General features: G+C 50.4%; 57 protein-coding genes, 1 other RNA gene and 2 pseudogenes (1 of these 60 running past the window's edge). 33 read left to right on the top strand and 27 right to left on the bottom strand.

The features are described from left to right. From HMPREF3119_RS15870 to HMPREF3119_RS15845, 6 genes and pseudogenes are all read left to right on the top strand, one after another. Positions 1–42 carry the 3' end of an SDR family NAD(P)-dependent oxidoreductase gene (locus HMPREF3119_RS15870; protein ID WP_004238545.1) on the top strand. Its footprint begins 747 nt before the window's first position, so the window shows 42 of its 789 coding nt (coding positions 748–789); its start codon lies off the left edge, out of view; its stop codon occupies positions 40–42. A 91-nt stretch (positions 43–133) separates the two neighbouring features. Continuing rightward, positions 134–667, top strand: a complete 534-nt coding sequence (locus tag HMPREF3119_RS15865) for a GNAT family N-acetyltransferase (RefSeq protein ID WP_015422590.1) — start codon at positions 134–136, stop codon at positions 665–667. Positions 668–780: 113 nt separating this feature from the next. Next, a pseudogene (gene speC, locus HMPREF3119_RS15860) lies at positions 781–2954 on the top strand (ornithine decarboxylase). Continuing rightward, positions 2951–3511 carry an SMI1/KNR4 family protein gene (locus HMPREF3119_RS15855; protein WP_070580293.1) on the top strand — a complete coding sequence of 187 codons (561 nt, stop codon included), beginning with the start codon at positions 2951–2953 and terminating at the stop codon, positions 3509–3511. The pseudogene speC and the gene HMPREF3119_RS15855 overlap by 4 nt, the downstream one beginning before the upstream one ends. Positions 3512–3624: 113 nt before the next feature. After that, entirely contained in the window at positions 3625–4638 is a 1014-nt protein-coding gene (locus tag HMPREF3119_RS15850) for a nitrilase family protein (RefSeq protein WP_036416957.1), read from the top strand. 60 nt (positions 4639–4698) lie between these two features. After that, on the top strand, positions 4699–5616 hold the full coding sequence (locus HMPREF3119_RS15845; protein ID WP_015422592.1) for a LysR family transcriptional regulator: 918 nt from the start codon (positions 4699–4701) through the stop codon (positions 5614–5616). 153 nt (positions 5617–5769) lie between these two features. Here HMPREF3119_RS15845 and HMPREF3119_RS15840 read toward each other — a convergent pair whose 3' ends face one another. Further along, a complete protein-coding gene (locus HMPREF3119_RS15840; protein ID WP_225902804.1) occupies positions 5770–6672 on the bottom strand; it encodes a LysR substrate-binding domain-containing protein in 903 nt (300 codons plus the stop codon). A 98-nt stretch (positions 6673–6770) separates the two neighbouring features. Here HMPREF3119_RS15840 and HMPREF3119_RS15835 point away from each other — a divergent pair, with 98 nt between their 5' ends. Then, positions 6771–7685: a DMT family transporter gene (locus HMPREF3119_RS15835; RefSeq protein WP_004238538.1), complete on the top strand. Its 915-nt coding sequence runs from the start codon at positions 6771–6773 to the stop codon at positions 7683–7685. Positions 7686–7703: 18 nt separating this feature from the next. On the opposite strand, the gene HMPREF3119_RS15830 is transcribed toward HMPREF3119_RS15835, so the two are convergent. Further along, the gene (locus tag HMPREF3119_RS15830; RefSeq protein WP_004241854.1) at positions 7704–8240 is read right to left on the bottom strand and encodes a DMT family transporter; all 537 of its coding nucleotides are present in this window, start codon (positions 8238–8240) and stop codon (positions 7704–7706) included. A 94-nt stretch (positions 8241–8334) separates the two neighbouring features. On the opposite strand from HMPREF3119_RS15830, the gene HMPREF3119_RS15825 reads away from it, so the two are divergent. Then, the gene (locus HMPREF3119_RS15825) at positions 8335–9228 is read left to right on the top strand and encodes a LysR family transcriptional regulator (protein WP_036416954.1); all 894 of its coding nucleotides are present in this window, start codon (positions 8335–8337) and stop codon (positions 9226–9228) included. A 3-nt stretch (positions 9229–9231) separates the two neighbouring features. Here HMPREF3119_RS15825 and HMPREF3119_RS15820 read toward each other — a convergent pair whose 3' ends face one another. Then, positions 9232–9672 carry a hypothetical protein gene (locus HMPREF3119_RS15820; RefSeq protein ID WP_004238535.1) on the bottom strand — a complete coding sequence of 147 codons (441 nt, stop codon included), beginning with the start codon at positions 9670–9672 and terminating at the stop codon, positions 9232–9234. Between the two features lie 244 nt (positions 9673–9916). Between HMPREF3119_RS15820 and HMPREF3119_RS15815 the strand changes: the two genes are divergently transcribed. Both HMPREF3119_RS15815 and HMPREF3119_RS15810 read left to right on the top strand, forming a co-directional pair. Continuing rightward, the gene (locus tag HMPREF3119_RS15815; protein ID WP_004238534.1) at positions 9917–10261 is read left to right on the top strand and encodes a DMT family protein; all 345 of its coding nucleotides are present in this window, start codon (positions 9917–9919) and stop codon (positions 10259–10261) included. A 141-nt stretch (positions 10262–10402) separates the two neighbouring features. Next, a complete protein-coding gene (locus HMPREF3119_RS15810) occupies positions 10403–10834 on the top strand; it encodes a carboxymuconolactone decarboxylase family protein (protein WP_032098440.1) in 432 nt (143 codons plus the stop codon). A 27-nt stretch (positions 10835–10861) separates the two neighbouring features. On the opposite strand, the gene HMPREF3119_RS15805 is transcribed toward HMPREF3119_RS15810, so the two are convergent. Continuing rightward, positions 10862–11308 (bottom strand): VOC family protein, encoded by a 447-nt coding sequence (locus HMPREF3119_RS15805; RefSeq protein WP_032098439.1) that lies wholly within the window; start codon positions 11306–11308, stop codon positions 10862–10864. 35 nt (positions 11309–11343) lie between these two features. Beyond that, positions 11344–11775, bottom strand: a complete 432-nt coding sequence (locus HMPREF3119_RS15800; RefSeq protein WP_004238530.1) for a FosA13 family fosfomycin resistance glutathione transferase — start codon at positions 11773–11775, stop codon at positions 11344–11346. Between the two features lie 326 nt (positions 11776–12101). Here HMPREF3119_RS15800 and HMPREF3119_RS15795 point away from each other — a divergent pair, with 326 nt between their 5' ends. The 5 genes from HMPREF3119_RS15795 (at position 12102) to HMPREF3119_RS15775 (ending at position 18301) form a co-directional block, all read left to right on the top strand. Then, on the top strand, positions 12102–13259 hold the full coding sequence (locus HMPREF3119_RS15795) for a double-cubane-cluster-containing anaerobic reductase (protein WP_046024269.1): 1158 nt from the start codon (positions 12102–12104) through the stop codon (positions 13257–13259). Positions 13260–13268: 9 nt separating this feature from the next. After that, positions 13269–14072, top strand: a complete 804-nt coding sequence (locus tag HMPREF3119_RS15790) for an acyl-CoA dehydratase activase (protein ID WP_070580289.1) — start codon at positions 13269–13271, stop codon at positions 14070–14072. Continuing rightward, positions 14069–14311 carry a putative Se/S carrier-like protein gene (locus HMPREF3119_RS15785; protein WP_004238527.1) on the top strand — a complete coding sequence of 81 codons (243 nt, stop codon included), beginning with the start codon at positions 14069–14071 and terminating at the stop codon, positions 14309–14311. The genes HMPREF3119_RS15790 and HMPREF3119_RS15785 overlap by 4 nt, the downstream gene beginning before the upstream one ends. Before the next feature lie 118 nt (positions 14312–14429). Next, the gene (gene nifJ / locus HMPREF3119_RS15780) at positions 14430–17984 is read left to right on the top strand and encodes a pyruvate:ferredoxin (flavodoxin) oxidoreductase (RefSeq protein ID WP_070580287.1); all 3555 of its coding nucleotides are present in this window, start codon (positions 14430–14432) and stop codon (positions 17982–17984) included. A gap of 5 nt (positions 17985–17989) precedes the next feature. Continuing rightward, positions 17990–18301: a DUF5339 family protein gene (locus HMPREF3119_RS15775; RefSeq protein WP_051997304.1), complete on the top strand. Its 312-nt coding sequence runs from the start codon at positions 17990–17992 to the stop codon at positions 18299–18301. Between the two features lie 49 nt (positions 18302–18350). Here HMPREF3119_RS15775 and HMPREF3119_RS15770 read toward each other — a convergent pair whose 3' ends face one another. Continuing rightward, positions 18351–19013, bottom strand: a complete 663-nt coding sequence (locus HMPREF3119_RS15770; protein ID WP_004241865.1) for an HAD family hydrolase — start codon at positions 19011–19013, stop codon at positions 18351–18353. 157 nt (positions 19014–19170) lie between these two features. Here HMPREF3119_RS15770 and HMPREF3119_RS15765 point away from each other — a divergent pair, with 157 nt between their 5' ends. Next, positions 19171–19665, top strand: coding sequence for a 2-thiouracil desulfurase family protein (locus HMPREF3119_RS15765; protein WP_004238523.1), 495 nt, complete (start codon positions 19171–19173; stop codon positions 19663–19665). A 106-nt stretch (positions 19666–19771) separates the two neighbouring features. Beyond that, positions 19772–20509, top strand: coding sequence for a phosphatase (locus HMPREF3119_RS15760; RefSeq protein ID WP_036417143.1), 738 nt, complete (start codon positions 19772–19774; stop codon positions 20507–20509). Between the two features lie 34 nt (positions 20510–20543). Here HMPREF3119_RS15760 and HMPREF3119_RS15755 read toward each other — a convergent pair whose 3' ends face one another. The 6 genes from HMPREF3119_RS15755 to HMPREF3119_RS15730 form a co-directional block, all read right to left on the bottom strand. Further along, positions 20544–21323 (bottom strand): creatininase family protein, encoded by a 780-nt coding sequence (locus HMPREF3119_RS15755; protein WP_024473982.1) that lies wholly within the window; start codon positions 21321–21323, stop codon positions 20544–20546. Next, positions 21323–22729, bottom strand: coding sequence for a purine-cytosine permease family protein (locus HMPREF3119_RS15750; protein WP_046024271.1), 1407 nt, complete (start codon positions 22727–22729; stop codon positions 21323–21325). The genes HMPREF3119_RS15755 and HMPREF3119_RS15750 overlap by 1 nt, the downstream gene beginning before the upstream one ends. Positions 22730–23008: 279 nt before the next feature. Beyond that, a complete protein-coding gene (locus HMPREF3119_RS15745; RefSeq protein WP_070580285.1) occupies positions 23009–23821 on the bottom strand; it encodes a DUF2145 domain-containing protein in 813 nt (270 codons plus the stop codon). Between the two features lies 1 nt (position 23822). After that, complete coding sequence (locus HMPREF3119_RS15740; protein ID WP_004238517.1) at positions 23823–24263, bottom strand: STM0539 family protein; 441 nt, start codon at positions 24261–24263, stop codon at positions 23823–23825. 15 nt (positions 24264–24278) lie between these two features. After that, the gene (locus tag HMPREF3119_RS15735; protein ID WP_004238516.1) at positions 24279–24788 is read right to left on the bottom strand and encodes a DUF2569 domain-containing protein; all 510 of its coding nucleotides are present in this window, start codon (positions 24786–24788) and stop codon (positions 24279–24281) included. 37 nt (positions 24789–24825) lie between these two features. Further along, positions 24826–25329 carry a GNAT family N-acetyltransferase gene (locus tag HMPREF3119_RS15730; RefSeq protein WP_036416932.1) on the bottom strand — a complete coding sequence of 168 codons (504 nt, stop codon included), beginning with the start codon at positions 25327–25329 and terminating at the stop codon, positions 24826–24828. 358 nt (positions 25330–25687) lie between these two features. On the opposite strand from HMPREF3119_RS15730, the gene HMPREF3119_RS15725 reads away from it, so the two are divergent. Further along, entirely contained in the window at positions 25688–26224 is a 537-nt protein-coding gene (locus tag HMPREF3119_RS15725) for a histidine phosphatase family protein (RefSeq protein ID WP_239670209.1), read from the top strand. 29 nt (positions 26225–26253) lie between these two features. On the opposite strand, the gene HMPREF3119_RS15720 is transcribed toward HMPREF3119_RS15725, so the two are convergent. Together HMPREF3119_RS15720 and HMPREF3119_RS15715 are read right to left on the bottom strand one after the other, a co-directional pair. Beyond that, on the bottom strand, positions 26254–26553 hold the full coding sequence (locus HMPREF3119_RS15720) for an RnfH family protein (protein WP_004241880.1): 300 nt from the start codon (positions 26551–26553) through the stop codon (positions 26254–26256). After that, complete coding sequence (locus HMPREF3119_RS15715; protein WP_032098432.1) at positions 26546–26980, bottom strand: type II toxin-antitoxin system RatA family toxin; 435 nt, start codon at positions 26978–26980, stop codon at positions 26546–26548. Before HMPREF3119_RS15715 ends, HMPREF3119_RS15720 begins: the two co-directional genes overlap by 8 nt. Positions 26981–27280: 300 nt before the next feature. On the opposite strand from HMPREF3119_RS15715, the gene smpB reads away from it, so the two are divergent. Then, entirely contained in the window at positions 27281–27763 is a 483-nt protein-coding gene (gene smpB, locus HMPREF3119_RS15705) for an SsrA-binding protein SmpB (protein WP_004238509.1), read from the top strand. A 48-nt stretch (positions 27764–27811) separates the two neighbouring features. Beyond that, positions 27812–28175, top strand: a transfer-messenger RNA (tmRNA) gene (gene ssrA / locus HMPREF3119_RS15700). A gap of 530 nt (positions 28176–28705) precedes the next feature. Here ssrA and HMPREF3119_RS15695 read toward each other — a convergent pair. The 3 genes from HMPREF3119_RS15695 to HMPREF3119_RS15685 all read right to left on the bottom strand — a co-directional run bounded on the left by HMPREF3119_RS15695 (position 28706) and on the right by HMPREF3119_RS15685 (position 32216). Further along, a complete protein-coding gene (locus HMPREF3119_RS15695) occupies positions 28706–29371 on the bottom strand; it encodes an STM2766 family helicase-associated protein (RefSeq protein ID WP_070580280.1) in 666 nt (221 codons plus the stop codon). Beyond that, complete coding sequence (locus HMPREF3119_RS15690) at positions 29368–31356, bottom strand: STM2767 family DEAD/DEAH box helicase (protein ID WP_070580278.1); 1989 nt, start codon at positions 31354–31356, stop codon at positions 29368–29370. The genes HMPREF3119_RS15695 and HMPREF3119_RS15690 overlap by 4 nt, the downstream gene beginning before the upstream one ends. 296 nt (positions 31357–31652) lie before the next feature. Further along, entirely contained in the window at positions 31653–32216 is a 564-nt protein-coding gene (locus HMPREF3119_RS15685) for a hypothetical protein (protein WP_070580276.1), read from the bottom strand. 299 nt (positions 32217–32515) lie between these two features. Here HMPREF3119_RS15685 and cbrC point away from each other — a divergent pair, with 299 nt between their 5' ends. Continuing rightward, a complete protein-coding gene (cbrC, locus tag HMPREF3119_RS15680; protein ID WP_004241886.1) occupies positions 32516–33103 on the top strand; it encodes a PF03691 family colicin E2 tolerance protein CbrC in 588 nt (195 codons plus the stop codon). Between the two features lie 73 nt (positions 33104–33176). On the opposite strand, the gene HMPREF3119_RS15675 is transcribed toward cbrC, so the two are convergent. Beyond that, a complete protein-coding gene (locus HMPREF3119_RS15675) occupies positions 33177–33950 on the bottom strand; it encodes an IclR family transcriptional regulator (RefSeq protein WP_032098428.1) in 774 nt (257 codons plus the stop codon). A gap of 330 nt (positions 33951–34280) precedes the next feature. Here HMPREF3119_RS15675 and HMPREF3119_RS15670 point away from each other — a divergent pair, with 330 nt between their 5' ends. From HMPREF3119_RS15670 to HMPREF3119_RS15660, 3 genes are read left to right on the top strand one after another with little or no spacing between them, the layout of a single operon-like run. Beyond that, the gene (locus HMPREF3119_RS15670) at positions 34281–35174 is read left to right on the top strand and encodes a dihydrodipicolinate synthase family protein (RefSeq protein WP_170950685.1); all 894 of its coding nucleotides are present in this window, start codon (positions 34281–34283) and stop codon (positions 35172–35174) included. A gap of 49 nt (positions 35175–35223) precedes the next feature. Beyond that, the gene (locus HMPREF3119_RS15665; protein WP_070580274.1) at positions 35224–36510 is read left to right on the top strand and encodes an MFS transporter; all 1287 of its coding nucleotides are present in this window, start codon (positions 35224–35226) and stop codon (positions 36508–36510) included. A gap of 48 nt (positions 36511–36558) precedes the next feature. After that, on the top strand, positions 36559–38154 hold the full coding sequence (locus HMPREF3119_RS15660; RefSeq protein WP_070580272.1) for a UxaA family hydrolase: 1596 nt from the start codon (positions 36559–36561) through the stop codon (positions 38152–38154). 191 nt (positions 38155–38345) lie between these two features. Here the strand turns inward: HMPREF3119_RS15660 and HMPREF3119_RS15655 are convergent, their stop codons facing one another. The 6 genes from HMPREF3119_RS15655 to nadK all read right to left on the bottom strand — a co-directional run bounded on the left by HMPREF3119_RS15655 (position 38346) and on the right by nadK (position 45865). Next, on the bottom strand, positions 38346–39341 hold the full coding sequence (locus tag HMPREF3119_RS15655) for a DUF6896 domain-containing protein (RefSeq protein ID WP_062772436.1): 996 nt from the start codon (positions 39339–39341) through the stop codon (positions 38346–38348). A 39-nt stretch (positions 39342–39380) separates the two neighbouring features. After that, positions 39381–40775: a DNA translocase FtsK gene (locus HMPREF3119_RS15650; protein WP_168162293.1), complete on the bottom strand. Its 1395-nt coding sequence runs from the start codon at positions 40773–40775 to the stop codon at positions 39381–39383. Between the two features lie 231 nt (positions 40776–41006). Then, positions 41007–42278 carry an MFS transporter gene (locus HMPREF3119_RS15645; protein WP_004241895.1) on the bottom strand — a complete coding sequence of 424 codons (1272 nt, stop codon included), beginning with the start codon at positions 42276–42278 and terminating at the stop codon, positions 41007–41009. Between the two features lie 428 nt (positions 42279–42706). Continuing rightward, positions 42707–43093, bottom strand: a complete 387-nt coding sequence (gene bamE / locus HMPREF3119_RS15640) for an outer membrane protein assembly factor BamE (protein WP_070580268.1) — start codon at positions 43091–43093, stop codon at positions 42707–42709. 122 nt (positions 43094–43215) lie between these two features. After that, positions 43216–44877 (bottom strand): DNA repair protein RecN, encoded by a 1662-nt coding sequence (recN, locus tag HMPREF3119_RS15635; RefSeq protein ID WP_004241899.1) that lies wholly within the window; start codon positions 44875–44877, stop codon positions 43216–43218. 88 nt (positions 44878–44965) lie between these two features. After that, the gene (gene nadK, locus HMPREF3119_RS15630) at positions 44966–45865 is read right to left on the bottom strand and encodes an NAD(+) kinase (protein WP_004237006.1); all 900 of its coding nucleotides are present in this window, start codon (positions 45863–45865) and stop codon (positions 44966–44968) included. A 100-nt stretch (positions 45866–45965) separates the two neighbouring features. Between nadK and grpE the strand changes: the two genes are divergently transcribed. Next, entirely contained in the window at positions 45966–46544 is a 579-nt protein-coding gene (gene grpE / locus HMPREF3119_RS15625) for a nucleotide exchange factor GrpE (RefSeq protein ID WP_004237004.1), read from the top strand. A gap of 56 nt (positions 46545–46600) precedes the next feature. On the opposite strand, the gene ung is transcribed toward grpE, so the two are convergent. Next, positions 46601–47299: a uracil-DNA glycosylase gene (gene ung, locus HMPREF3119_RS15620; protein ID WP_036416902.1), complete on the bottom strand. Its 699-nt coding sequence runs from the start codon at positions 47297–47299 to the stop codon at positions 46601–46603. Between the two features lie 344 nt (positions 47300–47643). Here ung and grcA point away from each other — a divergent pair, with 344 nt between their 5' ends. Continuing rightward, on the top strand, positions 47644–48027 hold the full coding sequence (grcA, locus tag HMPREF3119_RS15615; protein ID WP_004237002.1) for an autonomous glycyl radical cofactor GrcA: 384 nt from the start codon (positions 47644–47646) through the stop codon (positions 48025–48027). 158 nt (positions 48028–48185) lie between these two features. Continuing rightward, positions 48186–49007, top strand: a complete 822-nt coding sequence (locus HMPREF3119_RS15610; RefSeq protein ID WP_036416897.1) for a Tle-like phospholipase domain-containing protein — start codon at positions 48186–48188, stop codon at positions 49005–49007. Positions 49008–49065: 58 nt separating this feature from the next. Here HMPREF3119_RS15610 and srmB read toward each other — a convergent pair whose 3' ends face one another. Further along, positions 49066–50412 (bottom strand): ATP-dependent RNA helicase SrmB, encoded by a 1347-nt coding sequence (gene srmB, locus HMPREF3119_RS15605; protein WP_004236999.1) that lies wholly within the window; start codon positions 50410–50412, stop codon positions 49066–49068. Positions 50413–50562: 150 nt separating this feature from the next. Between srmB and HMPREF3119_RS15600 the strand changes: the two genes are divergently transcribed. The 6 genes from HMPREF3119_RS15600 (at position 50563) to HMPREF3119_RS15570 (ending at position 55096) form a co-directional block, all read left to right on the top strand. Next, on the top strand, positions 50563–51306 hold the full coding sequence (locus tag HMPREF3119_RS15600; RefSeq protein WP_070580266.1) for a tRNA1(Val) (adenine(37)-N6)-methyltransferase: 744 nt from the start codon (positions 50563–50565) through the stop codon (positions 51304–51306). Positions 51307–51654: 348 nt separating this feature from the next. Continuing rightward, positions 51655–52233, top strand: coding sequence for an RNA polymerase sigma factor RpoE (gene rpoE, locus HMPREF3119_RS15595; protein WP_004236997.1), 579 nt, complete (start codon positions 51655–51657; stop codon positions 52231–52233). Between the two features lie 31 nt (positions 52234–52264). Further along, positions 52265–52900 (top strand): anti-sigma-E factor RseA, encoded by a 636-nt coding sequence (gene rseA / locus HMPREF3119_RS15590; RefSeq protein ID WP_036416894.1) that lies wholly within the window; start codon positions 52265–52267, stop codon positions 52898–52900. A 2-nt stretch (positions 52901–52902) separates the two neighbouring features. After that, a complete protein-coding gene (rseB, locus tag HMPREF3119_RS15585) occupies positions 52903–53856 on the top strand; it encodes a sigma-E factor regulatory protein RseB (protein ID WP_004241907.1) in 954 nt (317 codons plus the stop codon). A gap of 1 nt (position 53857) precedes the next feature. Next, entirely contained in the window at positions 53858–54325 is a 468-nt protein-coding gene (gene rseC, locus HMPREF3119_RS15580) for a SoxR-reducing system protein RseC (protein ID WP_036416892.1), read from the top strand. A gap of 396 nt (positions 54326–54721) precedes the next feature. Next, positions 54722–55096, top strand: coding sequence for a hypothetical protein (locus tag HMPREF3119_RS15570; RefSeq protein WP_036416890.1), 375 nt, complete (start codon positions 54722–54724; stop codon positions 55094–55096). 96 nt (positions 55097–55192) lie between these two features. Here HMPREF3119_RS15570 and HMPREF3119_RS15565 read toward each other — a convergent pair. After that, positions 55193–55940, bottom strand: a pseudogene (locus HMPREF3119_RS15565) (insecticidal toxin protein); the annotation flags it as partial.

The following is a 55940-nucleotide window of genomic DNA, read 5'->3' as shown; positions in this document are numbered from 1 at the left end:
CATGCAGAAAACAGCCGGTCAAATCAGAAAGTGACTCCATAAGATTCTGCGGGTGCTGCCGGGATGATTGCTGTCACCCGGCGTTACTGATAATGTGAGGTAATTCTCATTTTTCAGGTTGGAAACCTTTTTTATGCTGCAATTACTTCCGGTTACCTCACCGGCTGATCCGGTACTTGATGATATTCGTCCGCTGTATGAATCCGCTTTTCCGCTGCATGAACAGCGCACGCGGGCAGGGCGGGAAAAACTGTTTTCTCAGCCGGGCTATTATCTGTATCAGATAAGGGATAATGACCGCTTTGCCGGATTTACCGGCTGCTGGCAGATGGGTTCCCTGTTTTATATTGAGCACATTGCTATTGCGCCGCAGATGCGCGGCAGCGGAGTCGGGCAACGGGCGTTGTCACTGTTTTGTCAGGAGAAACAACGGGTTGTTCTGGAGATTGATCCGCTGACGGATGAGGTGGCGCAACGCCGTCTGCGTTTTTATCAGCACTGTGGTTTTGCTGTTAATGACTATATTCATCATCACCCGGCTTACCGCCCGGAATTTCCGCCGCATGAGCTGGTGATCCTGAGTTATCCGCAGGTTATTAATCCGGAAGAATATCAGCAATTTAAGCACTTTCTTATCCATCACATTATGCCGGAAAATCTGTTGTAGCGCCCGGCTCACCGCATGTTATGATGACCGCTTTTCCGGCGGTCTGCCTGCCGGTTCCCGTACCGTACTCTGCTGACACCTGTTGTCAGCGGAGATGACTTTGCAGGGTTGTCATGAACAAGAAAAAATGTGCGGTCAGTGAGCTGCTCAGCGGCATGCCGGATCTCCCGTTTGAAACGGTTTCTCTCAGTGAGTGTGATTTCACGGCGGTGTCTGTGTGTCTGGTGGCACCGGCAGATACCGGCAACGGCCAGCTGGCGCGGATCCGGCAACAGGGCTTCGGCCAGCCGGTTTTTATGGTGCTCAGCGGCGGTGACGCAGAGGCGCTGCCGGATGGTATCAGCGGAGTTATCGATCTCTGCCGCGATGACAGCCGTACGGTCGGTGACACACTTCTGCGTGCGGCACAATCCTGTGAAGAGAGTCTGCTGCCGCCGTTTTTCGGGCGGATGAAACATTATACCGCGCAGCAGAATATCTCCTTTGCCTGTCCCGGCCATCAGGGCGGGGAGTTTTTCCGCCGTCATCCCGCCGGGCAGCAGTTTACCGACTATTTCGGCGATGCATTGTTCCGGGCTGATCTCTGCAATGCAGATACCGCGCTGGGGGATCTCCTGATCCACGAAGGGGCGGCGCTGGCCGCGCAACAGCATGCCGCGAAAGTCTTTCATGCTGATAAGACCTGGTTTGTGCTCAACGGCACGTCGTCATCCAACAAAGTGGTGCTGAATGCTCTGCTGACACCGGGTGATCTGGTGTTATTCGATCGTAATAACCACAAATCCAACCATCACGGTGCACTGATCCAGGCCGGTGCCACACCGGTTTATCTGGAGGCGGCGCGTAACCCGTTCGGTTTTATCGGCGGCATTGACGCACACTGTTTTGATGAGGATTACCTGCGGGCACTGGCGGCGGAAGCCGCACCGGAAAAAGCGGGCGACAAACGTCCGTTCCGGCTGGCGGTGATCCAGTTGGGGACGTATGACGGCACGGTGTATAACGCCCGTCAGGTGGTGGACAGCATCGGCCCGCTGTGTGATTACATTTTGTTTGATTCCGCGTGGGTCGGCTATGAGCAGTTTATCCCGGTGATGCAGATGTGTTCACCGATGCTGCTGGAACTGAATGAAAACGACCCCGGCATTCTGGTCACGCAATCTGTTCACAAACAGATGGCCGGGTTCTCTCAGGCGTCTCAGATCCACAAAAAAGATAAACATATCAAAGGTCAGGCGCGTTATGTCTCTTTCCGGCAGATGAATAACGTTTTATGATGCATGCCTCCACCAGCCCGTTTTATCCGCTGTTTGCCGCACTGGATGTGAACGCGAAAATGCATGAGGGCGAACCCGGACGGCGTCTGTGGGCGGAATGTGTCAGAACGGGGATTGAAGCCCGTAAACTGCTGCTGCGGACGTGTCAGCATATCCGTCCCTTTATCCCCGCTACCGTGGACGGCCGTCCGTGGGAAGAGGCGGAAACCGGTGTTATCGCCGCAGACCGGCGTTTTTTCAATTTTGTACCGGGCGAGCGCTGGCACGGTTTTGAGGGTTATGCGGACGATCAGTATTTTGTCGATCCCTGCAAATTATTGCTGACCACCCCCGGGGTGGATGTCAGCAGTGGAGAGTATGAGGATTTTGGCGTTCCGGCGACGATTCTGGCGTATTATCTGCGTGAAAATCAGATTATCGCGGAAAAATGTGACCTGAATTCCATCCTGTTTTTACTGACTCCGGCAGAAACGCCGGAAAAAATGCAGCGGCTGATCCGGCAGATTGCCCGGTTTGAGCAGCTGCTGGACAGCGATGCGGCACTGGAAATCGTCCTGCCGTCACTGTGCCGCACGTATCCGGCGCGTTATGCGGGATATACACTGCGGCAGTTGTGTCAGGAAATGCACAATCTGTTTGTGAAACATAATGTTAAACAGCGCCAGAAAGAGATGTTCCGCCGCCGCTGTTTTCCTGCAGTACGGATGTCGCCGAAAGCGGCACATACTGAATTTGTCCGCGGCAATACAGAGCGGGTGGCGGTGTCAGAGATAGCCGGACGTATCGCGGCGGAAGGGGCTCTGCCGTATCCGCCGGGTGTTTTGTGTGTGGTGCCGGGGGAAGTCTGGGAAGCCCCGGTTCAGCGCTATTTCCTCGCGCTGGAAGAGACTGCCGACCGCTTTCCGGGCTTCGCACCGGAATTGCAGGGGGCGTATATTGAGCAGGATGACAGCGGACACCAGCGTGTGTATGCCTGCGTTATCCGTCATCAGCAGGGAGAAGGACAATGACAGCAGAAGAGTTTCATCAGCGTATATGGGAAATTCTGGAAGATCTCAACAGCGACTATTTTCAGGTGGTCGCCGCCCCCGCACCGGAGCCGCAGGCTGTCGCAGCAGCAGAGGCACTGACCGGCGTGCCGGTACCGGCGTATTACTCTGCATTCTGTCAGCGCACCAACGGTCTGTGCGTGATGGCCCGGGAGGAGTTCTGGCCGGAAGCGGAACTCTATTCTGTGGGACCGGCATGGACGTTCTGGCGCGGTGTGGTATTGCTCGGATTCGATACCCCTGATCTGCCTGAGTGGGCATCCGTCACGGCGGTCTGTGAGCGGCTGACGGATTATGAGGTCACCGGCGTACTGCCGCTGATGAAAGTGGTCGGTGACGGTAATATTATCTGGGGCCTGGATAAATCCGGCACTCCGGTTGAGGTGGCGGAAGGTGAAATTACCCGGCTGCCGGCGGACTTTACCGCATTCTATGAGGAACAAATCCGCGGTCTGGCAGAGCGTCAGTCAGAGATGATGGAGCGGATTGCGGAGCAGAAACGCCCGGCAGCTGAATAAATCCTCACTTTCCATTCCTGTTGGTTATCGGACGAATCAGATAACTCATTATACGGACTCTCTGTGCTGTGGTGTGATAGGGGCAGAGAGTCCATTCTGATGAGGAAATGATGATGCCTGTTAACACACCCTCCGCACTGCGGGTCGCCACTGTGCAGTTTCAGCACCGCCCCGGCGACAAAGAATACAATCTTGCCTGTATTGATAAGTTTATTGAGCGCGCCCGCACGGAGCAGGTGCAGATTCTTGTGCTGCCGGAAATGTGCATCACCGGCTACTGGCATGTGACAAAACTGCCGGATGAGGATGTCCGCGCACTCAGCGAGCCGCTGGCGGACAGCCCGTCACTGCGGCATCTCTGCGCCCGCGCCCGGGAAACCGGTATGATTATCGGGGCGGGGCTGATTGAAGACGGCGGTGACGGCCATTGCTATAACACCTATGTGGCCTGTATGCCGGATGGCACTTATCATGCGCACCGCAAACTGCATGCCTTTGAGCATCCGGTTATCCGCAGCGGTAATCAATACACCGTATTTGATACACCGTGGGGTGTGAAAGCGGCCATTCTTATCTGCTGGGACAACAATCTGGTGGAAAACCCGCGTGCCTGCGCGCTGATGGGTGCTGATATCATTCTGGCTCCGCACCAGACCGGCGGCACCTGTTCACGCAGCCCGTACGGAATGAAACCGGTTCCGCTGACACTGTGGAAAGAACGGGATAAACATCCGGAAGCGTTACGTGCGGCTTTTCAGGGAGAGCACGGGCGCGGCTGGCTGATGCGCTGGCTGCCTGCAAGGGCGCATGATAACGGGGTATTTTATCTGTTCAGTAACGGTGTGGGGCAGGATGATGATGAAGTCCGCACCGGTAATGCCATGGTGATTGATCCTTACGGGCGGATTGTGGCGGAAAGTCAGGCTGTTGAGGATGACATGGTGGTGGCTGATCTCGACCTGACACTGCTGCCGCTGTCCACCGGGCGGCGCTGGATAACCGGCCGCCGTCCGGAGCTGTATCAGATCCTGACACAGCGTCAGGGTTATGAACGGGATGCGCGGACAGTCCGGTTTGCGGAAGACGCTGTGGTGGTCGCTCCGGCGGAACCCCGGCTGAAAGGATGATTGCCCGGTGATGCCGGTCAGGTTATGCTCATGACCGGCATCTCAGACAGGATAATCAGCATGGATCTGCGTTTACTGCGGGCATTTGTGACTCTGGCCGGTTGCGGACATTATCATGAGGCGGCATCCGTCCTTTGCATTACCCAGCCCGCACTGACCAAACAGATAAAACTGCTGGAGAACAGGCTCGGGCTGACACTGTTTGTGCGCGGACGACACGGTGCTCAACTGACGGCGGAGGGCGCTGAATTATTACCGGCAGCCACGGCGCTGGTGACACAGAGCCGGGAGTTTATGCATCATGCGGCGCGACTGAGCCGTCAGTTACCGGCGCGGCTGAATGTCGGGTTCGGTATTTCGGCATTTAAAGAAGCGGCTGAATTTGTCAGCCGGCTGCAAAGAACGCTGCCGGATGTGCAGGTGTCTCTGGATGATTTCCCCTCTCAGGTGATGACTGAAAAATTACTTTCCGGTGAACTGGATATCGCCTTTATGCGCCTGCCGCTGCCGGAAAATACGGTTCACTGCCCGGAAGCTGTAGCCTTTAAGCAGGAAACATTATCTCTCGCGGTACCGGCCGGAACTGTAGTGCAGCCCGGTCAGGAATTGTCACTGATCACCCGCAATCCGCTGCTGACATTGCATGAAAACCGGGGCGCGGGGCTGTATCACCAGATAACGGCATTTCTGGATGCTAATCATGTTACCCCGCAGGCGGTGCACTACAGCAGTGATATCCGGACACTGATTGCCCTGGTGGCGGCCGGTGCCGGTGTCGCTCTCCTGCCCGGCGAAGCCGGTGATCCGGGGCATCCGGATGTCACGTTTTACCCGCTGACTGACTTTGCACAGGCATCCTGGAAGATGGGTATGGTCTGGCGGCGTGAGTTACCGCTTCTCTGGCGGCAGCAGTGGCGCGAGTGGCTGACAGTAAAAGATCACCCGTTCGGTTTCAGTAAACCCGGGAGCCCGGTGTAACCGCTGCGACGCGGTGTTATCCGGTGAGGTATCGGAGGCCGGTTCGCGGCAGCCGTTGACATAATCTGTCCGCACAGAGGCTTCCGCAAACGCGGCGGTTTGCCCGTCTGCGGTGCAGAGGAAAAAGGCACACAGTGACAGATTCTGGTTCTATTATGTATTCTCCGCTGTGTGAGCAAATGCATGACAAAACCAGTCACTGACGGCGCTGATCATCGCCTGATCGGCACTGTGGCGGTTATGCAGCAGATAAAATCCTTTGCCGGAATGCAGTGTCAGTTCCGGAAACAAAGGAATAAGGGTCTGTTGTGCCAGCTCGTGTTCCAGCAGGAAATCATTGGCAATCAGAATACCCTGCTGATGCACCGCCGCATCAATCGCCAGTAAGAACTGATCAAAATGCAGCCCGGCGGTAAACGGTGTGCCGCCGGACGCTATCCCGGCATAGTGTTCCAGCCAGCTGTCCCAGTAAGGATAGAGTGTGGTGTGCAGCAGTACCGCATTTTTCAGATCTGCCGGGCTGTGAAGTGACAGCCGCGTGGCATAAGCGGGATGACAAAACAGACGGCAGGGCGCGTCAGATAACAGTACCCGCGCCGGTTGCGTGCGGGATAAATCAGTATAGCGGACAGCCAGATCCACATTGTCTTTTTCCAGCGAAACCAGCGCTGCGGTGGCATTCAGATGCAGATCCAGTCCCGGAAAAGTGCGGACAAAATCACTCATCCTGGGGGAGAACCATTTGGAGGCCAGCCCGGGCGGCATGGACAGAGTCAGGGTATGGCGTGCCGCATAGCGGATTGTCTCACCGGCGGCGCGGATCTGTTCCAGCGCGGGCTGAATCAAGCGATAGTATTTCTGTCCTGTCTCTGTCACCGTCAGTTTGCGGATCTCACGCAGAAACAACATCACGCCCAGCTCATCCTCCAGCTTTTTTATCTGCTGACTGACCGCACCCGGTGTGACATGCAGGAATTCTGCCGCTCTGATAAAGCTGCCGAGCCGGACGCTGGCTTCAAAGGCCAGCAGGGCTTTCATCGGCGGACAACGGTTCATGAAATAGTTTTTCTCTTTCATAAGGTAATTTAAATCGGTTGTAGCACAGCCCCGGATTCAGAACAATAGCCCCATCAGAAAAAAGGGGTAGCAATAGTATGAACAGTAAAACGGCAGCAGCCTTCGCGTTCCTCGGCATTATCTGGGGAACGAACTTTATTTTTATGCGCCAGGCAAGTGAGTGGATTTCGCCGGTACAGATTGTATTTCTGCGGGTGTTATGTGGTTTTGTGCCGATTGCGGTGATGGCGTGGATGCAGAAAGCGGTGCGCCGTGAGCACCTGAAATATACCGGACATTTCCTGGTGATGGCGCTTCTGGCCACGGTAATTTATTACTGGGCGTTTGCTTCCGGCACCTCATTACTGCTCTCCGGCGTCTCCGGTGTGCTCAGCGGGGCAATTCCGCTGTTCTCGTTTATTGTCGCGGCGATTTTTCTGCGTCAGGAAAAAATCACGGTAATGCGTCTGTGCGGGCTGATGCTTGGCTTTGCCGGAGTGATTCTGATCGCCAAGCCGTGGCAGGTCAGCGGGGAGAGTATCAGTCTCGCCGGGGTGGGTTATATGATTCTGGGATCACTGAGTGTGGGGATTTCCTTTGTGTATGCCAAAAAATTCCTTGCGGATAAACAGATTGCTCCGCTGGCGCTGACCACCTATCAGATTGGCCTTGCGTTGGTGATCCTGGCCTGCATCACGCCATTTACCGGCATTACCGCCATTGCGCAGGACAGCACTGCCAGCCTCGGGCTGATTATCGGGCTGGGATTGCTCGGCACCGGGGTGGCGTATCTGACGTATTACTATCTGATCCTGAATCTGGGGGCTGTAGTGGCTTCATCCGTGACCTATATCCCGCCGGTGGTGGCACTGATTGTCGGGTTCCTCGCCGCCAATGAGCAGCTTGGCGTGACAGAGATTCTGTCGATGGTATTGATTATGAGTGGTGTCTTCTTATTGCAGCGTCCTTCGCGCCGCCCGGAAGCGGAGAAGGAAGCTGAAGCTGTGCAGTAATATTCCGGGAAACCAAACCTATCTTTTTATTGTCTGTTCGACTTGAGTTGCATTTCCTGCCCCGCTGTCAGTATCGCGGGGCTTTTTTTCACCCGCAAACTGCATCACCAGCACACCCGCCACCACCAGGCCGATACCGGCGAGTTTGGCTATCTGAACCGGCTGTTTCGGCATTCCGAACAAACCGAAGTGTTCAATCAGCGCGGAAATCACCAGCTGACCGGCAATCACCATTACGAAAAAGGTAATGCCGCCGATTTTCGGTACCAGGATCAGAGCGGAGGTCAGATACAGCATTCCGGCTATCCCGCCGAGCCAGATCCAGAACGGCTGATGCAGTAAATCCGCGCTCAGCACCGGTTTCGGAACTTTAAATATTAATAATAACGGTGCTAAAACAATAATACTGATTAATAATGATACAAGACTGGCCCATAACGGATGACCCAGATGGCGTGCTAACACTGCATTGCTGACCGCTTGCACCGGTACTATGGCACCGGCAAAAAAAGCACAAACAATCAAAGCAATAGCGGATAATGATAAGGTTGACATAGTGGTCTCCCTGGTTAACGTTTTATTAACATCAATCATAGGTGATCCCCGGAAGAACCGGAAATGATCAATTTTATAGGGTACTATTCGTACGATGAATAATATAAAGAAATTAGATTTAAATCAGCTGGTTACCCTGCATGCCCTGCTGCGTGAACGCCATGTCAGCCGGGCAGCCGTGTCTCTGCACCGCAGTCAGCCTGCTGTCAGCCACACACTGAACCAGCTGCGGGATTTATTTCAGGATCCGCTGCTTATCCGCAGACAGGGCCGTTATCATCTGTCCGGTAAGGCAGAAGCACTGTATGCGCCGCTGACACAGGCACTGAGCCAGCTCGATGACCTGATCGCACAGCAGGATTTCCGGCCGGAAAATTGCACGCGGCGGTTTAATATCGCCATGTCCGATTACGGGGCGGCGATTTTCAGCGGAAAACTGATCCGTTATCTGCGGACTGCCGCGCCGCAGGTCGATTTGCAAATCTGGCAGGGCAGCCGCGAGGAGATGCAGGGAAAATTACAGGAAGGCAGTCTCGATCTGGCCTTCGGGGTATTTACAGCCACAGATTACACTCTCCGCACAAAAACGGTTTTTACGGACACCATGGTCAGTGTTGCGGATAAACAATACTGCACCAACGGCACGATGCCGATGGCGGACTGGCTCTCGCACCCGCATATCCTGGCGAGCATGAAGCCGTATGAAGCCAATGAGATTGACCGGCAGTTACAGCTGCTCAATTACCGGCGGCGCATTGCGGTCTCTGTTCCTTACTGGCAGATTGCCTCGCAGTTACCGGAAGGCACTGATCTGATCCTGACGGTGGCGCAGCGGGCGCTGCCGGATATACTCAGCCCGTCATTACAGGTATTTACGCCGCCGCTGACTATCGCGCCGCTCAGTTTTCAGATGTTATGGCACCAGCGCAGTGAAGGGGATGCGGCACTCGGCTGGCTGCGGGAAGTGGTGATGCGGGTGTGTGACTGATGCTCAGTGTGTTGTCCGGCGGCAGTTTTGCAGTTCCAGCAGAAATGAGCCGTTATTACCGCCGGTGCGTTTATTTAAGCCGAAAACAAAGCGCCGCTGTGACGGTGTGAAATAAGCGAGTCCGCTGAAGGTACCGGCATAAATCAGGGTATCTTCGCCGATCTCCTGTAAATCCTGCTTTGACATGGTGGCAAACTGTTTAATCGGTGTCAGTGCCGGGGAATGATAGGGGGACGGTTGCGTATCCAGCACCGTAAAGCGGTCATTATGAAACAGAACGACGGATTCACGCTGTTTATCCGGAAAATAAAAATCGCGCATTGCGCCCTGTTTTCGCTGATAACTGGCGGATGAAATCTCACATTTGTAATAGCCGTTCAGTGACCCTCCGGCGGCATAACCGGATAAAGAGACAAAAAATAATAAGAAAGTTAATAAACGCATAAACAGGATAGTTGTTTTTACAAATATTAAGTGTAATAGGATGCGGTTATCCGCACAATCAGTTCAGTACAATCTTCCGGAAATCAGCGGAAAGAATAAAGGGCTGAATACGCGTAAAATGCAAATTTTATAAGTACATAGCGGGAAAGTTTGTTTCCGTAACTATCATCCTGATCATATATCCGTTTATCAGAGATCGGCGTAAAATAGCGGCTGATATCATTTTTTACTGACGGATCCCCCTATGCTGGCGAAGTTTCTCCCGATTTTTCTGCTTGTTCTCTCCAATATTTTTATGATGTTTGCCTGGTACGGACACCTGAAGTTTGCCGGTAAACCCCTTATTGCTGTGATTTTTTTCAGCTGGCTGATTGCGCTGGCGGAATATTGTCTGGCGGTGCCGGCCAACCGGATAGGACATCAGTACTACAGTGCCGCCGAGCTGAAAACTATGCAGGAAGTGATCACTCTGTGTGTCTTTATGGTATTTTCTGTCGCTTATCTGGGTGAAAGCATCACGCTGAATCACCTTATCGGCTTCGGATTTATTGCCGCCGGGGCTTTCTTTATTTTTAAAGGACCGTTTTAACCGCCACCACACAATGACGATAACGATACTGTGAATTTATCCATAATATAGCGGGTGACTGGTTATATCACCAGGTATTATTGCCGGGTATAGCGCCCGGTTTCCGGGATACTTTTTCACTCTGATCAAGGCAGGTCTGTTATGTCATCACTACGTTTATCTTATCCGAAACTCAGTCCGGCAGCGTATGCGGGGCTGATCGCCTGTAAAAATGCACTGGAAAGCAGCGCGTTATCCCCTGAACTGGTTGAGCTGGTGTATCTGCGGGTATCCCAGATTAACGGCTGCGCATTCTGTCTGGAAATGCACACGGCGGCACTGCGTAAGCGGGGCATGGTTCAGGAGAAACTTGACGCACTGGCTGGCTGGCGCGTGAGTGAACGTTTCAGTGATCGCGAGCGGGCGGCGCTGGAATGGACGGAAGCTGTCACACAGTTATCGGCTCAGAATACTGATGAGGCAACCTGGCAGCGTGTGAAGGCACATTTTTCTGATGCGGAAATGAGTGATCTGACAATCGCGGCAGGGCTGATGAATGCCTTCAACCGGATTGCTGTCAGTCTGCGTCAGTAGCGGATCACAGCAACCCGGCACCGGCGGTTATTCGCCGGTGTTATCCCGCAGCCACGGAGTGATAGTCAGCCCGACAAGTAAACCTTCCGGGCTGAGCAGACGGGTGACGGACTGTCCCCACGGCTCGGTTCTGTTTGCCACCAGCAGCGGGTAGCCCTGTGACTGTAAAAATTCCGTGGCCGCTGCCAGGTCGCGTACTTCAAACTCCACCCACGCCTGCGGCTCCGGATGTGACGACGGCCAGCTGTCCTGTCCGAAACAGGAGACAGCGGCGTGGCTGAGCGGCCAGAGCGCGAAGTGTTTCACACCGTGCAGGCTGTGATCGGCGGTCAGGTAATCAGGCACGCCTTCAGATTCACTGAGCGGCAGGCCGACAGTATCCGCAAAGAAGTGTTTGCTGCGGGCGGGGTCGCGGGTCACCGGACCAAAACCGGCGACAAACAGCACACCGGGAACGGCTGGGTAATCAGACATAGCAGTGTCTCCGTAAGATAAGGGTTTATCCCATCTTACACATTAATCTGCCCGGGTGCCGGAAATATCATCTCTTCATACGGTGCTTCACGGCAGGCATCCAGCCGCTGCTGTATCCCGCCGGAATGTGCCTCAAGCTGATGCCCGTCCGGGTCAAGAAAATAGACGGAATCACCTTCACTGCGGTTACGTTTCCAGAGTGTTATCTGATGAGCGGCGAGAAGCGAGCGGAAGGCCGGGAACTGCTCAGGAGGAAGGGTGAAAGCGTAGTGGGTATAACCCTGATGAATAGGCCGGTGAATGATTTCCGGATCTGCCGATAAACAGATCCACAGTTCTCCGCAGGTCAGGTAAGCCCCGTATTTCCAGCGGGTATGCAGCGTCATTTTCAGAATATCGCGGTAAAAATGCAGGCTGCGATCCAAATCGGCGACCGCCAGGGTCAGATGATTCATTCCTGTTAACATATATCCTCCGTCAGCATCCGGCTGTTATAAACAGCACGTCTGAGTCAGGTGAAAGGAAGCCGTATCAGTGGTTGTACGGTGGGGGGTTATCATCATCAGGAAGCTCTCAGGGTAAAATATCAGTCAGGTTTATGATTACCCTGAAGCTTACTGACTGACAACGCAGGGTGCCAGATAATTCCGTTGCCGGGCGTTGTGATTTAAGATCACGTTAATTTAGTCCCGTCAGGGATATTCACCCTGAATATGATTTACCTCAATTATCCTTATTATTAATAGGTCTACTCTGGCGCCACACTTTAATAATGATAATGGTAGGTCTACTTATGTCATTAGTCACACAACTTCCGTCGATCTTTTCTGATTTCTCCGATGCCCGCCAACAGGGCTTTCTCACTGTAATGGAACTGAAAGAGCAGGGTGTCCCGCTGGTGGGAACCTATTGCACTTTTATGCCGCAGGAGATTGCTATGGCCGCCGGTGCAGCGGTTGTCTCCCTCTGTTCAACCAGTGATGAAACCATTGAAGAAGCGGAAAAAACCTTACCCCGCAACTTATGTCCTCTGATCAAAAGCAGCTACGGATTCGGTAAAACCGATAAATGCCCCTACTTCTATTTTTCTGACATCGTGGTCGGTGAAACCACCTGCGACGGCAAAAAGAAAATGTATGAATATATGGCGGAATTTAAACCTGTCCATGTGATGCAGCTGCCGAATAACAGTGAAAGTGCGGAATCTGTCGCGCTCTGGCGCTCGGAAATCATCCGTTTTCAGAAACGGCTGGAAGCGCAGTTCGGCTGTGAAATTACAGAGCAGGGGATCCGTGATGCTATCGATCTGCGCAACCGCGAACGCCGTGCATTAACCGAATTTTACCGCCTCGGGCAACTCAATCCGCCTGCGATGACCGGCCGTGAGATCCTCAGTGTGGTCTATGGTGCCACCTTCAAATTTGATAAACGCGCTCTGATCGGCGAGCTGGAAACGCTGACCGCCAAAGTGCGTGCGGAATATGCTGCCGGTAAACGGCTGGATCCGCGTCCGCGCATTCTGATCACCGGCTGCCCGATTGGCGGGGCGGCGGAAAAAGTAGTACGGATTATCGAAGAGAACGGCGGCTGGGTGGTCGGTTATGAAAACTGCACCGGGGCGAAAGCCACTGAGCAGTGTGTGGATGAAAATCCGCAGGCCGATGTTTATGATGCCCTGACCGAAAAATACCTTGCTATCGGTTGTTCCTGCATTTCACCGAACACACAGCGCCTCAATATGCTCAGTGAGATGGTGCAGGACTATCAGGTGGACGGGGTGATTGATGTGATCCTCCAGGCTTGTCACACCTATGCGGTGGAATCGCTGCTGATAAACCGGCATATCCGTGAAAAACACGATATCCCGTATATGGCGATTGAGACAGATTATTCCACTTCTGACACCGGTCAGCTTGCTACCCGCATTGCCGCTTTTATTGAGATGTTATAAGGAGGCGTCATGCTGAGTATCGGTATTGACTCGGGCTCGACCGCCACCAAAGGGATTTTGTTCAGTGATGAAGACGGCGGCGTGATCCTGCGCCGCTTCCTGATCCCGACTCCGTTCCGGCCGCAGTCGGCGATTCTGGAAGCCTGGGAAACCCTCTGCGGTGAATGTGACACCAAACCGTATCTGACCCTCACCGGCTATGGCCGTAAACTGGCGGACTTTGCGGACAAACAGGTCACAGAAATTTCGTGTCACGGTATCGGGGCGCGCTGGCTGCATCCGCAGACCCGCACGGTCATTGATATCGGCGGCCAGGACAGTAAGGTGATCCGGCTTGATGAACACGGGCATCTCACGGATTTTCTGATGAACGACAAATGCGCCGCCGGGACCGGGCGTTTTCTGGATGTGATCAGCCGGACACTCGGCACCGATATCACGGCGGTGGATGACACCATCCGCGGGATTGAGCCGCATGCTATCTCCAGCATGTGTACGGTCTTTGCCGAATCGGAAGTGATCAGCCTGCGATCTGCCGGGGTGGAGCCGGAGTCGATTCTGTCGGGAATTGTGAATTCAATGGCACAACGTACCGCCGGGTTTGCCAAGCGGCTGAGTACCGTGCCGTCAGTGCTGTTCAGCGGCGGGGTCAGCCGCAGTCAGACGTTCTGTGAGCGGCTTTCACAGCACCTGGGGGCGGAGGTGATCACGCATCCGGACGGGCAGTTTGCCGGTGCTATAGGTGCGGCCATTTACGGCATCCGTCAGTTACAGAAACAGGCCGTCATGACCTCCGGGGATATCCGTTCATGAATGACTATCTGATTTTATTTGAAAATATGCTCGGTGTGGTGGCGATGCGCAAGCATCTCACAGCGGCCGGGCAGCCTTTCACCGTGACGGACATCCCGCCGTCACTGGGCAAAGCCTGTGGTCTGGGGATCCGCCTCAGTGTCAGTGATGATTCACTCCCGGCACTGCGCGACCGTCCGCAGGTCACGGAAATATACCGCTGTGAAGCGGCGGAATATGTGCTGACGGCAGCGGAGTAAACCGCGCTTACAGACAGATAACAAACCACAATCACGATAATCCGGCATTTTTTATTCTGTTATGTTGTAAAAAATAATAAAAATGAAGGGTCTTATTGTGAGCAACGAAATACATAGCATGATCACCACTGATGCAAATCAGGCGGTGGCCCGGATGGCGTATCAGCTGAATGAAGTGATCGCCATCTATCCTATTACCCCGAGTTCCACCATGGCCGAATATGCTGACCACTGGTCCGCGACCGGGGAACCCAATTTGTGGGGCGATGTCCCGCGCATGATGGAAATGCAGTCGGAGGGCGGAGCCATTGCCACCGTTCACGGCGCACTTCAGACCGGCGCACTGTCGACCACTTTCACGTCCTCCCAGGGATTGCTGCTGATGATCCCGTCGCTGTATAAAATTGCCGGACAGCTGATCCCGTTTGTTCTGCATGTGGCGGCGCGGACGGTCGCGACTCACGCCCTTTCTATTTTCGGCGATCACTCGGATGTGATGGCGGTGCGTCAGACCGGCTGTGCACTCCTGTGTGCCAACAGCGTCCAGCAGGCTCAGGACTTTGCGGTGATTTCACAGATAGCCACACTGAACAGCCGCGTGCCGTTTATTCATTTCTTTGATGGTTTCCGTACCTCTCATGAGATGAACAAAATTATTGCTGTCAGCCGTGCGGAGCTGAGCAGACTGATCCCGGCAGAGGCGATCCGCGCTCACCGCGACAGAGCACTATCGCCGGAACATCCGGTAATACGCGGCACATCTGCCAATCCGGATACCTATTTCCAGGCCCGTGAGGCGACTAACCCGTGGTATGACGCGGTTTATCAGCATGTGACGGATGCGATGGCTGCATTTGGTGAGGTGACAGGCCGTTATTATCAGCCGTTTACGTATTACGGACATCCGCAGGCTGAGCGCCTGATTATCCTGATGGGATCTGCCGCAGGTCCGGCGGAGGAAGTGGCAGACAAACTGATTGCGCAGGGCGAAAAAGTCGGCGTGCTGGAAGTGCATCTCTACCGGCCGTTCTCCGCACAGCATTTCCTCGATGCCATTCCGGACAGTGTGCAGCACATTGCTGTGCTCGACCGGACCAAAGAAGCGGGTGCCCAGGCGGAGCCGCTCTATCTGGATGTGATGACCGCCTTTGCCGAAGCGTATCAGAACGGGGAACGGGCACAGCTGCCGCGTATTATCGGCGGACGCTACGGGCTGTCATCCAAAGAGTTTGACCCGGACTGTGTGATGGCGATTTTCCGCGAACTGACGTTAACCTCGCCGAAACGCCGCTTTACGTCCGGTATTATTGATGATGTCACCGGGCTGTCCCTGGCACCGGTTCCGGCGGAGCTGCCGGTCACTCACCGCCTCAGTGCGCTGTTTTACGGGCTGGGCAGTGACGGTACGGTTTCAGCCGCCAAAAATGCCATTCAGATCCTCGGCAGTCATACGGATAACTACGCCCAGGGCTTTTTTGTCTATGACTCGAAAAAGGCGGGCGGCCTTACCGTTTCTCATCTGCGCATCAGTGAACATCCTATCCGTGCTACTTATCTGATCCGGCAGGCAGATTTTATTGCCTGTCATCAGTGGCAGTTTCTCGATAAATATGAAATGGCGAAAAAACTGGCGCCGGACGGGATTTTCCTGCTCAACAGCCCGTATCCGGCGGATGAGGTCTGGCATCATATCCCGCAGGATGTTCAGGCGATCCTGGCGGAAAAACAGGCGCAGCTGTATGTTATCAATGCTTACCGCATTGCCCGTGAATGCCGCCTCGGTGCCCGTATCAATACTGTTATGCAGATGGCGTTTTTCCATCTGACGGCGTTGTTACCGGCGGCGGAAATTCAGTCTTATTTACAGCAGGCGATTATCCGCAGCTACAGCAAAAAAGGGGAAAGTGTCGTTCAGGATAACCTGATGGCGATAGCCCGCACCCCGGAAGCCTTGCACCGCGTGCCGTTGCAGGCGGTAGATCCGCTCAGTCAGCCACGTCCGCCGGTCGTGCCGGATAACGCACCGGACTTTGTCAAAACCGTCACCGCCATGATGCTGGCCGGACGCGGTGATGCGTTGCCGGTATCGGCATTCCCGCCGGACGGCACCTGGCCTTCCGGCACCACCCGCTGGGAAAAACGCAATATCGCAGAGATGATCCCCATCTGGAAACCGTCTCTCTGTACCCAGTGCAACTATTGTGTCGCGGCCTGTCCGCATGCGGCTATCCGCGCCAAAGTGGCCGATCCCGCGGATTTCAGCGGTGCACCGGATACACTGCAGCGTCTGCCGGTTAAATCCCGCGATATGAAAGGGATGGATTATGTCCTTCAGGTCGCCCCGGAGGATTGCACCGGCTGTAATCTCTGTTATGAGGTCTGCCCGGCAAAAGACCGGGAGGATCCGTCCGTCCGCGCCATTAATATGCAGCCGCGGCTGGCGCACCTGGCAGAGGAAAAAGCCAACTTTGATTTCTTCCTGCAACTGCCGGACACTCCCGCATCCCGGCTTGAGCGCATTGATATCCGGACATCACAACTTATCACGCCGCTGTTTGAATTCTCCGGCGCCTGTGCGGGCTGCGGTGAAACGCCGTATATCAAACTGCTGACCCAGTTGTACGGCGAACAACTGCTGATCGCCAATGCCACCGGTTGCTCTTCTATTTACGGCGGTAACCTGCCGACCACGCCGTACACCACCAATAAAGAGGGACGCGGTCCGGCCTGGGCCAACTCGCTGTTTGAGGATAATGCCGAGTTCGGGCTGGGGTTCCGCCTGACGGCTGACCAGCACAAAAAACGGGTAAAACGCCTGCTGATGACCTTTGCGGCCCAACTGCCGGATGAATTACGGCAGCGGCTGACGGATGAGGCACTGTCTGCGGATGAAAAACGTGCGGCTATCACGGAACTGCGGACATTACTGGCGGATAACCCGGATCCGCGAGCCCGTGAGCTGTCAGAGGATGCGCATTACCTTCTGCCGAAATCCGTCTGGCTGATCGGCGGTGACGGCTGGGCTTATGATATCGGCTTTGGCGGGCTCGACCATGTGCTGAGCAGCGGTGAGAATGTCAATGTGCTGGTGCTCGATACCCAGTGTTACTCCAACACCGGCGGCCAGCAATCAAAAGCGACACCGATGGGAGCCGTCACTAAATTCGGGGAGGAGGGTAAAGGCAAATCCCGCAAGGATCTGGGCGTGTCCATGATGATGTACGGCAATGTGTATGTGGCACAGATAGCCATCGGCGCCCAGATGAATCAGACGGTGAAAGCGATTCAGGAAGCGGAATCCTATCCCGGCCCGTCCCTGATTATTGCCTACAGCCCGTGTGAGGAGCATGGTTATGATCTGGCATTCAGTTACGACCAGATGAAAGCCCTGACCGCCAGCGGGTTCTGGCCGCTGTACCGGTTTGATCCGCGTCGTGACGGAACCGGCAAAGCGCCGCTGGTACTGGATTCCCGTCCGCCGTCACAATCCCTGGCGGAGGTGATGCATCAGGAGCAGCGTTTTAACCGCCTCAGCAGTAGTGACCCGGCGAGAGCCGCTGTTCTGGCGGAAAAAGCGGAACAACGGACGGCAAAACAGTATGCACTGCTTGAATTGCTGGCCTCACAGAAATCTGAACCGGCCGGAACCGGCATTGTTCAGGAGGATGCCTGAACGTCATGATGACAAATAACCGGAGCGCCGGGGAAATATCCCCGGCAACGGAACAGGATCTCACGGCGTTAATTGCCCTTGATACCGTTGCGGCACAGGAGCCGCAACGCTGTGAGGCGATCCGGAGCTGGATTGAGCAGAAAGTCTGTTTTGTGCTGCGGCGTGAAGGCAAAATTGCCGGTTACGGCGTGCTGCATTATCACTTCAAAAAGCAGTTTATGGAATTACCAGCTGATGCACAGGATGCAGCCTGTAAACAGGGTATTGATGCGTTAGCCCGGGCTAAAGCTATGATGGAACAGCAAATGCCGAAATAACGGCCGCTGTGATTATTGACGGGCTGTATGATACAGCCCGTTTTTGTTTTCAGCGGGATGAAAACTGTTTGCGGCGTTTTTCATATTTCGCCGGATTGCGGTGAAAATGGCGCCAGTGAGGTTCGCCTGCGGCATACAGCAGCTCATAATCCCCCCGTGAATCGCCCCAGGCACGCATATGGTAAGCGGATAAATCGCCGTAAACCTGTTGCAGCCGGGCAATTTTCTGGCCGCAGCGGCAGTTGTTGCCGTTGATTTTCCCGGTCAGAATGCCGTCTTTCTCTTCCAGCTGAGTCCCGATAAGTTTGATCCCCAGCCGCTCTGTAAACGGCTTCAGAACCAGTTCCGGGGACGCGGAACAGAGTGTGACTTCCGCACCCGATGCAATTTCCGCTGCCACCGCGCGCAGACCTTCCGGGCGCATCATCTTATGCCAGTAACGTTCACAAAATTCCTGTGCTTTTTTCTCCACCCAGCGGGCATCGGTACCGGTCAGAAAGGTGGTGATCAGCACTTCTTTCAGCTCGTCGCGGGTCAGTTTACGTGAGAAGCAGCGCAGTGTCGGCAGAACCAGACGCAGCATCCGCAGGGAAAAAACACGTTTCCCGAAGGCAAAACGCAGGAAAGGAACAAAGCTGTCACGGCGGGTCAGCGTGCCGTCAAAATCAAAAACGGATAACACCGGTTTTTCTGACGGGGTGGGTGCGTGCATAAAGAGGTATACTCCGGTTAAATAGGTGATCGTGCAGAGTTTAGCATTTTTTCCGGCAAAAGGAGACATCTGCCCGGCTTGTCCCGCGCTCATAAGTTATTTACTATCAGGTATTGATTATCACTATCTGAATTATACCGGTATACACTGCGAGAATATGATGATTGCAATCAGTGCCTGTCTGGCAGGTGAAGCCGTCCGTTACGACGGCAGCCATAAATTATATGCCCCGCTGAAAGCGCTGCAGAACAGCGGAATGGCGGTTCCGGTATGCCCTGAAATCCTCGGCGGTCTGCCGGTGCCCCGCGCCCCGGCGGAAATCACCGGCGGTGAGGGCTGTGATGTCTGGGCTGGCACCGCCCGGGTTACCGGCAGTGACGGCGAAGATGTCACTGACGCCTTTAAACAGGGCGCACTGCGGGCACTGGAACATCTGCAACAGCGGAATATCACGCATGTGATCCTTAAAGCTAACAGTCCGTCCTGCGGCAGCGGTCTGATCTACAGCGGCGCATTTGACGGCACGCTTAAATCCGGCAACGGTGTGGCAACGGCGCTGTTTGAGACAAACGGGATCACGGTCTGGCATGAAGACCATCCGGAACTGCCCGCGCTGATTGAACAGCTGTTACAGAACGGAAAAAGTGCATGATAACCCTGACACCCGCCAGTGTGTTAATCCGTGTGCCGGGTTGAAGACCCGTTTCAGAATCTGATAGGGTTAAGAGGTGCTTAACCGCAGAAAGGAGAGCAGAGTGATATATCCGGTTGATTTACATGCCCATACGGTTGCCAGTACCCATGCTTATAGTACCGTCCGTGAATATTTTACCGAAGCGGCGGAGAAAGGAATAACCCTGTTTGCGATCACCGACCACGGGCCGGAAATGGCGGACGGGCCGCATCCGTGGCATTTTGCCAATATGCCGGTTCTGCCGCGCATGATTAACGGTGCAGGGCTGCTGTACGGTATTGAGGCTAATATTAAAAATCAGGCCGGAGAGACGGACTGCACCGATAAAATGGCGCAGCAGCTGGATATTATCCTCGCCGGTTTTCACGAGCCGGTGTTGCAGCCGCAGGGGCAGGCCGCCAATACCGAAGCCATGATCGCCACTATTCGCAGCGGAAAAGTGCAGATTATTACCCATCCCGGAAACCCGAAATATCCGCTGGATATTCATGCGGTGGTGCAGGCGGCAAAAGAGTGCAATGTGGCGCTGGAGATGAATAACTCCTCATTTCTGCATTCGCGGGCGGGCAGCGAGAAAAATTGCCGTGCGATTGCTGAGGCGGTGCGTGACCACGGCGGCTGGATCTCACTGGGCTCAGATTCCCACTATGCCGGTTATCTGGGGAATTTTGAGCGGGTAGTGACCATGCTGCGGGAAATTGAGTTTCCTGAAGCGCGTATCCTGAATGTCACCCCGCGCCGGGTACTGGATTTTCTGGAATCACACGGACGGCCGCCAATTCCTGAATTTGCCGGACTCTGAAAAAAAGGCCCCGCATTGCGGGGCATTACTCTGTTTACTTAGTGCGTAAATCATAATTCCAGTTGGTTTTTTCCAGCGCCTCAATACTCTCCACCACCAGGTCTGTCAGGGCATCCAGCATTTTTTCGCCTTTCTCAATGCTGGCGTAAGTCGGGTCGCCGGTGGCACCTGTTACTGAAACCTCGGTGATATCCCACATAATCTGTACATTATCGCCGTGGCGGATGCTGTCTTCCGGCATCTGACGCACCGCTTTGCTCAGGTCGCACAGATCAGGACACACCGCAGCGGTAATGGAGGATTCTCCCTCACCGCCATGCCCCAGACCGTTCCATTCACGGAAGAAATTCTCTCCGAGACGGCCGCCGAGTACGGACCACCAGGCCGGCAGGAACGCAAAAACCACATCTTTATGACGCGCTTTGACATTCCGCTGTGCGATATCCAGCGACGGAATATTTCCGTCGTGACCATTGAAGACAAAAATGTGTTTGATGCCGTACTGAATCAGGCTCTCAAACATGTCTTCCGCAATCGCAATCACCGTTTCAAAGCGGATGTTAATCGCCATCGGTGTGCCGTTATAGTGTGCGGAAGTGCCGAACGGCACACCCGGTACCACAATCGTGCGGGATAAACGCTGTGCCGCACGGCGGGCGACGGCTTCCGGCACAAACAGATCCGGACCGAGCGGCAGATGCGGGCCGTGGCTCTCACAGCTGCCGAAAATGGTAATGGCACTGTCGATTTCGCCCTTATCGAACCGGTTTTTCAGCTCTTCAGTGGTGAACTCATTCAGATAAACTTTTTTCATTATGATCTCCCTGTGGCCGGTGAGGTGGCTTTTGCCGCCAGCAGCGGATGCAATATCAGATAAATAATAACGGTAATAACTAATGCCAGCAGGCCGGTCGGCCAGTCAGACAGAATATTGTTCAGTGCCATCACCAGACCGGAAGCCATCCCGGCCAGCGCACTGATCACTCCGGCGTAATTGTATTTCGGCTGATTGTTAATCTGTGTGATGTCGTAGCGGCATTTGCGGGTGATGTAGTAATCCGCCAGCAGCGGCCCGGCCAGCGGCGGTGCCATAATGCCGAGATAGTTAATAAAATCAGCAAAGAAGATTTGGTAAAAACCGATAGCGCCCAGCACAGTACCGATAATCCCGGTGGTCAGGATCAGGACGTTTTTATTGACCTTTACACCAACGGAATCCAGCACCGGTCCGGTATAGAGCGAGTTACAGTAGAGTTCCGCGTCGTTGGTGGTCCACAGTGACAGTGTCCAGGTGATCACCCCGATCAGCGCCAGCAGGAAGCTTTTCTCGATCATCCAGGTAATGTAGTTCGGCATCCCGACCGTCATGGTGCCGATATAACCGACCACATTGAGCAGCGGGTTGGTGAAAATAAAACAGGCTGCCGATCCCCAGAATACCGCAGAAATACTCTTATTAAAGCGGAACAGATCCACGCCCATCACCGCCCCGGCAATCCAGCTGCCGACCACCATCGTGATCGCGGTGGAGAGCATCAGCCCTTCATTGCGGTTGGAATTCTCAATAAAGACCGATAACCCGCCGCCCTCCTGCAACATCGCATAACCGGTGATAACGGCGATAATCATAATAATCGGCGATACCGGAATGGCGATAATTTCCAGTCCTTTCATGCCGTGCAGTGAAGTGTACGTAAACAGCAGACCGGCGATGACACAGGAAAGAAAGACTTCCAGGGTGATCGGCACACCGTTGTAGCCGTGCTCTGCCGGGTTAAAGACGATGATCCCGCTGGGATTGCCCAGGAACGTGCCCCAGATATCTCCGACCATCCCGGTGATCGCCGCAAACCAGCCGAGGGTCAGCAGCCCCATAGCAATCATCGGCAGGTTCGCGCCGAAACGGCCATAGGAAAAACGGCTGATCAGCGCCAGGCTCAGCCCGGTGCGCTGCGCCATAATACCGAGCAGCGAGGTGAGAATAAACAACAATCCCATCCCGATGGCGATAGCCAGCAGCGCCATCGGAAATGACATTCCCGGCCCGCCGTTGGCCCCAGCCAGGGCGCCGCCGATAAATAACCCGGTTGCCACATAACCGAAACCTATCCAGACCAGTACCTGTTTCCAGGTCTCGCGGCGGTGTGTCATCGGTATGGGCGTAAACATAAAATCGTGGTCATGCGCCGGAGGCGCGGATGACGTTTCGTGTTTGCTCATGGTGTTTCCCCTGTCTTATGTGGTGTTGGCAGTTGCCGCTAAAAAGTGTTTTTAAAATAAAAGGCCATGCTCTTGTTATGATTTATTATTAGCCTGGTAAAGTAATTGTTTGCAACTAAATTAATGAAAATAAAAGGAAAAGGAAATTTAATGTAACGGACAGGTTGTCGGTAAAAGCGGGGCGGGAAATCACATAAACGGGAAGGAGAACAAAAAATCGACGAAAAATGCTGCCATCAGAAATAATGGCAGCAGGATATAAAATAACCGGGGTGGTAATTATTCCGGCAGCGGCACCATACAGACGGCACTGCCGAAGCTGCCGTGACTGCACTCAACCCGGAATTTGCCGTAGCGGCTGAGAAAACCGAGCAGGCTGTCGCCGGAGTTAAAGGTGACAATACCGGTCACCGGCTGACCGTCAGTGGACATATGCGGCATCAGGCTGTCCGCCAGTGCCCGTTTGATTAATCCGGCCTCGGCGGAGGAGCCGATATAGAATTCTGATTTCAGCCAGTTTACCCCGGCGGAAACCGAATTCACGCCCGGAGAGCGGGCGGCGGCGAACACCATCAGCACCCAGCCGTTGGAATTCTGGCTGTCGGTCGCAAACGGATGCGCCACCATATTATACGCCGGATTGTGCAGGGCTTTGCGCAGCTCAGGGTCACGCAGCACTTTCAGTAACTGGGACTGTAAGGCCGGCGGGAAGTGCAGGGTGGCAATGGTATTTCCGGCCAGGTCATCATCAATAAACTGATAAAGTCCCTGGATCCACAGCTCAGACTGCGCAGTACCGCAGGTGTTGAGGTTATGATACACCCGCCAGGTACCGTTCCTTTCCCGTACGGCATAACCGGCATGGGAAAAGCTCAGCCCGTAGTCACTCAGTGCCTGACCCTGACGGACCAGCAGAACGACCCGGTCGCCCTGTTTCTCCAGCCAGTCATTCAGCACTCTGGCCTGTGCGGTGCGCTGTGCGGCTTCCTGCGGCGTGGGCGGGGATTTATCCGCACAGTTCTGACTGCCGCTGTATGCAAGGCCGGACGCAGTGAGCAGGGCAGCCGCAAAAACGGATTTCAGCAGTCGCATATTATGGCATCTTCTCCTGATGGGTTAATTCACGATCATCCTGAGTTACCATATGGGAAATGATTTTCCCGTCCTTTTTCAGATACGCACCGGGGCCTTTTTCGGCCGGTTCCAGTGTCAGTTTATCACCCGGATTCACCGGGGTTTTCTCCAGTTTTTCAGTGGCGACCAGCAGGGCCACATCTTCATTTTTATCGGTCTTGCCGGTGATGGTGGTGACTTTTTCTTTCTTATTATTTTCCACAGACTCCGCACTCATCTGAGCCGGTAAAATGATCGGCGATAAAATTGCGCCGCTTATCATCACAGAGCTGTAGACACTGCCCGCACTACTGAGTACCGCAGTCGATAAATAAGGATTATCCGGCAGTTTACCTGCATTCGCAGGCAGTGTGACCAGTGTGGCGGCACAAACGATTGCCGGAAAAATAAACTTATTCATACTGTTTCCCTTAAATTAATGAACAAATGTTCTTTTTACCCGTTCAGACACCAGGAAATACGAAATCCAGATGATAGCGTAAATAACCAATCTTATCAGCGGATAATAAAGAGTGAAGTCAACATTAACATCCAGCAGATTAACCAGAACGATTTCCTGAATGGCTTCCGAGGCGATGGCAAAAAGAATAAAGGCAATAAACAGCTTCGGCAGATAACGGGAGAGCCTGAAGAAATAATACAGCGTTGTCAGTATCAGCAGCATGGTCAGTATGGTAAAAGCAATATTAATATACATGACCTGCAATACGCGGTCAGGAATATACCCCGCATTTTGCTGATATAAATCATACCACTCACTCAGTGTGTAACCACCGGCACCCAGTGACAGAAAAAGGGTAATTAACGGCAGCCACAACCAGCCGCCGATCCGCGACATCCGTTTTTCCGCACACTCATCACAATATTCCGCGTATTGCGGGATCTCTTTTTCCCCGCACTGAATACAGACCCATTTATGTTCCATACATTATTTTCCGTTTTCGTCTTTCCGGATTATCCGGTTATTTGGGTTGGTCGTTTATCCGGCTCATCAGAATAGCATCGACATAGCGTCCGTCGCGGAATGCATAATCGCGGGCAATCCCTTCGCGCTGAAAACCGAATTTTTCATACAGCGCCAGGCCGTCCGGATTATTGGCAAATACCTCTAATTCAATACGGCGGATGCCCAGCCAGTTATCACAATAATCAATCATTGCCTGCATTAATGCACTGCCGACACCCTGGCCGCGGTAGCTTTTATTTACCGTAATACCAAAATTCACCACATGGCGGCGGCGGGGATTACTGTTCTGATTGATACCCAGCAGCCCGACCACCACGCCGTCAACAACAGCCACCAGCCGGGTGGCTGACTGATCACCCTGGCTCATCCGGTGTTCCCAGAACTTCCGCGAGGTATACGGCATCTGTAACGTATTGGCATAAGACGTAAAATCCTGGTGCATATCGCACAGCGCCGCCGCATCGGAAGGGTCGGCTAAGCGGATGGTAATCTGGCGCATAAATAATATCCTTGATGTAATACTGTTATATTCCCTTATTAATGGCATCGAAATAGTGTACCCGTCAACGGAATGAAAAAGCCTGACCGGGAAGGCGAAAATGGCGTAACCGCGTTTTTTCCTGTTATTTTCTTTTTCACGGATCAAACTGTCTGAGAATGAAAGATGACGATAAAATAAGCGGGGTAACATACTGACATAAGCAGGAAAGTGCATTTTCTCTGAAAAATAAAAATTCCTGTAAAAAAGTAGGCTAACCGGCGGCGGGCGATTACACTGAATCCTTCCGGAAACAAAAGGGATTGTCATGGACGTCCGGTTTCTTAAATCCGTATTCTGCAAATCAGGTATCACCCGGATGACTCATTCAGTACAGACACTGGTTTTTCTGCGCCACGGCGAAAAACCGGATAACGACAGCGGCCAGTTAACCGGCAAAGGATTAAACCGCGCACTGGCGCTGGCGGATCTTCTGATCGCCCGTTACGGAAAGGCGGATGCCCTGTATGCCGCCGCACCGAAACAAAGCAAGCTCGGCAATTCGCTGCGTTCCCTTCAGACTATCACCCCGGTGGCTGTCCGCCTGTCACTGCCGGTACATCTGGAATTTCACGCCAAAGAAACCAAAGCCCTGCGCGATGCGTTACTGGATAAAACTCATCACGGGCATACGGTCTTTGTGGTCTGGGAACACGATAATCTGATAAAAGTGGTGAGGGATATTCTGAAACAGACCGGCGGGGACTATTCGGATATGCCGGCCTGGCCGCGTGATGATTTTGACAGCCTGTGGATACTGACCATTACCCGCAGTCAGACAGAGACCACCGTGACGTTTTCACAGGAAAAACAGGGGCTGGATAATCTGGACAGTTATTTCCCGCAGGTCCGGTAAATAAACCGGAAATCAGCGGGAATACAGACTCAGTCTTCTTTTTTCTTACGGCTGGCTTCTGCTGCCCGTTTGCGGCGCATTTCTTTCGGGTCAGCAATCAGCGGACGGTATATTTCCACGCGGTCACCATCACTGACAATATCCGTCAGTTTTGCCGGACGGCTGAAAATACCGACTTTATTCTGCGTTAAATCCACATCATCCCGTAATGCTAAAATACCGGAGGCAAGAATAACGGCTTCCACCGTGGCGCCTTCGTTTATTTTCACCGGGATCAGAAACTGTTTATCAGGCAGGGCATAACAGACTTCAACAGAAATATCAGACACGGTAAACCTCTTTTGCCCGTTTGGTAAATGCCATCACCATATTACCGGCCAGCTCTTTAAATATACGGCCGAAGGCCAGCTCAACCAGTTTATTGGTAAATTCAAAATCCAGATTCAGCTCAACTTTGCACGCCTCAGGACTCAGCGGAATAAACGACCAGCCGCCCATCAGTTTACGGAACGGGCCTTCCACCAGTTGCATACGGATATGCTGATTGCTGGTCAGCTGATTGCGGGTCACAAAGGTTTTACTGATCCCGGCTTTGGATACATCCACAGACGCGGTCATTTCATCCTGATCATGGCTGATAATACGGCTTCCCACGCAGCCCGGTAAAAATTCCGGATACGCACGGACATCATTCACCAGGTTGTACATCTGTTCCACACTGAACGGAACCAGTGCGGAGCGGCTAATTTGCGGCATAACACATCCTGCGGTCAAAAATCACGAAACGGCGGAAATTATCGCCGCCTGTTAAATCGTATTATACTGTGCTCCGGCGCGGAGATAAATGCACAATACGGCACGCGCTGATGACAGAATGTATCTTAATGACAACAAAGATGTTTGTCACAAAAAGCACTTGCCAAATCCCGCTGACATGTTAAAAACAGCGTACAGGGACAGAAAACCCGCAAAGGCGCTTAAAATAGCAGCATTTACCGTGCGACGGAGAAATAAGCAATTTATTTCGGGTGTGCATAACGTATAATAGTGGTCATTATGACAAAGAAAAAAGTTCACAAACCAGGCTCTGCCACCATCGCGCTGAACAAACGCGCCCGCCACGACTACTTTATCGAAGAAGAGATAGAGGCGGGTCTGGCGCTGCAGGGCTGGGAAGTCAAATCATTACGCGCAGGTAAAGCTAACCTGGGGGACAGCTACGTCATCCTCCGAGACGGCGAAGCTTTCCTGTTTGGTGCCAACTTCACACCGCTCAGCGTGGCCTCATCCCACGTTGTCTGCGACCCGACCCGGACACGCAAACTGCTGCTCAACCAGCGTGAACTGGACAGCCTGTACGGTAAAATCAACCGTGACGGGCACACCGTGGTCGCACTGTCGCTGTACTGGAAAAACGCCTGGTGCAAAGTCAAAATCGGCATTGCCAAAGGTAAGAAAGAACACGACAAACGCGATGACATCCGCGAACGTGAGTGGAAATTAGACAAAGCAAGAATTATGAAGCACGCAGGGCGTTAAGTACTGGTAATCCGTACTGATTTTCTGATATACTGCGTTTCACAACTTGGGGCTGATTCTGGATTCGACGGGATTTGCGAAACCCAAGGTGCATGCCGTGGGGCGGTTGGCCACGATAAAAGCCGCAAAAAAATAGTCGCAAACGACGAAAACTACGCTTTAGCAGCTTAATAACCTGCTCAGAGCCCTCTCTCCCTAGCCTCCGCTCTTAGGACGGGGATCAAGAGAGGTCAAACCCAAAAGAGATCGTGTGGACTTCCTGCCCGGGGAGAAAGCATTAAAACGAATCGGGCTAGTTTGTTAGTGGCGTGTCTGTCCGCAGCTGGCAAGCGAATGTAAAGACCAGACTAAGCATGTAGTACCGAAGGTGTAGAAATTTCGGACGCGGGTTCAACTCCCGCCAGCTCCACCAAAATTCTCCATCGGTGATTACCAGAGTCATCCGATGTAGTCGAAAGCCCGCATGGCGCGAGCCCTGCGGGCTTTTTTGTGTCTGTCATTGCCTGAGGATATTCAACTAAATGCGTATACCAATTTATAAAGGAGCGGTCATAGTGGCACGGACTACACGCCCCCTAACCAACACCGAAGTGCTGCTCTCCTGAGCGTTAAAGAGGTGGGCAGTGGGGCTGCCTCAAAGTGGTTCGGTAGATTAAAAATTAAACTAGGGTTCAAAAGAGGGCACGATTTCATTCATTTAGGCATATCGTTGTTAACTTCTATGAACAAGAGACAGAAGTAGAACAACGCTTCGTGATGGGTATTGTGGGTCACGAGAACAACGCTATAATCTTCGATAGATATGGAAAGGACTTCAATTTGTCAAATCTAAAAAAATATATAGAGATTATAAACGGTAATACAGATTTTATCGCTTGTTATTTTGAACAATCATAGGCATTTAAGGAGGTATTAAAATACCTCCTTAAAAATAGACATCGATCAAAAAACTAAACTATCACTAGCTAAATACTTCTTAGGTATGTTTTTATCTACCAACGAGTAAAAACAATCTAAAGTGTCATATTTGTCATACCCAATCTTTATGGAACTCGTGTTTTTATAAAAAACATCAAAATGATAACGAGGATGAACATGGCCATTTTCATGTTCTTCATCATCATCAAACCTAAAGTAGCCGTGGTCATTAGCTAATAAAGATGTAAACGTATCGTAATAAAGTAAAGCTTCTGGGAAACTTAAGTTAAAATTGTCTACAATAGATAATATGACTTCTTCATGAGAATGAGATGAGTCAAGAGTAGATGAAATAGCATTTCTCAAAATGGAAATAACATGACCTCCAACATTTTCTTGTAGCAAGTCACTATTAAATGAAATAGTTTCACCTTCAATAATCACTTGAAATGGGATAGCCATTGAGAAATATCCGTCGTCTTTTCTGATTAGAAAACGATGGAAGTCACCTGTAAAAATCGCCAAGTTAAAGTCTAAATCTCCTTTAATATTTTCCACATTACAAGAGTGGCAACAATTAACAATCTCAATTGCCTGGAGAACATTAAAAAGATTATCTAATGATCCTCTAACGGCCTTGAATCTATCCATATAATATTTAGGAATGCTATTATAAAAATAAACACTCATAGCTTAACATTCCTCTTATATTCTATTTCAATCAGAGAGTTAAAGTATTCACTATCATATTCTTCGCCACCCAAAATTTCTGTCATTCGTTGTAAAAGTTTAGCTTTTAGCCTTGGGCTAGCTTCATGCTCTTCACAATATTCTATAACTAGTGATTCAATTGTTGGTTTTTCATCCCAAACTAATACAGCTTGTTGGCTTTCAATTTCTTCATCAGTTGGTACACGTAACTCCATGTATCCATTAGTATACATACAATCCAGACCAGAGTTTAGTTTACTAATTAACTCACTATCAGCTTTAGTTCCTAAGACTAAATGACTTTCTAAAAATGATCTTGCCATCATTGTATAAAGGCCATTTCTGAATGAGGTTTTTTTGTTTAAGTTCATTGCAAAACATATTACAAACGGAAATTCTAACCCTTTAGCATTATTTATATTGGAAATAAAGAATTTACTAGGGTCATTAACTTTACTTTCATAGGAGATATTTACATCCCAACCAAATTTATCTGAAATAATATGTGATAACTCTGGTATTATATTATAAATATATTTAGATGTATCTAGAAAAAGTACCGCAATATCACCAGGACAAACATTTTCATGCTCAGATTTGATTTTTTCAACAATGGTAAAAATTGATTTTGCAATTTTGTTATCATCATCAACTTGTGTTAATGAAGTTGCCCTAAACTCATCAGGTATATCTTCAAAGCGTCTTAGCGGGTCTCGACTCACAATAGCCCGTTTACCGTGTTGTTTGTAATTATATCCACAAGCATCCCATTCATTATCTTTCAACCAACGCAAAACAGGATTTTCGTATAGTCCCATACCCAGTGCATGTGAGAACATTAAGTTTCTAGGGTCGGTTCGATAGCATTTTTTCAACAGTAAATCAGCTTTTCGGACATCATCATCTATAGGTCTAAATATGTTTTGGAATACATCACCTGCTACAAATACTTTCTTTTCAGTAACCAATTCACAAAGCTCAATGAAGCTCTCATCAAAATCTTGACTTTCATCGATGAAAACATAATCAAAAATATATTTAACTTTACCCTCTTTCTGGTTGTTTTTTATTTCATTGATAGCTTTCTTGCACAGAATATCAAAAGTACCAGCTTGAAGAGTACCAAAAGAAATGTCATATTCTGAGCAAATATATCGATACATTCCTGATGTAGGATTTCTTCCACTTCCCCAAGAGCTAAAACAGAATATCTTACTTTCCCATTCTATTTGTCGTTCAACTTTCATAAAGTTAAAAAATTCAGGGATTCTGCTTCTCATACTAGAGGCTAATATTTTATTATGACAGGTGAATGCAATTCTAGCATCATCTTCATTCGAATATATTTCTTTGAGTTTATGTAATAACAGCTCTGTTTTACCAGAGCCAGCTAGACCTTGTATTACGTACTTTTTATTTGTACTAGTTTTAAATAAAAATCCAGTCTGATCAGTATCAAAAAGAACTATCTTAGATTTAACAACATCTAGTAAGCTCTCAGCCTCTAGGTTTACTTTTGAAACATCATTAATGCTACCAGTAACTAAAGAGGTAATTAAATCAGCAACCCTTTTGTCTGTTGGATTATTAATAAATAATTGTTCGAAATCCAGATCATAAAAATCAAATTTTTTGAATAACTCATGCCATTTTTTCTTTCTGCCAATTTTTCTTCTATATTGATATTTCTCTGAAAGAAAGGACACATCATCATAAAAATCTTCAATATAGTCGTCAAATCCATCGTTATCGCCACCAGTGTTAATAAAACAGGGCTTCATTCCTGAAATAAAGATAACACAAGCTTCATTATAATCGTAACTTGAATCTTCTTTCGATAAAGGCTTACACAAAACATAAGTTTGTTTTTTATTGTTTTTTGAAAATTCTTGTATGTTTTGTAAAATCCCAACTGACTCAACTAACACCTGAGCTTCTGGAGTTATAAAGCAATAGTTAGACATTATTCCATCTCCAATGATGATTACCGCTTCATTATAACACTTGATACAAGTTTGCTATTAGTGATTTTTGTGCCTCGTTAGAAAAAAATGAACCAGAATACTGTTTATTATAGACTTGAAAAGGTAGAACTTTGAAGGCGAAGATTATAGTTAAAATCTGAAAGTCTAAAGTGTATTGTAAATAGGCTCGTTTTAGTTCCATGCATTTTTTGAGATCCAGGTCAAAAGGTCAGGATCACTGATTTAGCCTGGCGCTAATTTGGGAAAAAAATCAATGATAAAGGTTATGGACATAGTTAAGGGCTATGGGGAGAGAACTGATAATCAACTATATATGAACCAATAGGACCTGTTTTTGTTGTGACCCACACCGTATCTGCGCCTTTCTGAGTCGCCAATTTTGCATTATCGATGCAAAGTAATTTCCACCGTTCCGTATAGGCTTCTTTTATCCATATGCCGTGTTTGCATCGGCCAAATCTGTTGGTGGCAGGGCCCGGTGATGTAATTTCATATTCAGTCTGATAGTGAATGGTTTTGTGTGTTAGTAAATACACCATCACATCGAATAGAGGGATAATTAATATCAGACCAAAGAATCCGCTCCAGAGAAAACTTTTAAATACCTGTTTTATCGGGCGACGCCAAATACTCCAAATCCCGCCGATTATTCCCACAACAGCAGCGAAAATGACGGAAATAGTCCACTGAGGGAACCATTCAAATAACACAACGTTTTGGCCTAAAAATATAGACCAATACATGAATGCTATCCAAATACCAAAAGGAACCAGAATGAAGAAAACAGAGGAAAATGTTTTCTTGTTGCTCTGGCCATATGACTTAAGTTGATAGTCCATAATTTTTTGTATAATAAGGAGGTTTGGCTTAACCGGCCTTGTTGTTTTTAATATTTTTGGCTTATTTAATATAATACTGATTTATTAAATATTAATGCGGTTATGTTGTTAATGCAAACAGGAAATTTGTTTTTTAAATTACTTTGTCTGTTTATTATATTAATAGTTAACGTGCTGAATAAAAATATAATTTTGTATGGAAAATAAAAAGCATCAGTTTAAAATCTGTGTCAGCCATCATAGCTGATGCTTCCCGGAATGATTACAATGGTTTAATTTTCTTCTGAACAGGACTCCCCATGACACCAAATAACCGAAAATTACCTGTTTTTAAATATCATCCCGATCCGCTCGGAACCGGTGCTTTTTCAGACGATAAGACCGTTAAGTGTGATTGCTGTCAGCAAGCTACTGATATTTATTATGAAAGTCCGTTTTATTCTGTCGCTGATATTGATGCATTATGCCCGTGGTGTATTGCGGATGGTTCCGCCAGCCGGAAATTTGAGGGCGAATTCCAGGATAGCGCCAGCGTGGAAGGAATTGACTGTGAATATGATGACGATGGTGAATTTTCACACACCACTAACCCGTATCCGGATGAAATGCTGGATGAACTGGTTAAACGTACACCCGGTTACCGGGGATGGCAGCAGGAAGTGTGGCTGGCACATTGCAATGAGCCCTGTGAATTTATCGGGTATGTTTGCTGGGATGATATAAAAGACCGGCTGGATGAATTTGTTTCTCTGGAAGATGATATTCAGGAATATGGTTTTTCTGTTGAAGAGTTATCCGGCCTGTTACATAAGGACAGTGATGCTCAGGGATATTTATTCCGCTGTCTGCATTGTAAAAAATTACGTCTGCATTTTGATTTTAGTTAAAGGCTGCAGAGCGGAGCAATTCAGCTCCGCTTTCAATTAAAAACGCCGTGGACTAAAACGTCCTGTATTACCCCTACTGATAAAACTCCACATCCTGCAATGTATTCAACTCTTGCTCGATACGTTCGCGGCTGCTGAGTAATACACTGATAATCTGGTTGTTTTTTTCATCATTACTGCGGAATGTCGGGACGGATACACTGATGGCGGCGATGATTTTATTACGCTGACGTAATGAAACGGCATAGCAGCGGGTTTCTTCGTTTATTTCCCGGTTGTCAGTGGCGTAATGATTTATTTTGACCTCTTCCAGCTGCTGACGTAATTCCGCGATGGTAGTGATACTGTATTTTGTCAGCGGGGTAAAGCCGTCAGGATATAAGCGGAGAATATCATCATCGCTGTAATGGCATATCATCGCTTTACCTAATGCGGAATAAACCGCCGGTAAGCGGGTGCCGATATTGGAGACTAACTGAACTTTTTGCGCAGACTGCACTTTATCGATATACAACACATCCGGGCCATCTAATATACCCATCTGGCACACTTCGTTGCACTCGTTGACAATATTATTCATCTCGCGGTGCACCATTTTCAGCCAGTACGATTTTTCAAAGAATGAACGGGAAAGAATCGAGCAGGCGATACCCAGAAAATAAAGCTGGGTGTTTTCGTCATAATTAATATAACGGCGTTCTGCCAGAGTTTTCAGAATCGGGTAGAGTGTGCCTTTTAATATACCGGTCTTCCCGGCCAGCTGTGTGAGGGAAATCCCGGTGTTTTCTGCCGCCAGAACGCTGAGTACCTCTAACACCCGTATTGTCGGCATATGCTCCGTTGACATCAATTCACCTCCCTGACAGTTTATGCCGTTATTCTAGGTACAAAGCCCCGCTAAGTAAATCATGTCCGGGTGTCCGTTTGTGACATTGCCCGCCGGTGTCACGACAATCCGCTTTATTATTCCCGTAATGTGCTGTTCCTCACAGATAAATAATAAATAACCGCAATCCGGATCGGGTTTTTCCGCATCTATAGTTTTCAACCGCAATTAAAACAGCCTGTTAGCCTGTTTTTTCAGCAAATGTACAAAATTTGACTCACTCAGAGTTTCATGATTACTTACTTGTGTTTTTATTTATTGACGAGGTTTGTATATATGAACAATATGGGTATGGAAAGCCGTTACATCACGCCGGCCGTAACAATTTTTGATGACAAAGGCCGGATTGATACCGAACAAAACCAGCGGGTGTATGACTCTCTGAAGGGGCATGTCTCCGGATTTGTGGTTATGGGCAGTACCGGCGAGTTTTTTTCACTGGATATGGAAAGCTCAAAAACACTGATCAGGTTATGCGGCAGTTATGACAAAGGGGGAATGAAGGTGTATGCCGGGACCAGCCGCCCGGATGTGAATGAGTCAGCCGCGCTGGCGAACTATGCTCATGAGCAGGGGGTGGACGGGGTAATGATTATCAGCCCGTACTATTTCCCGCTGGATGATGAGGGTGTTTACCGGTTTTACAGCACGGTCGCGGAAAAAACGTCAGCCAATATTTTTATCTATAACTTCCCGGAACGTACCGGTTACTCGGTGTCACCGAAGGTGTGTCTGCGTCTGGCGGATCGCTATCCGAATATTATCGGGCTGAAAGATACGATCCCCGATACATTACATACGTCGCAGATTATTCAGACGGTAAAAAAAGAGATCCCGCATTTTGAGGTTTATGCCGGTTATGACAATAACTTCGCCCATGTTGTGCTGGCGGGGGGAAATGGCTGTATCGGCGGGTTATCCAATATTGTGCCTGAGTTCTTCGCTTCCTGGATGGCGGCATTTGCACAAGGTGATATGGCTGCCGTAGCGGCACATCAGCGCAAAGTGGATCAGCTGATGGCCGTTTACGGCGTGCACTCACCGTTTATCCCGACCTTTAAAAAAGCATTACAGATGCGGGGCATTATTCAGTCAGACTACTGCACAGCGCCATTCAGCAGCCTGAATGCGGAGCAGACTGAACAGCTGATGCAGATACTGGCGGATGCTGAAACAGCACGCTGATTTTTCCTGATTATAACGACAGAACATCTTACCGACAGGGAATATTATCATGGCGACTATCACAGCTTATGACAATCCTGCTTTAAATTCCGCGATTCAGAAATCGTGGAAGCGTTTAGTACCCCTGATGTTTATTTTGTATTTTGTGGCATTTATTGACCGTGTGAATGTGGGCTTTGCGAAAGATGCCATGCAACTGGATATCGGGTTATCCGATTCCGCCTTTGCACTGGGGGCGGGGATTTTCTTCGCCGCCTATGCGCTGTTCGGGATCCCGGCAAACCTAATCCTCAATAAAATCGGCGCACAAAAGTGGCTGAGTATTACAACGGTTATCTGGGGTGTGTTATCCGCAATGACCGGGTTCGTGACCAACGAGACGCAATTTATTGTGCTGCGTTTCCTGCTGGGACTGGGCGAGGCGGGTTTTTATCCGGGAATTTTATTACTGGCCTCCATCTATTTCCCGAATAAAGTCCGCGGCACGGTGATTGGTATTTTTGTTCTCGGCGTACCGCTGGCACTGACACTCGGTTCGCCGTTATCCGGCGCACTGTTGGAATTACACGGCTGGATGGGGCGTCCGGGGTGGTTCTGGATGTTTGTGATTGAAGGTTTACCGGCGGTTGTTATCGGGGTCTTCGCCTTTTTCTGGCTGGATGACAGCCCGGAGAAAGCCCGCTTCCTGACAGCGGAAGAGAAGAAAGCGCTGACAGAGCAGTTAGCCAGTGAGAATGCGAAAACAGAAACCACATCTGTGTTGTCTGCACTGAAAAATATCAAGGTCTGGCACCTGGCACTTATCTACGGCACCATCCAGATCTCGGTCTACGGGCTGATGTTTTTCCTGCCGTCACAGGTGGCTTCCCTGATGGGACAGAGCCTCGGGTTTAAAGCGTCTCTGGTGGCAGCTATTCCGTGGGCATGCTCGGCATTTGGTGTGTATTACATCCCGCGTCTGGCTGATAAAAATCCATCCCGCCGTGTGGCTATCTCCGTGATGTGTATGCTGGCAGCGGCAGTTGGTCTGGCATTATCCGCCTTTGCCAGTCCGGTCTTTGCCATCGCCGCGCTGTGTCTCAGCGCCGTCGGTTTTCTGTCCGTACAACCGGTGTTCTGGACATTCCCGCCGCAGTTACTGAGTGGTCCTGCGCTGGCTGCCGGCATCGGGTTCTGTACCACCATGGGGGCATTCTGTTCTTTCCTCGCACCGATTATCCGTGTGGAAATGGATAAACTGATGAACAGCAATACGGCAGGGATTATCACACTCGCGGTGATCACAGTCGGCTGTGCACTCCTGATTGCCTTACTGAAAAAGAACACACAAAAATAATCCTGATTCGTTGCCGTCATTTTGGCGGCAATAACCGGAAGGTGAGTTATGCAAAAGATATTACGTATTGATGAAACTGATAATTTAATTGTGGCACTGAAGGATTTGCATGCCGGTGAGGTGTATCAGTGGGGTGATGAATCAATCACTCTGGTCACGGATGTGAAAGCCAAACACAAGTTTGCCCTGGAAGCAGTGCCGGAAGGCGGTATTGTCTCCATGTACGGCACCGCTGTCGGGAAAGCAACAAAACCGATTGCCCGCGGGGAAGTGATTACCGTGGACAATATCCGCCATTATGCCGCCCCGGTATCACTGGAGGAGAGCGGCGACTATGAATGGCAGATCCCGGATGTATCGGCCTGGAAAGACCGGACATTTAAGGGGTATGTCCGTGATGATGGCCGGGTCGGAACAGCCAATTACTGGCTGATTTTCCCGCTGGTGTTCTGTGAGAACCGCAATGTCACCAAACTGACGGATGCACTGAATGAGGCGCTGGGTTACACCAATAACAGTCTGAAAAGTTTCGCCCTGGATCTGACTGCCGGTGAACAGGTGCAGGCCACAAAACCTAAGCTGTTCCCGCATATTGAGGGCGTGCGCTGTATTACGGTGACCAGCGGCTGCGGCGGTGCCACCTCTGACAGTAAAACCATGTGTGATGTACTGGCTGCGTATGCGGATCACCCGAATGTTATCGGTATTACCGTGTTCAGCCTGGGATGTGAAAAAGCACAGCGCAAGATGTTCAAAGAGTCGCTGGCGGCACGTAATCCGGCATTTGATAAACCGGCACTCTATTTCCGGCAGCAGGAATGGAACAGCGAAGAAGAGATGATGCAGACGGCGCTGAAACAAACCTATGAGTGCATGAAAGCAGTGAAGCCTCAGAGCCGTACTGATGTGCCGCTGGCATATCTTAAGCTCGGCGTGAAGTGCGGGGCGTCTGACGGGTTCTCGGGTATTTCCGGCAATCCGGCGATGGGACTGGTGTCGGACTGGCTGGTGACACTCGGCGGCGCTTCCGGCCTGGCGGAATTCCCGGAGCTGTGCGGTGCGGAAGGGGATATGGTAAAACGCTGCATCCGCTTTGAGGATAAAAAGAAATTCCTCGATCTGATGGGACAGTATGAAAAAACCGCGAACTTCTTTAATACCACTATCGCGGATAACCCGAGCCCCGGAAATATTGCTGATGGATTAATTACCGATGCGATTAAATCAACCGGTGCGGCGAAAAAAGGCGGAAAATCGCCAATCAGTGCAGTGTGTGATTATGCGGAACCGATGCCGGACAGCGGACTGTCTCTGGTCTGCACACCGGGGAATGACGTGGATGCCGTGACCGGACTGGTGGCTGCGGGCTGTAACGTTGTTATTTTTTCCACCGGTTTGGGGACACCGACAGGAAACCCTATCGTACCGGTCGTCAAGATTTCCACCAACAGCGCTATCGCACAGCGTTTGTCAGACATGATCGATTACGACTGCGGTCCGGTAATAGAAGGTGTGCCATTGCCGGAAATCAGTAAAGGGCTGTTTGAGCGGGTGATTGAAACGGCAGGCGGGGAATATAAGGTGAAAGCAGACCGTCTGGAGCAGTTTGATTTCCTGCTGTGGAAACGGTCACTGGATTTATAAAAAGTGTACTGTCACGCAGATAATTAAAAACGGGGAATATTCCCCGTTATCATTAGTAATGACTTATTCTTGACCTGATTAACTTTATTCATTGTCAGTGGGTAAACCCGAGTCTTGCTCAGGTGAACCGTAAAGAAAAGAGAACACCGTTTTGAGGTAAAGTAAATAGCTTAATTCATTGGTATGAACCGTCAATGTTCAGAGGTTTTTTTACGGCGTATTACTTTTTTCTTTGTCAAATCGCTTTCACCTTTGCGCCCATTAAATACATAATGTACTTCACAACAGACTCTGTACTGAGAGAAAAACTTTGCAAGCAGCAAATGTAACTCACGAGCCCATGAAAGGCGTTCAACTTCTGTATCAAAAAAATGGCGAATAAATTCAGTATTCTCTCTGAGATGAAAAATATTATTTCTGTATATCCGGAGTGGATCCGAATGTTCTTTCATCAGTTTTCTGATGCTATCCGAAATTGGTAATAAGTCTTTAAAGCTGGCAGGGCGATCATTTTCAAGCAGGACTCGTATGTTTAACTTTCGAAAGCCCTCACAGACCACACCTAAAAAACCTAACCATGCAGAAAAATAAATTCTCGTATCAAATTCTTCCCGCTGGCTCAGATGGCCATTTTTTTTCATTTTCTGATTGAGTTTATTGTAATTTCTAAACATGAGTTCAGCTGTTTCGAAGTAATGAATCTGAAGTGTCAGTACACGGTCATGATTGCGGCATGGAAGCATATCTCCCGGATTTCTGCTGTCTATGTCTATAGCGTAGGAGTATGGAACATTGGCAATATAGCAAAGATCATGATCCGGACGAATCAGTTCTCCGTCACTTAACGCTTTGTTCAGATGCTCAGCAACATCATCATAATTTCTGAAACCGTAAGCTGTTATATTCTTCTCGGCAAAGCAGGTTAACCACCAGGAATTAAAACCTCCTATTTCTCCTTGCTCACCGAAATCAAAATCTATATTCCCGGAATTCAGTTCTACGAGGCATCCGGCGCCATGTTTATAATATTTAATACCACCATCTAACTCCCCAGCGCCGGGTATACTATATTGAATCCATTCATAGCGACTTGACGGCATTTTAATGCCGGACCGATACATGAGCTTTAAAGCAGTCCGGACATTATTTTGAAACTCAACAATCAAGCGATAAAGATTTTCATTCATATCACAAGCTCACTTCATCCTGTTTGAAAAATGATATAATCACAAAAGCCCCGGAACTAAAACTTCCCGCCTTCCGTCTGAAAATGGTTCGCTGATGATTCCCGATTCTTCCATTTCCTCAACGATTCTGGCTGCACGATTGTAACCAATACGGAATTCCCGCTGAATGTCGGATATCGAAACCCGTTGTTTTTCTGCGACAAACTGAACAGCCCGGTCAAATAGGGGATCCAAATCACAGGCGCCCGGTACAACTGTTCTTCCGGTGGTAAGATAATTAACATCTCCCCATTTTTTGCAGTAATCAACGGCATTATGTATATCACTGTCGCTGATATATGCTCCCTGAATGCGCTGAGGTTCTGCGGAATCAGCGGTGATAAGCAACATATCACCATTTCCGGATAATATTTCAGCGCCATGTTGCCCGATAATAAAATGAGAGTCCGCTTTGGAAGTCACTGTCATTGCAATGCGGGCAGGGATATAAAATTTAAGTTGCTGGTTTATTTTTGTCGGCAGCGGACTGCGTGTTGTGAGCAATAAATGAATGCCGGTCATTCCTCCCTGTTGCAGCAGAGGTAAAATTAAATCTTCAATATTGCTGTTATCATTAATCAGCTGAACGGCATTTTCGATACAGATAATAATAGCCGGTTTATGACTCAGACGGGGATGTTCCGCCATATAGTTTTCCGGCCGCCAAAAAGGATCCGGAATAGGTCTTCCGAATGATTCTGCCAGGGCAATTTTTTCATTATAACGCCGGAGGTCAGGGACATTTATTGCGGAGAATTGTTTGCGTCGTATTTCGGCTTCTGTGGTCAGAAAATGCAGGGCTTCGGTTATTTCAGCGCTGTCAGACAGAACAGGAAAAAGTAAATGTGGCGTATCGCGGTAAAGGCTGAGTTCAGGGTGGTGAGCATCACACAGCACCAGCCGGACGTTCGCAGGAGATGTCCGGTACAGCAGGCTCAGTATCAGGGAATGCATCAGCATGGATTTACCGGGGCCGGTTGTTCCGGCGATCAGCAGGTGCGGTAATTGTGTTAAATCCAGACTGACAGGTTCGCCGGTTATATTTTCGCCCGCCATTACCGAAAGTTGCGGCAGTGATTTGTCTTCTGTCCATTTAGTAAAACAGTGGCTGAAGGAGACGGTTTTCCGGGATTCATTTTTTACAAGCAATCCGATGTACGGTGTTCCGGGAATAAAATCAATCATCCGGATTTCGGTTACATTCAGAGAGCGGCATAATTCAGGGATAAGGGCGGAAATTTGTGAACTGCGTATTCCGGGGGAAGGGGCTAACCGAAAGAGTGTAAATATCGATCCTTCTGAATAATCCACTACTGCCGATTCAAGACGATATTTTAATAAGCAGGATGCGATTAGCGCTGCGGTCTTTTCTGCAACAGCCGGTGATTGTGTCACTGTTTATCCTTAATCAGAGAGAATATTCACTGACAGTCATCGTTCCATCCTTTTTGGGGAAAGGCAAGACACTATAACCGAGAGAATAATTAAGATAAAAATGGCACTACAGTGTAATGATATATCGTTATATATCCGGAAAATATGCAGTAAAACGATATACGGAGAGATAAAAAAACAGGGAGTATTCCCTGTTTTTTTATTGCTGTGCTTTGTTATCAGATATCGTTATCAGACATAAAACTTCATGGATTTTTTGCCGAGGCAGAAGCTGATAAACAGGCCGAGAGCACAGAGGAACAGAATATAGTAGGCGATAAACATCGGGTTAACGTGTTCAGCGATAACCGGTACGGTGAAGGTGGTCAGTCCGGCGAACAGGGCGTTACCGATGTTATAAGAGAACCCGATGCCGCTTAAGCGGATATTGGCCGGGAACAGTTTGATAATAATAATCGGCACACAGGCAACCAGACCCAGGAACAGGGCGGCCAGGGAATATAAGAAGCCGATCGTGGTGTGGTCACCGCTGCCCAGGGAATTAAAGAAGGCATAGCTGGTGGCGGCGAGCAGGATGCTGTATATCACAACAGTTTTGCGGATGCCGAGTTTATCGGACACAATCCCCGCAATAATACTGCCGACCATGTTCATGACGGTGGCGAGGATGGCAATTTTACTGACAAATTCCGGGTCGATTTTAAAGATATCGGATTTCATCAGGTTTGGTGCCAGGACGACCAGAACCACACCGGTGGTCAGCAGCCAGGTGGCAAGAATAGAGATCATCGTGGCAGGTTTGTAGCTCTTCAATACCTCTTTGATTGGCATATCAATCAGTTCTTTGCGCTTTTTCATCTCCAGGAATACCGGTGTTTCACGCAGATAGCGGCGTAAATACACGGCAATCAGGCCTAAAACCCCGCCGCAGATAAACGGATAACGCCATGCAAAACTTAAGATCTGGTCATTGCTGAAATTGGTGTAAATCAGGTAAGCCGCGAAATGGCCGATAACCACGCCGAATGTCAGGCCGCTGGCAATCATACTGTTCGCCAGACCGATACGGTTCTGCGGGACATGCTCGGTGACAAAGACGTGTGCACTCGGCACTTCTCCGCCTAATGCGATGCCCTGTAACAGACGCATAATCAGCAGCAAGACCGGCGCGGCATAGCCAATCTGCTCATAGGTCGGCAGCAGGCCGATCAGCAGGGTTGGGATCGCCATCAGGAACAGGGAGAGCATAAACATTTTTTTGCGGCCAATCAGGTCGCCGAAATGTGCCATTATCACGCCGCTGAGCGGGCGGACAAAATAAGCGACCGCATAGGTCAGATAGGTCATGATACTCGAAAGCAGCGGTGAGTCACTCGGAAAGAAGAGTGTCTGCAAAAAGGGTGCGAAGGTGAGGAATACGATAAAATCGTAAAATTCCAGCGCACCACCCAAAGACGCAAGAGTCAGCGTTTTTCCGTCCTGTAGCTTTAAGCGATTAGACATGCCATTAACCTTACTTATTAAACATGCGTGAAAATAAAATAATCGTGAATACTAGCACGATACTATCGGTCAGTGAGATATTTCTGAAAAGTTAATTATACTAATGATTTATATCCGTTTTTATAGTGTGGTTACCCTGGTAAATAATATATCTCCGGCTAATTGGCGGAAATATAAGGAAAGTAATGTTTGAGTATCATGATTATTACCAGGATGGAACAGATAAAATACCGGAGAGTGATAAATCATGGTGATGAATAATTATTCGTTATAAATCCAATGAATGGATTGTGTGCGGCGGGCAGGCCGGCGACACCAGTCAGTAACACCAAACCTGAACAGATAAATGAACAAAACCCGCTGATCTATATTATATCAGCGGGTTTTTTGTTACTAACCACACGTTGTTTCAGCGTGACAACCGGAAATCAGTCAGTGACAGTCTGACTGGCGATTTCACTTGCTGTTTCGTCACCGCCGTCCGGTTTGTAATTGGTGTTCGTGATTTGGCTCAGTGTACCGGCTGAGTCAAAGACCAGTGTCAGTGTTTCCTGTTTCACCGGCTCATGGCCCGGTTCACGGCGGAAGACATAATACCAGGTCTGTGTTCCGAACGGGTCACGTAACATCGGGGTACCGAGTGTATAGGCGACTTGCTGTTGGGTCATTCCTTTCTGGATCTTCGCCACGTCTGCCGGTGTCAGGTAGTTACCCTGGTTGATATCCGGGCGGTAAACGACACGCTCCAGAGTGGAACAACCGGCAGTTAACAGCAACAAAGATGTCGTTGCGGCAATCAGCAATTTACAACGCATGGTGATTTCATTCCTTTAGGATTCTTTGTGACGATGATAATCGACAATAATCAAATTGAAAACCTTTACATTTTTCTATGACCGCAGGATCGCATAAAAGTTAGATGAAATCAGCTTGTTTGTCATGCTGCCAGCAATTCTTTTGCGCTGGCAAGGGTATTTTTGGTGACGGCAGCGCCGGCAAGTAACCGGGCCAGTTCCTGTACCCGTGCTTTTTTATCCAGCAACTGCATGGCTGTTTCAGTTTCAGTGCCGTTGGTGTGTTTGCTGACAAAGTAGTGCTGATGTCCGCAACCTGCAACCTGTGGTAAGTGAGTCACACACATGACCTGTGTGGATTCGCCCAACTCACGCAGCAGTTTCCCGACGATAGCGGCTGTCGGACCGCTGATACCCACATCCACTTCATCGAAAATCAGTGCCGGAGTGTCCATTTTCTTCGCGGTGATCACCTGAATTGCCAGTGCAATACGGGATAACTCCCCGCCGGATGCCACTTTCGCCAGTGCCTGATGAGGCTGTCCCGGGTTGGTGGTGACATTAAATTCAATTCTGCTCGCGCCGTCCATACTCAGTTGTTCCGGAGTAAAAATCACATCAGCGGTAAAGCGGCCATGTGGCATGGATAAATGGTGCATGCTCTGTGTGATAAGCTCACTCAGTTCAGCTGCGTAGTGCTCTCTGACCATATGTAACTGCTGTGCAATCGTCAGGGCCTGCTGATAATACTGTTCCGCTTCGCGGCTCAGTTCTTCGCTGTGCTGTTCACTCTCCTGCTGCATCTGCTGCTCTTCCTGCAACTGTGCATACAGAACATATAACTCTTCCGGCGTGGTGTGATGTTTGCGGCTCAGGCTGATGTAACGGGAGATTCGCTGTTCGAGTTCATACAGCCGGTTCGGATCCAGATCCACACGGTTACTGTAGTGACGCAGTTCATTGCTGACTTCATCCACCTGAATGGCGGCTTCTTCCAGCATGGTCAGTAACGGGGACAGGCTTTCATCCAGTGAGATCAGCTCGCTGAGTTCATGACGGGCATGATTGAGCATGCTGATGATGTTGTTTTCATCATTTTCACTGAGAATGTTTAAGGTGCCCTGACTCAGGCTCAGAAACTGACCGGCATTCGCCAGGCGTTTATATTCCGCATCAATATCCGGAAATTCCCCTTCACGGGGTTCAAATTCACCGAGTTCTTTCAGGTGATAATCAACCAGTTGCCGGCGGGCTTCCCGCTCCAGTGCCTGCTGCTGATAGAGCGCCAGTGCCTGACAGGCGTTGTGCCATTGTTGCCAGGCTTTTTTCATTTCACCGAGCAGTAAGCCCTGGTTGGCATAGGTATCCAGCAGAATTTTCTGGTGACTGCTTTCCAGCAGATGCTGATGGGCATGCTGTCCGTGGATTTGGATCAGCAGTGTGCCCAGCTCACGCAGTTGTGACAGCGGTACGGCTGTGCCGTTGATAAAACCACGGGAACGCCCGTCGCTGTTGATAGTGCGGCGCAGCAGGCATTCCTGATTATCATCCAGTTGGTGTTCCTCCAGCCAGAGACGGGCAGCCGGGGTATCTTTCAGAGAGAAGCGGGCGCAGATATCAGCGCGGTTAGCGCCGGGACGCACCATATTGGCATCCGCGCGGTTGCCGAGGCACAATCCCAGTGCATCAATGGCAATGGATTTACCGGCACCGGTTTCACCTGTGATGGCGGACATACCGGCGCGGAAGTCGATTTCTAACTCGCGGACAATGGCAAACTGACTAATGGTGAGCTGGGTTAACATGCCGCCTCTCCTGTGGATATACACATACCTGTTTTTACATACAGTATAATCAGGATTTGTATCCGGTAAAGAGGCGGAATGAAAAAAATCAGAACATTTTTTTAGACCAGCCGAGTTTTGTGCTTAACGTATTGAAATAGTTATAATCAATCGGGTGTATGAGATCGAGAGTTTTGCTGCTGCGTTTGATCCTGACCACATCCCCTTCCTGTATCGGCAGTGCTATCTGGCTGTCACAGCTGACTTCATAGTCAATATTGGTCTGCGGGAATTTCAGGGTAATGGTGCTGTGACTGCTGATCACCAGCGGCCGCGAGGAGAGGGTGTGCGGGAACATCGGTACCAGGGCGATAGCATCAAGATTGGGTGTCAGGATCGGCCCGCCCGCTGAAAGTGAATAGGCGGTGGAGCCGGTCGGGGTGGTGATGATCAGGCCGTCAGAACGCTGGGAAAAGGCAAAGCGCTCATCAATATAGACTTCAAAATCAATCATGTGGGCGACTTTTCCGGGGTGGAGTACCACTTCATTGAGCGCGGTGCTGCGGCGCAGTTTGCCGTTGGGGCTGAGTACCCCGGCATCGAGCAGAAACCGTTTTTCGACGTGGTATTCCCCGGTCAGCACGCGGTCGAGCTGCTGGAGTGCATTGTCTGGCGCGAGATCAGTCAGAAAGCCGAGGTTTCCCCGGTTTACGCCGATCACATCCGCGCCATAGCGGGAGAGCACACGGGCGGCGCCGAGCATATTGCCGTCCCCGCCGATCACAATCACCAGGTCGGCCTGCTGCCCGATATCCGGCAGTGTGCCGGTGACAGCATCGGTCAGCCGCATTTCAGCGGCAACATCACTTTCGACAATCACACGCAGACCTTTTTTCAACAGCCAGTGATACAGCAGTTCGTGTGTTGCCAGCGCTTCAGGATGGCGCGGATGGCCGACAATTCCGATACAGCGGAACGATTTGTTTTTTGCGGTATTGTCCGTCAGCATGTGCGTTTTAGCCTCACTTAATCGCCATTCCCTTGAATCTCTGAGTTTGATCCCCATAATAAACAAGAATCAGGATTATTGCGAAATACGCGGAGATTTTATGAGTAGTCACGAACAAAAAACGCACGAAGAACCTGTTGCAGATGCAGCGGAGACCCTGAACACGGCAGCAGAGCAGCCGGAAACGGAGCAGGCGGATGCCGCCGCAGCAGCACAGGCCCGTATTGCGGAACTGGAGCATGAGCTGGAAGAGTCCCGTAAAACGGAACGCGAAGCGATGCTGCGCGCCAAAGCGGAGATTGAAAACAACCGCCGCCGTATGGAACAGGATGTTGAAAAAGCCCATAAGTTTGCATTAGAACGTTTTTCTAATGAATTATTACCTGTGATTGATAACCTGGAGCGCGCACTGAGTGCGGTGAATCCGGAAGATGAAGCACAGAAAAGTATGCTGGAAGGGCTGGAACTGACACTGAAATCCTTCCTGGATGCCGTGAAAAAATTCGGTATCGAAGTGGTCGAAGAGACAAAAGTGCCGTTCAATCCGGATGTGCATCAGGCCATCAGTATGGTGGATGCTGCGGATCACGAGTCCAACCATGTGGTGACAGTGATGCAGAAAGGCTACACCTTAAACGGCCGCCTGCTGCGTCCGGCGATGGTGATGGTCTCCAAATAAGGATCGTTTCACACGCAACGGAATGCCGCCGCAAGGGCGGCATTTTTGTCTCTGTATTATGCGCCGGGCTGAAGCTCTGCCGGGATCACCGGCTGCCAGTCGATGGGTGCCTGACCACGCTCTGTCAGTATCGCATTGGTCTTTGAGAAGTGACCGCAGCCCAGGAAACCACGGTGTGCGGATAACGGTGACGGGTGTGGCGCTTTCAGTATCACATGCTTTTGCTGATCAATGTATTGGCCTTTCCGCTGGGCATGTGCGCCCCAGAGCAGGAAAATCACACCTTCACAATGGGCATTGACGGCCGCAATCACATTATCGGTAAACGTTTCCCAGCCCAGTTTGGCGTGTGAGTGTGCCTGGCCGCGTTCAACCGTCAGCACGGTATTAAGCAGTAACACGCCCTGTTGTGCCCAGCTGACGAGGCAGCCGTGATTCGGCCGGGTAAATCCCGGGATATCCGCTTCCAGTTCCTTATACATATTTACGAGCGACGGCGGCGGCTGAATACCCGGCAGCACAGAGAAAGAGAGACCGTGTGCCTGGTTCGGTCCGTGGTACGGATCCTGTCCCAGAATCACGACCCGCACATCAGACAGCTCCGTATAACGGAATGCGTTAAAGACATCTTTCTGTGGTGGGTAAATGGTCTTACCAATTTCTCGTTCATGAGCGACAACACGGAGTGTTTCAATGAAATAGGGCTGGGTTTTCTCATGGCCGATGACATCATGCCAGGTCAGTGATGCAGACATCGTGTCGTTATCCTTCATTTATTACAAGAGTTGCATTCAGCTTACCTGACTTATCCGTTGTTAGGAAATAAGAAGGGATTTTTTTGCGGGCCGGTTCTGATAACCGCAGTGGCAGGGCGAAAATGGCTGATTTTTTACAAAAAAAACTGAAAATAGCAAAAATGAAATTTTGATTTAAAACAGACTTTTACCATGGCGGTTAAAAATTGATATGATTTTTATTGATATATGTCAAAGAATCACCCCTGTATTCTTGGTATATAAGATGCAGAGACATTGGTTAGACCAATATTCCAAGTTAAATGACAATCAATAAATTGATAACGAATCACCCGGAGGTCATCATGGTTACTGGTATTCAAATTACTAAATCCGAAAACGCTGCACTGGTTAACTCTTTCTGGCTGCTGGATGACAGCAAAGACGAAGTACGCTGCATCTGTGCAAAAGAACAATATGCAGACGGTGATGTTGTTTCCCGTGCCGCATTAGGTCCTTTCGAGTACCGCGAAGTGAATTTACAGGTTCAGCCTACCGTCCGTGTTGAAGGTGGTCAGCACCTGAACGTGAACGTTCTGCGTCGTGAAACTCTGGAAGATGCTGTTAACCATCCGGAAAAATACCCGCAGTTAACTATCCGTGTTTCCGGTTATGCAGTGCGTTTCAACTCACTGACTCCTGAACAGCAGCGCGACGTTATTGCCCGTACTTTTACTGCCAGCCTGTAATCGTTCCGGCAATAGTCCTTGTTCCGAAAACCACGCTCCGGCGTGGTTTTTTTATGTCTGACGGATAAGGATATGGTAACTCACTGATAAAAAATGATATTGTTACAGTGTGATGAATAGCGTTAAGTGAAGCCTTCTGTATCCGGGGAGGTATACTTATGTTGATTGAACACTATTTTTCGCAGTTACTGGCTTTCTCATCCACGCCGCATTGTCAGTCCCTTTTGCAGCGGCAGCATTTAACCGCAGCGGATTTATTGCTGCCGGCACCCGCCGGGATCCGGCAGGATGGTTTTCCCGATGATATTACCCTGGCCCGGCTGTGTTCAGACAGTTATCAGCCCGGCAGCCGTGATATCGGCGGGGTCAGTCGTTCTGATGCGCAGACACTGGCCTCGCTCTCGCTGACGGAAGAGCAGTTAAGCAGCCCGTCCGGCCTGCAGAGTATGATTTATCATTACCGTGATACCGGTATTCTGGCGTTTGCGGGCAGTAATGATATGTCAGATATGATGACCAATATCCGCCAGGGGCACGGATTACCGGCCCGGCAGTATCAGGAGGCGGTGTCACTGGCAGCACATCTGTTGTCGCAATCCGTTTGTCCGTGGCTGTTTGTCGGGCATTCTCTCGGTGGCGGGCTGGCTTCATTCTGTGCTGTGGTACTTCAGCAGCCGGCGGTGATATTCAATGCGGCGGGGCTGGCGGAAAATACGCTGGCGGAAGAGGGCGTTTCTCTGGTGACGGCGCGTGCGCGCGGGGCAGAGCTTATCCGTCATTATGTGCTGGAGCATGACTGGCTCACGCATATCCAGGACGGGCTGGATCTTCCGAAAGCACTGGGGCAGCGGATAGCGCTGGAGTATTATCCGCCGCAGCATGCGCATTCCGTTTTGCAGAAACTGGTTCTCGGCGTGAAGGCACATACCCTGTCGCAGGTGGTTACCGCGATGGAACAGATGGATGAAATCCGGGAGTAAGCATAAAAAAACGGACTGTGACAGTCCGTTTTCTTTTATCAGAGAGAAGGAGTTCCGTTTATTCCTGTGGCTCAGCGGCCGCAGGAGTTTGTCCCGCGTGATCTGCGCCTGGCTTGCGTCGTTTTCCGATATTTTTACTGACGCGATGACGGATTTTGGTTTTTTTCTTCTTCTCAGTTTCAGCGATTTTCTGCTCTTTGCGCTTGGCGAGCACTTTTTTCGACGGCTTGTGCGTCGCTTTCTCCGATGGCGCACGGGTTTTCGGCCGTAGCTCATCAATCACGCGCATTTTAACCGGCTCTTCAATATAACGGATGATTTTGCCGAGCAGCGGCTGGTCGTGAGATTCCACCAGTGAAACAGCCACCCCTTTGCGTCCGGCACGGGCGGTGCGCCCGATACGGTGCAGGTAGACATCCGCGGTGCGCGGCAGGTCAAAGTTAAATACGTGGCTGATATCTTCGATGTCGATCCCGCGGGAGGCCACATCGGTGGCGATAAGCACAGTAGCACGGCCGTCAGTCATACGGCTGATGGCTTCGTTGCGTTTCGCCTGAACCATTTCGCCTTCAAGATAGCAGGAGACAATATCCTGTGTGCGCAGCCAGTCAGACAGTTCACGCACGCGCTCACGTTTGCGGACAAACACCACCGTTTTGGTGACATCCGGTTGTTTCAGCAAATGTGCGAGCAGGGCTTTCTTGTGCTCCAGGTCATCGGCACGCAGATAGAACTGCTGGATTTTTTTGCGCTCACGGCGTGACGGGTCAGCTTCGATCTCAACCGGCTCGTTCAGGATCCGTTTGGCGAAATCGCGGATAGCCTGACCTTCGAGGGTGGCGGAGAACAGCATAGTCTGTGTGCGCCAGCGGGTTTCACCGGCGATGGTTTCGATATCGTTGGCAAAGCCCATGTCCAGCATGCGGTCAGCTTCATCAAGAATCAGGATCTCAACCGCGCGGCAGTCAAAGTTTTCTTCTTTTATATACTGCAGCAGACGCCCGGTGGTCGCGACAACAATATCCTGGTTCTCACTGAACACTTCGGCGTGGTTCATATAAGCTACGCCGCCGGTGATGGTGGCGACATCGTGATGGGTGAACTGACAGAATTCTCTGGCCTGATCCGCCACTTGCATAGCCAGTTCGCGGGTCGGAGTCAGGATAAGCACGCGCGGCGGCCCGGATTTTTTACGCGGGAAGTCAGACAGGTGCTGAATGGCCGGCAGCAGATAAGCGGCAGTTTTGCCGGTGCCGGTCGGGGCTGAACCCAGAATATCACGATTATCCAGCGCAGCCGGAATAGTGGCTTCCTGGATGGCGGTCGGACGCTCATAGCCCTTGGCATCCAGTGCGCGGATCAGTTCATCGTTCAGTTCAAGTTCAGAAAAAGTAGTTGCAGTCATTATATACCTCTGTTTGGACCGCTGATTATAAACGGCTTGGACAGGATCTTCATCAAAAATAGTTGTCAGCGTGCGGGACTTTCTTCTGCGGGCAGAAGTCCGTATCCTGTCGCCGGGTTTTCTTTATTTTAACAGACAAACAGTTCCGTGATGATGACAAACGAAAAACAACCTCCGCGCCGCCGTGGTTTTGCCTGCAAACAATTTTTTGTGGCCCACGACCGTTGTGCCATGAAAGTCGGTACCGACGGGGTGCTGCTCGGTGGCTGGGCACCGTGTGAAAATGCCCGCCGTATTCTGGATATCGGTACCGGCAGCGGGCTGGTGGCGCTGATGCTGGCGCAGCGGTCATTGCCGGATACACGGATTGATGCGGTGGATATTGATGCTGACGCCGCAGCGCAGGCCGCAGAGAATTTCCTCGCGTCACCGTGGGGTGGCCGGATGAAGGTGTTTCATCAGGATATCGGTGAGTTTACCGCTGCCTGCCCGCAATCCCGTTATGAGCTTATCGTCAGTAATCCGCCGTATTTCGCCCCGGCGGTCGCCTGCCGTAACAGTGCCCGGGAAACCGCCCGTTACACCACATCACTGGAACATCCTCAGCTGCTGCGGCATGCGGCACAGCTTATCACGCCGGACGGTCTGTTCTGTGTGGTGCTGCCGTACACCACCGGACAGAGTTTTATTGTCGCCGCCGGTGAGCAGAACTGGTTTCTGCACACACAGATTGCCGTGTCAGATAAACCGGATACCCCTTTTCACCGGACATTAATCGCCTTATCGCGCCGTCCGGTCAGTGCGCTGCACAAAACGATGAGTATTAAAACGGAAGAGGGCCGTTACAGCGCTGATTTCAAATCATTTATCACCGGTTTTTATCTGAAATACTGAACTGCGTCATTGTAGCGGTTACGGCGGTGCTTTTTTCAGTCAAAAGCGGATTTTACAGGATATTTACACTGTCCTGCGGCAATTTTCCGTGATTATCAGAGGGATTACCGCTGAAAACGTGGTAATCTGTAACGTTAATTGCCGGAAAAACAGGCTGCGGATAAATACGCAGGATTTATCCGGAAAATATGTAGTGAGGATCACAAAAAGGATCCTTTTTTGTAATTTTTTTAAAAGAAAAATGAACTTCGCTATTTTAGCTGACTCAAAGTATCGCTTGCTCATGATGAAGTGAAGCGAAACAGGAAAGAGAATGGTGAAGCTGAGCTTCGGGAGATAACACTGCGAATGAGCGAGCAGTTAACGGATCAAATGCTGGTTGATCGGGTACAGAAAGGGGATCAGAAAGCCTTTAATATGCTGGTGGTACGCTATCAGCACAAGGTGGCGAGTCTGGTATCCCGTTATGTTCCGCAGAGTGATGTTCCGGATGTGGCGCAGGAGTCCTTTATTAAGGCGTACCGCGCAGTCGGGTCATTTCGCGGTGACAGTGCATTTTATACCTGGCTGTACCGTATTGCGGTCAATACAGCAAAGAATTACCTGGTTGCTCAGGGGCGCCGTCCGCCGTCCAGTGATGTGGATGCCGGAGATGCTGAGAATTTTGAATCCTCAGGGGCGTTAAAAGAAATTTCGAACCCTGAGAACTTAATGTTGTCTGAAGAATTAAGAGCGGTGGTTTTCCGCACGATCGATTCCTTACCTGAGGATTTGAAAACGGCGATTACATTGCGTGAGCTCGATGGTCTGAGCTATGAAGAAATAGCTGAGATTATGGATTGCCCGGTCGGCACGGTTCGTTCCCGTATCTTCCGCGCACGCGAAGCCATCGATAATAAAGTTCAGCCACTGATACAAAATCAGTGAGCACTTAAATCACACTGAAGGGAACGTAGGCATGCAAAAAGAGACACTTTCCGCACTGATGGACGGAGAAACTCTTGACAGTGAAGTGGTTACCGCACTGACACAGGATGCAGATCTGCAGGCAGAATGGGCTGGTTATCACCTTATCCGTGATACCATGCGCGGCGACCTGCCGGATGTTATGCATTTTGATATTGCGTCACGGGTAGCTGAAGCACTGGCGCAGGAGCCGGTTTATATCGCACCTCAGGCGATCCCTGAGTCTCAGCCTGAACCGAAAACATGGCGTGATTACGGATTTGTGGCAAAACTGCGCCCGTGGGCCAGTCAGTTAACACAAATCGGTATGGCAGCCTGTGTATCACTGGCCGTGATTATCGGTGTTCAGCACTATAATACCGACGGCACAGAGAGCGTGGTTAACGGTGATGCATCCGCATTCAATACCGTTCCGTTTATGGGCAGTGCGTCACCTGTCAGCCTCGATCTGAAAAACGGCGCCGGTCTTGCCCCGCAGACCCGTTTTGATCAGGAGCGCGGTGCGCGTCTGAATGCGATTTTCCAGCAGTATGAACTGGATCGCCGTGTACACACGGATGGTCAGCCTGAAGTTAAACAGACAGCCACCCCGGAACAGGGTCGCGCGTCTTCACAACCACAGCAGTAGTAATGAAACGAATCTGGTTATCCGTTGCTTTTCTGACGGGCAGCCTGTTACTCGCAGCACCGGCCTCAGCACAACAAAGTGCTGAGGCGTTGCTGCAGAATATGGGTAACGCTTCCCGCACACTCAGTTATGAACTCTCTTTTATCACCATCTCCCCGAAAGGTATCACGCCGGTCCGTTACCGCTATGCGGTTATGGATGGTCAGCCTGTCGCCCAGATTATGCAGATGGACAGCTCCCGCCGGGAAATTGTCCAGCGTGGTCAGGAGATCAGCTACTATGAGCCGGGGCTGGATTCATTCAGCCTGAGCGGTAATCACATTGTTGATTATCTGCCGTCGATTATTTTCGCGGACTTCAGTGCGCTGAAAGCCTATTACAATTTTATTGATGTCGGACGGATCCATATCGGCGATCATCCGGGACGGGTCGTGCGCATCACCTCAAAAGATAACTCACGTTACAATTATATTGTGGTCGCAGATGAAGAAACCGGCCTGCCGTTACAGGTGGACCTGCTGGATCAGAATAATGTCTCACTCGAACAGTTCCGCGTGGTTTCTGCTTCCGTGAATAACAGCAGTGTGACAGAAGCACTGAAAGCGGTACAGTCTGTCACTATGCCACCGGTACTGGCTATTCCGCAGCCGGAAAAGATCAAATTTGACTGGGATGTGATGCGTCTGCCGAACGGGTTTAAAGAAATGACCCGCAACCGCCGCCAGGTGGGTGAGCAGGAATGGGTTGAGACCGTGATGTTCAGTGACGGCCTGTTCTCATTTTCCGTGAATGTCGCCAAAGCGGTGAAGACACCAGAAAATCAACAGACAATGCGCCAGGGTTCGCGTACGCTGTACACCATACGTAAAGGTGATAATGAGATCACTGTCTTTGGCGAACTGCCCCCGGCGACAGCCCGGCAGATAGCTGACGGTGTGACATTCAGCGGAGGTTAATATGGTAAAAGAGTGGGCAACCGTGGTGCGCTGGCAGGACGGGCGTGCGGTGTTGCGTTACGGGTCATCTGCCGGATGCGGCAGTTGCAAAGCCCGAGCGGCATGCGGCTCTTATCTGCTGAATAAACTGGGGCCGGAAGCGGAGCATCAGCTTGAAATTCCGGTCAGTGAACCGCTGGTGACCGGCCAGAAAGTGGAAGTCGGGATCCCGGAAGGCAGCCTGCTGCGCTCGGCAATGCTGGTGTATCTCACGCCGCTGCTGGGTTTATTTGCCGGTGCGGGGCTGGTGCAGGCACTGGCGGAAAGTCAGTCTGCGGTTCTCGCGGGTGGCCTGCTCGGCGGCGCTGCCGGGTTCCTGCTGGCGCGTAAAATTGCCCGCCACTGGAGCGGCTCAGCGGATTATGAGCCGGTCATCCTGCAAATCGGCCTGCCGCCGTCAGAGCTCAGCATTGATATGTGTGAGTCCTGATTTATCCGGGCTCTCCTGTTGTGAAGTATGCCGGTCATGATTTGACCGGCATTTTTTTTACCGCAGGAATGTCAGTGATTCCTATATTTTTCTTATGCTGCTCAGGTAGCATGAGGAACTTCCGTGTAAGAAAATATCCTGATTAGTGAGGGCAGTAATGCTGGTACAGACAGTAAAGGATTACCGTTTTTCAGGCAGACAAAAAATGTTTCAGGGGATCAGTGCCGGGAGCTCCGCCTCTCCCCGGGGGTTGGTTTTTCAGTTAACTGACCTGATGACTCAGCTTTCCGTAAATGTGCTGGATATCGGTTTTGGTACCGGAATGTCTGGCACGGACTGGCACAGGATATCCCGCAGGAATTATTTGCCAAATATGATGTTATTTGTCTGCCGGATGTGATTGAGCATCTGGACAGAGATACCGCCATTGAGCTGGTCAGATATATCCTGACCAACATGAATGATAATGCCCGCTTTTTTATCAGTACGCCATTGTGGTTTTATCCTCAGGACACAATACAGGAAGGTGATCTTGAAAAGCACCTTATCGGTGTGCCGGTATCCTCAATGATGGCAATGCTGCCGCAAATGTATTCAGTGAATAATCCCCTTATCGGCGGGTTTATTTACGGCAAAGCCAGTCTTGATTATGCAGATATGTTCAGCCCGGTCACGAATCCGGCATTTTCTCAGGAGCAGGGACGGGCTATCGCCCGCGCGATCAATTTTGACTGCACGCCGGGTAAAGTCACCCGTCTGCAGTATGAATAAAAAAATAACAGCCTGAATGACAGGCTGTTATTGATCACTGCGGGTTGTTTTTATTGGCGACAATCTGATACCCGCAGCTTGTCGCCAGGATAAAAATTAACAAATGGTGTAACGGATATGAATGATGATGTCGGTCAGGCTGAGTAGCAGTGGTTTCTGCTTCTCACCGGTTGCGTCCGGGAAGCTCAGGGTCAGGCTGTTATCATCATCCACCGGGATACCTTCAAACGGCAGCCAGCGGCCGTCATTGAAATCAAGCCGGAACAGGCCGTCATCATTGATACCGTGGGATAGCGCAATGGCTTTGCAGCCGGCCGGCAACGAGTTACCGCCATAGCGGAATATGGCCCGCATATCCTGATAGGGCTCTACGAGTGCCGGTAATGTCACGCTGATCTGTTTGATACGGCGTGTTGTGCCCAGAGCCTCAGGGTAGTCATCTTTAATGTTCAGTGCTTTCAGATTGAACGCGGCATGCAATTGGTTATCGGCGGTTATTGAAAGCCCGGTTGATGCCGGTATATTCCCGCTGCCATTACCTTTCAGGAGGTCAGCAATTCCTTCTGCCAGAGTCACATTGTCAGTACGGTACACTGCCGCCAGAGAAACAGTACGGGTGACCTCCAGTGAGCGACTATCCCGTTTCAGCCATGCCTGTTCCATCTCTGCCAGGTTCAGCAGCAAAGATTCCCCGGCCATCAGCCCGGCGTTATTGCTCTGCCATGCGCCTGATTTGATGTAACGGGTAGCCGTATCATTGGTCTGCCATGCGTAAGCTTTTTCCGCCATCATGCAGCGTGCCGCTGTCAGGTCATAGAAGCGGTAATAGATGGATGCCAGACGG

Source organism: Morganella sp. HMSC11D09, from assembly GCF_001807955.1.
GTDB lineage: Bacteria > Pseudomonadota > Gammaproteobacteria > Enterobacterales > Enterobacteriaceae > Morganella > Morganella morganii.
Note: the sequence above shows the minus strand (reverse complement) of the source record. Positions and strands in the feature narration are given on the sequence as shown.

Excerpts from the sequence above, each read along its gene's own strand:
- rseB (WP_004241907.1), top strand. The coding sequence starts at position 52,903 with ATGAAACGAATCTGGTTATCCGTTGCTTTTCTGACGGGCAGCCTGTTA.
- HMPREF3119_RS15740 (WP_004238517.1), bottom strand. The coding sequence starts at position 24,263 with ATGAATAAGTTTATTTTTCCGGCAATCGTTTGTGCCGCCACACTGGTC.
- HMPREF3119_RS15805 (WP_032098439.1), bottom strand. The coding sequence starts at position 11,308 with ATGTCTGATTACCCAGCCGTTCCCGGTGTGCTGTTTGTCGCCGGTTTT.
- HMPREF3119_RS15765 (WP_004238523.1), top strand. The coding sequence starts at position 19,171 with ATGATGATTGCAATCAGTGCCTGTCTGGCAGGTGAAGCCGTCCGTTAC.
- rseA (WP_036416894.1), top strand. The coding sequence starts at position 52,265 with ATGCAAAAAGAGACACTTTCCGCACTGATGGACGGAGAAACTCTTGAC.
- HMPREF3119_RS15665 (WP_070580274.1), top strand. The coding sequence starts at position 35,224 with ATGGCGACTATCACAGCTTATGACAATCCTGCTTTAAATTCCGCGATT.
- HMPREF3119_RS15865 (WP_015422590.1), top strand. The coding sequence starts at position 134 with ATGCTGCAATTACTTCCGGTTACCTCACCGGCTGATCCGGTACTTGAT.
- HMPREF3119_RS15645 (WP_004241895.1), bottom strand. The coding sequence starts at position 42,278 with ATGTCTAATCGCTTAAAGCTACAGGACGGAAAAACGCTGACTCTTGCG.
- rpoE (WP_004236997.1), top strand. The coding sequence starts at position 51,655 with ATGAGCGAGCAGTTAACGGATCAAATGCTGGTTGATCGGGTACAGAAA.
- HMPREF3119_RS15855 (WP_070580293.1), top strand. The coding sequence starts at position 2,951 with ATGACAGCAGAAGAGTTTCATCAGCGTATATGGGAAATTCTGGAAGAT.
- HMPREF3119_RS15660 (WP_070580272.1), top strand. The coding sequence starts at position 36,559 with ATGCAAAAGATATTACGTATTGATGAAACTGATAATTTAATTGTGGCA.
- HMPREF3119_RS15750 (WP_046024271.1), bottom strand. The coding sequence starts at position 22,729 with ATGAGCAAACACGAAACGTCATCCGCGCCTCCGGCGCATGACCACGAT.
- nifJ (WP_070580287.1), top strand. The coding sequence starts at position 14,430 with ATGATCACCACTGATGCAAATCAGGCGGTGGCCCGGATGGCGTATCAG.
- HMPREF3119_RS15815 (WP_004238534.1), top strand. The coding sequence starts at position 9,917 with ATGCTGGCGAAGTTTCTCCCGATTTTTCTGCTTGTTCTCTCCAATATT.
- HMPREF3119_RS15810 (WP_032098440.1), top strand. The coding sequence starts at position 10,403 with ATGTCATCACTACGTTTATCTTATCCGAAACTCAGTCCGGCAGCGTAT.
- HMPREF3119_RS15770 (WP_004241865.1), bottom strand. The coding sequence starts at position 19,013 with ATGCACGCACCCACCCCGTCAGAAAAACCGGTGTTATCCGTTTTTGAT.
- HMPREF3119_RS15790 (WP_070580289.1), top strand. The coding sequence starts at position 13,269 with ATGCTGAGTATCGGTATTGACTCGGGCTCGACCGCCACCAAAGGGATT.
- HMPREF3119_RS15835 (WP_004238538.1), top strand. The coding sequence starts at position 6,771 with ATGAACAGTAAAACGGCAGCAGCCTTCGCGTTCCTCGGCATTATCTGG.
- HMPREF3119_RS15610 (WP_036416897.1), top strand. The coding sequence starts at position 48,186 with ATGTTGATTGAACACTATTTTTCGCAGTTACTGGCTTTCTCATCCACG.
- HMPREF3119_RS15745 (WP_070580285.1), bottom strand. The coding sequence starts at position 23,821 with ATGCGACTGCTGAAATCCGTTTTTGCGGCTGCCCTGCTCACTGCGTCC.
- srmB (WP_004236999.1), bottom strand. The coding sequence starts at position 50,412 with ATGACTGCAACTACTTTTTCTGAACTTGAACTGAACGATGAACTGATC.
- HMPREF3119_RS15600 (WP_070580266.1), top strand. The coding sequence starts at position 50,563 with ATGATGACAAACGAAAAACAACCTCCGCGCCGCCGTGGTTTTGCCTGC.
- HMPREF3119_RS15670 (WP_170950685.1), top strand. The coding sequence starts at position 34,281 with ATGGAAAGCCGTTACATCACGCCGGCCGTAACAATTTTTGATGACAAA.
- HMPREF3119_RS15695 (WP_070580280.1), bottom strand. The coding sequence starts at position 29,371 with ATGAGTGTTTATTTTTATAATAGCATTCCTAAATATTATATGGATAGA.
- HMPREF3119_RS15755 (WP_024473982.1), bottom strand. The coding sequence starts at position 21,323 with ATGAAAAAAGTTTATCTGAATGAGTTCACCACTGAAGAGCTGAAAAAC.
- grpE (WP_004237004.1), top strand. The coding sequence starts at position 45,966 with ATGAGTAGTCACGAACAAAAAACGCACGAAGAACCTGTTGCAGATGCA.
- bamE (WP_070580268.1), bottom strand. The coding sequence starts at position 43,093 with ATGCGTTGTAAATTGCTGATTGCCGCAACGACATCTTTGTTGCTGTTA.
- ung (WP_036416902.1), bottom strand. The coding sequence starts at position 47,299 with ATGTCTGCATCACTGACCTGGCATGATGTCATCGGCCATGAGAAAACC.
- HMPREF3119_RS15685 (WP_070580276.1), bottom strand. The coding sequence starts at position 32,216 with ATGGACTATCAACTTAAGTCATATGGCCAGAGCAACAAGAAAACATTT.
- HMPREF3119_RS15675 (WP_032098428.1), bottom strand. The coding sequence starts at position 33,950 with ATGTCAACGGAGCATATGCCGACAATACGGGTGTTAGAGGTACTCAGC.
- HMPREF3119_RS15690 (WP_070580278.1), bottom strand. The coding sequence starts at position 31,356 with ATGTCTAACTATTGCTTTATAACTCCAGAAGCTCAGGTGTTAGTTGAG.
- HMPREF3119_RS15785 (WP_004238527.1), top strand. The coding sequence starts at position 14,069 with ATGAATGACTATCTGATTTTATTTGAAAATATGCTCGGTGTGGTGGCG.
- rseC (WP_036416892.1), top strand. The coding sequence starts at position 53,858 with ATGGTAAAAGAGTGGGCAACCGTGGTGCGCTGGCAGGACGGGCGTGCG.
- cbrC (WP_004241886.1), top strand. The coding sequence starts at position 32,516 with ATGACACCAAATAACCGAAAATTACCTGTTTTTAAATATCATCCCGAT.
- HMPREF3119_RS15800 (WP_004238530.1), bottom strand. The coding sequence starts at position 11,775 with ATGTTAACAGGAATGAATCATCTGACCCTGGCGGTCGCCGATTTGGAT.
- HMPREF3119_RS15820 (WP_004238535.1), bottom strand. The coding sequence starts at position 9,672 with ATGCGTTTATTAACTTTCTTATTATTTTTTGTCTCTTTATCCGGTTAT.
- HMPREF3119_RS15715 (WP_032098432.1), bottom strand. The coding sequence starts at position 26,980 with ATGCCGCAAATTAGCCGCTCCGCACTGGTTCCGTTCAGTGTGGAACAG.
- HMPREF3119_RS15795 (WP_046024269.1), top strand. The coding sequence starts at position 12,102 with ATGTCATTAGTCACACAACTTCCGTCGATCTTTTCTGATTTCTCCGAT.
- HMPREF3119_RS15735 (WP_004238516.1), bottom strand. The coding sequence starts at position 24,788 with ATGGAACATAAATGGGTCTGTATTCAGTGCGGGGAAAAAGAGATCCCG.
- grcA (WP_004237002.1), top strand. The coding sequence starts at position 47,644 with ATGGTTACTGGTATTCAAATTACTAAATCCGAAAACGCTGCACTGGTT.
- HMPREF3119_RS15730 (WP_036416932.1), bottom strand. The coding sequence starts at position 25,329 with ATGCGCCAGATTACCATCCGCTTAGCCGACCCTTCCGATGCGGCGGCG.
- nadK (WP_004237006.1), bottom strand. The coding sequence starts at position 45,865 with ATGCTGACGGACAATACCGCAAAAAACAAATCGTTCCGCTGTATCGGA.
- HMPREF3119_RS15840 (WP_225902804.1), bottom strand. The coding sequence starts at position 6,672 with ATGAACCGTTGTCCGCCGATGAAAGCCCTGCTGGCCTTTGAAGCCAGC.
- HMPREF3119_RS15825 (WP_036416954.1), top strand. The coding sequence starts at position 8,335 with ATGAATAATATAAAGAAATTAGATTTAAATCAGCTGGTTACCCTGCAT.
- smpB (WP_004238509.1), top strand. The coding sequence starts at position 27,281 with ATGACAAAGAAAAAAGTTCACAAACCAGGCTCTGCCACCATCGCGCTG.
- HMPREF3119_RS15725 (WP_239670209.1), top strand. The coding sequence starts at position 25,688 with ATGACTCATTCAGTACAGACACTGGTTTTTCTGCGCCACGGCGAAAAA.
- HMPREF3119_RS15850 (WP_036416957.1), top strand. The coding sequence starts at position 3,625 with ATGCCTGTTAACACACCCTCCGCACTGCGGGTCGCCACTGTGCAGTTT.
- HMPREF3119_RS15775 (WP_051997304.1), top strand. The coding sequence starts at position 17,990 with ATGATGACAAATAACCGGAGCGCCGGGGAAATATCCCCGGCAACGGAA.
- recN (WP_004241899.1), bottom strand. The coding sequence starts at position 44,877 with ATGTTAACCCAGCTCACCATTAGTCAGTTTGCCATTGTCCGCGAGTTA.
- HMPREF3119_RS15845 (WP_015422592.1), top strand. The coding sequence starts at position 4,699 with ATGGATCTGCGTTTACTGCGGGCATTTGTGACTCTGGCCGGTTGCGGA.
- HMPREF3119_RS15830 (WP_004241854.1), bottom strand. The coding sequence starts at position 8,240 with ATGTCAACCTTATCATTATCCGCTATTGCTTTGATTGTTTGTGCTTTT.
- HMPREF3119_RS15655 (WP_062772436.1), bottom strand. The coding sequence starts at position 39,341 with ATGAATGAAAATCTTTATCGCTTGATTGTTGAGTTTCAAAATAATGTC.